Origin of the sequence: Yersinia ruckeri ATCC 29473, assembly GCF_000754815.1 — a bacterium.
GTDB lineage: Bacteria > Pseudomonadota > Gammaproteobacteria > Enterobacterales > Enterobacteriaceae > Yersinia > Yersinia ruckeri.
The window spans coordinates 3,557,220-3,614,890 of the sequence record NZ_KN150747.1; the positions used below are offsets into that span (position 1 = coordinate 3,557,220).

The window sequence follows — 57,671 nt, forward strand, 5'->3', positions numbered from 1 at the left end:
CGTTTTACCGGTTCCCGGCCCACCAGAAATAACTGAAATGCGCCGAGTAACCGCAACGGCTGCCGCGACTTTTTGCCAGTCAATTTCAGTGGATGATGCGCCAAAAAGGTTATTCAAAATATCTTTTAACTTTTCTTTATCAATAACTTCATTGGCTTCAGCGTGAGAAATAAACTCGGCAACCTCACCCTCGCACTGCCACATTCGCTGTAAATACAGGCGATCCTGCTGCAACACAAGTGGAGTCGGCAAGGAACCGTCGCTGACTGCATCCGATGCCCTTAGACCTGCCTGCCACTGGACTAATTCTGGTTTTCCTGCTGCTTGCCATAAAGATTGTGCCAATAGAGGCTGGCGGCCACCAAAGAGCCGATCCGGATGTAACCGGTCTAAAGATAGACAAACATGCCCTGCCCCAGTCTCCGCACTTAAATATGCCGCTGCCAGTTGCATTAACGGTTCGTCATCTCTGGCTATCATGCGGGCAAACTGAACATCTAAAGGTCGCAGCAGTTTGTCACTAACCGCTTGTTCCAAAAGTCTTATCATACAGCCACCTCTTCTGCGGCCAGCGGTTTCCCACTAAATAACCGATCCAACCCTTCAACAAGTGCAAACTCAGGCTGGCAGTCAAAAAGACCATTCCCTGGGTTATCTCCATCCACCCCCCGTAAAAAGAGATAGATAACGCCGCCAAAGTGTTGGTGATAATCGTAATCCGTCAGGCGGTGGCGGAGATATCGGTGTAAGGCCAGAGTATAGAGCTGGTACTGTAGATCATAACGATGTTCAGCCATCGCTTGCGCCATCGCCTCTCGGGTATAGGCGTGACTATCCTCACCCAGCCAGTTGGATTTGTAGTCCAGCAGGTAATATTTGCCCTGCCAGCAGAATACTAGGTCGATAAATCCTTTCAGCATCCCTCTAACCTGTTTGAAATCCAATTTTGGACAGCGTGTGGATAGGGGATCATATTTTTTAACCAAAAGATCCAGTTCTTCCGCCTGCAATAAACCATCAATTGGCAGGTAAAACTGAAGCTCGGCCTGTTTGTCTTTTGGAGGCAAGCTCCCTAATGTGACGCCACTCTGATTAAGCGGTACAGAAGCAATATCGGTTAACCACTGCCGTAAAACCGGGCACCATTCTTCATCCAGTCCATACTGAAGTAATTGCTCAGCCAGCCAAAGTTCATCAAGAGGCTGGCTGAAATCAATCTGTTCCAAGAGATCGTGTAGAAACGTACCGGGCGCAGCACCACGAGGGAAAGTATGTGGTGTCAATATCCGCTCATCAGAAAGCCCCTGTTCACCCGCAGCATCGGTATCTAATCTCGGTAATAGTTCCAGAGGTAATAGCTCGTCTCCCGGTATATTGATCGATCTCGATGAGCCATGCTGTTGCAAACCCGAATAGCTGGTAACCCGCCAGTAATCAAAGATCTGCCGGGTAAACTGGCGGGCTGATAATTCGGGAATCAGCTCATTATGAGGTTGCCAGACCTTATCATCCAGTCTGTCCACCAGCGAAACCGCAATATCTTTATCTGATAATTCAGCCAACTTTTCGGCCAAATATGCTGCATCACCAGCTTGTGAACACTGCACCAGATAACCTAAGGCACTGAGATGCATATCGCTATCTCCCTGCTTTTTGCGCCCGCCTTTGATTAACGGAGCAATACCCAGGCTACAGTGATATATCGATCGCGTCAGTGCTACATACAGCAAACGAAGATCCTCAGCTAGCCGTTCTTCCTCAGCTAACTGTTTACTTTCATCGCTGGCATTCAAGTCCAGTAAAGCCTCAAAACTCTGCCGGTCGTGGTAAATCACATCCTGCTGTTGCCTGAAGTTACCCACAAACGGTAACCAAACCAGCGGATATTCCAACCCTTTGGATTTATGAATAGTAATGACCTGAACCAGATGACGGTCACTTTCAAGCCTGAGCCGCTGATTTTCTGATTGATGATTCGGTTGAGCAATCTGCTGAGCTAACCAGCGAACCAAGCCGTGCTCACTTTCCAACTGAGACTCTTCTTCTTGCAAGAGTTCTCCCAAGTGAAGCACATCGGTCAGACGCCGTTCACCCCCCTCGCTGGCCAATAAATTTTCGGCCAAACCTCGACAAGCAAGCAGTTCACGTAACATTGGCAGGACACCACGTTTCTGCCAATGTTGTCGATAGCGGTCAAACTCATTCACCAATGCATCCCAAGCTTTTTCATCATGGTTTAAAGCATCCAGCATTTGTGCGTCCAAGCCAAGCAAGCTGGTAGCCATCGCGCTACGCAGCGCTCTTTCTTGTTCTGGTGCCAGTACCGCTTGCAACAGCCACAATAAATCTTTCGCTTCCGGCGTATCAAAAACACTGTCGCGGTTAGACAGATATACCGAAGGGATAGACAATGAGCTTAATGCCTCCCTGATCAAGGCAGCTTCGGCTCGGCTACGAACCAAAATGGTGATATCCGATGCCTGCACCGAACTTGGGCCTTTAGCAGTATGCAGTATGGCCTTTCCCTGCTGCCCCGCCGTTAGCCAATCACGGATTTGCATCGCACATTGCCGGGACATTAGCTGCTGATACTCGGTGACACCAACGCCTTCTCCCTGCTGTAGCCAAAAGTGCAGTGCAGGCTGAGTTTCCCCGTCGATTTGAAAGTCCAGAACCCGGTTTTTTTCCGCAGCATTCACTTCGATAAAAGGAATTTGCTCAAACAAGAACGGTACTTTTACTCGGCTAAATAATCGGTTTACTGAGCGAACCATCGGTAAAGAAGAACGCCAGTTGGTCTCTAGTGTGTAGTGAGCACTGACTTCAGAACGAGCCTTGATATAGGTGAAGATATCCGCGCCGCGAAAGGCGTAGATAGCCTGTTTAGGATCGCCAATAAGTAATAGACCGCAATCTTTTTGACCACCATATACTGCATTAAAAATACGATATTGCTGCGGATCGGTATCCTGAAATTCATCGATCATCGCTACCGGGTAGCGGTGGCGAATAGCTTCGGACAAGGCATCCCCCTCCGGCGGCTGCAAGGCTATATCCAAACGACTCAGTAAATCATCAAAGCCTAACTCGGCACGATGTTGTTTTTCCTGTTGAACAGAAGCCCTGATTTCACGAATAGCACGAGCTAATAGCAAATCCCGCAAGGTCAATGACTGTTCAAACAGAACATCAACTGCCATAAATACAGGATGTTCCGGAGCTACACCTTTCTTGGTTTTTTCAAACAGTACCGATTGGCGGAATTTTTCCAATTCTTTGGGCAAGGTGTAATCAACGGTTTCCTGCCCTGCCCATTCCCCAACTTTTGCCAACCAATTAGGTAAGTGCTTACTACTATAACTACGTTTATCCACGCCAGAGTTGCTAATAAGCGCAGCAAAGTTTGGAGCGTTCTCACACCAAAAATCTTTCAGGGCATCAATCTTGGCAATAATCTGCTGATGTCGTTCAAGGATAGTCTCATCTTCTTCTGGAGCCTGGCGGAGTTTGGGAGCCTCGCCTTGCAGGTATGCGGATATCTCTTTTAATAATGCCTCCGGGCCACTCCACTCCTGACTGATCACCCTCGCTATAGTCAATGGTAAAGGGTAACAATGCCGACGCCAGAAGTCGGCACAAGCCTGGCGGCGTAACGGTAATTCATCCAGTATCAGTTTCTGTTCAAACAAGATGCCTGACTCAAATGCATTATTCGCTAGCATTCTTTGGCAGAAACCGTGAATGGTATAAATTGCCGCCTCGTCCATCTGCCGCTCCGCGGCAAGCAATGTTGCTGCCGCAGAAGACAGGTCAGGAATCTCCTTTAACAAAATTGCATACATCGGATCAGCACTTTCTCCCCGAACACATGCGATGCGTAACCCATGAATATTGTTGCGAATCCTCCCCCTCAACTCTTCTGTCGCCGCCTCGGTAAAGGTAACAACCAGAATCTCTTCCACCGTCAATGGTCGTAGATAAGCAGCGTTCCCACCAAGCCCGAGCAATAAGCGTAAATAAAGCACGCCGATAGTAAAGGTTTTACCAGTACCAGCAGATGCCTCAATCAAACGCTCGCCAAACAGTGGTAACGTTAATGGATCCAGACGTTGAGGAGAGTTTTTCATCATGGCGTTACTACCTTATGCGGCCAGGTCTTCTGCAATGTTGATACATTAGGGTAGGTTTTCCAGCCAGTTGGTTTCGCATAGCCCCCAGCCTCCTGCCCATTGCCTTTAACCTGAGAAAGTAATGCCAACCCCTGTGGTTTAATTACCGCCCGTAGGAAATAATCTGCCAGTTCGGCACTGTTAATTAACCGAACTTGAGCAACCAGTTTATCTCGACTATCGAAAGCAGAATTATTGCGGTTAAAATCATTACTGAAGCGAGCCGCTTCTTCGTCCAGTGTCTGTGGGCGTTGTAATAATTGGTTAATCAGCCCCTGTTTGTATTGTTCAAAATCTGCCACATTCATTTCGCGTAAACGTTTCTCAGCCTTAGGATAGAAAGCCAAATAACGCTGGTAGAGATAATCCGGCTGTTTACTATTGCTTTGCAGTAAGAAACTGACGCCCCACTGACGACCAACTGACATCGGGAATGCAAAAACAGCATAACCAAGCTGCTCTTCGGTACGCAGTTGGTCATAGAACCACGGCTGAATAATTTGACCCAGTAAACTGCTATAGGCCATCCCCTCTACTTCGCTGTAACCCGTGGGAATATAAACCGCAGCTAATGCAGCATCGGTGCTGCTACCAACCCGTTGTAAATTAGCCAATCGCCTCTCATTGACAATAATGTCTTCACCCGCCCACCAAATCGTCCCGGAAAAACCGAGTTGTTTTTTCAACGATTCTGCCAAAATGCTAACCTGCTTCGGAGTAACATTACCAATAGCCAACAACTCAACTGCAGACTCTTTCAGTAAACTATTCCGATACTTAATAACATCTTGCACACTGATGGTATTGAGAACTTTACTACGCTCACTGCGTTCGGTGTAGGGAACTCGGGATAACATTTTGACGGGCTGAATGGCTAGCTCAAAGGCCCTACCTTTATCCGCTATCGCCAGTTGCTCGCGATACCAGGATTTAGCCTGATTCAGTTGATCTTCAGTCGGAGTGAAACTGGAGTACCCTTCGAGCAAAGACGTCAATAACTGCGGCAGGCGCTGGGTGAAACCATTCGCGTTAATATACAGGCCGTTATTTGCACCGGTAGAGAAACTGATGCCGCCGACCGATGCCTGATAGCTAAGCTGGTCGAGAGAAAGCGAAGCTAGGTAATCGGTTAAAGCAAACAGCACCTGATGGCGAGCATCATTCAAAGCATGTTGATTACGGAATGCTACCGAAATATCCGCTTTAGGTTCATCCGCAAAATACTGGCTAGGCATATAAAATACGCGTAGCCCAGCTTGGTCGACTATTTTCTCTGGTCGAGTCATTCTTTTATCGATTTTGATCAGCGAAAAATCATCGGGAATGTATGGATTTAATGTAGGCAAAGACAGTGTTATTTCTTTCCCTAAGCGTTGCCAATCTTGCATTCGTTGAGAACTGATTTTATTTACCTGATAAGGCGCATCAACGAAATAAGCGACTTTGTTATGTGGCTCGTTAGGAGCAATAAACCAGATTCGGGCATTTTCTGGGGTCATCTCAGCCAGTCGCGCGGCGATCGCCTTAGGATCAAAACGATCGGCAAGATACGGGGCATCAAGGACGTGATCTACGGGTACCCTCAGCATCATATCCACCAGCCATTCGATATAATCCATATCGCGGGTAATCGATGGGTATCGGAAATCCAGATTCAAGACATGGGCAATCTCATCAAAATAACTTTGATTAATACCTTCTTTTTTTAGCATCGTCAGATAATCAAAAATAGCGGCAACCACCACATCTCTCTGCGCCAAGCCTTTATCTGTCAAAGAAACCGAAATTGAAAATATACCGCCATTACGATCAACCATAGGGTCAGCACCCGCACTGATTGAATCAGCAAGCCCTTGTTTTTGCAGCCAATCTGAAAGAGTATTTTTACTGCGGTTACCAATCAGATAGCCAATATAGGTATCTGTTTTACTACGAAACTCTGCACTGTTGTTGTTAATACGAAATTCAACATTCAACTGTTTACGCGGCTGAGCGGGTACATAGTGAATAATAATGCCAGTCTGTTCTGCGGTAACAACCGGTACGGTAATCGCAGGCACAGTAGCATCATGATTGGTAATTTTACCGAATGTGTCTGCCGCCAATTGTGCCAATTGATCCAACGGTTGGTTGCTGTAAATCACTCCAACCATCAAATTGGCTGAGTAGTAACGGTGATAAAATGCCAGCAACTCATCCTGCAATTTGCTATCAGGTTTATCTTTCAAGGTTTCAAGATTACCACCTGAGAACCGGGATCTTGGGTGAGCCGGATTAAGAGTTTCAGCAGTCACTTGCCCGATACGCATGCCATCTCTCGAGCGAGCCATGGTGAGTTCGGCATTAACAGCATTTCGTTCCCGGTCAGCGTTTAGTGGGTCAAGCAGAGGCTGCGCTATGGCATCAGCCAAGCGTTCAACTGCGGGAGTCAACGCATCATTTTCTACTTCGAGGTAGAAGGCGGTACGGTAAGAAGCTGTGCTGGCATTATGACTGCCACCGTGTTTTTTTAGAAACTCAGCAAGATTTCCCGGTTCAGGGAAGCGCTTCGAACCCATCAATACCATATGTTCCAAGTAATGAGCCAAGCCCAATTGATTATTAGGATCTTCCAACGTTCCTACGGGTAGAGCCAGTGCTGCCAACAATTTAGGTGCTTCACTATCCGAGACCAAGAGTACCGTCATCCCGTTAGCCAGTTTTATTGCCTGATATTTTCGTAGGTCATGCTCACTCTTATGGATGGTCTCCTCCAATGGTTGCCAACCTTGTGCTGCCCAACTCCCTGGCATCCACAACCCCAATAGTAAGACCACACCCGCAAGACGGGTAAGCTGTTTACGCATTCGTTTCTCCCTTAACCCTCAGAATTTGATACCAAATAATTTATATTGCTCTTAAGCTCGGTTATGGCGCATAACGGGTAATAAGTAACGCTCCGTTTCCTGTAAGATCACGGCCAATCGATCATTATCCATACACCGGAAAACCCGTTGGATATAAGGATCTTCACCTTCACCTGAAATTTGCTGTGACCCTTGCCAGGCTAACAGCAATTTCCCTCGGGCTTTATCTTGAGTCTCGTCATCCCAAAGAATTTCCCCACTCTCTGAGTCAAAGCACTGGCTCAACCAGGCCCAGCCCGTTTTACTCAATAACATTAACGGCTGGCTCATACCTCCCTGATAGCCCTCCACCAATGTTTGCAAATAAGCTCTGGCTTTCGACTCATCTAATGGGCCAAAACGCCATACGGTTCCCTTTCTACCATAAATTCGGCTCTCACCACTTCCACCGGCGGCACAATAGACTACATGTTCGACCCAGAGTAGTAAGGCATCAACGACCGTCAGTGCCGCAGGACGCCAACGCATCAAGCCATCGGTCTGAACCTGGTGCATCCAACCGGTTATGGTTATATTTTCCAGAACAATGTTTAGTTCCAGGCTATCGGCATCGCCCTGTTCGTTACGAATCTGTTCCGCAAGCAATGCCATCTCCTCTACCTGCCCTTGCCAGTAAATCTCGCCAAAAGCACCGAATGGTAATTCGCCGCTGGCTCTCGCTCTGGCAAAAACTTTATTTGCATCCCCATCATCAATTAAGGCATTCAATAACTGGGTATTGAGTTGATAGCGGCTAAGGTTGTCCACGGTAAAGGGCTCTTCATCTGGCAATTCGGTTTCTTCTATCACAAAGTTGACACCAAGCCGCCGCTGGAAAAAAGCTCGGACGGGGTGACGATAAAAGCGGATTAAATCGTCCAGTAATATCTCGCTGATCGGTTCAGGCAATAGCGGCTGATTAAAATCAGGATGAGCTTGCCCTTTCGCTGCAGCGGCAGGTAACCACTCGGCCGCATAGCTTTGTATTGCACTATCTCGTTCAAAGTTTTCTGCCGCGAATGGCACTCTAGGATGCCAGTTTAGTAAGTGAGCAGTAACACGCTGCTCACTTTCATCCACGCTTGCGGCTTCATCGCCGGGTAAATGGAAACTCTGCCCAATATATTCGATCAATTCACTGACTAAAACCGAAGGGTAGCGCGTGCTGTTATCCTGAATAGAACGGCCGATATAACTGATATAGAGGCGTTGTTGTGCAGATAAAAGTGCTTCAAGGAAAAGGTAGCGGTCATCATCACGTCGGCTACGGTCACCACGCTGGATCTGCCTGGCCATTAAGTCGAATCCTAAAGGCGGTAATGTGCGTGGATAAATGCCATCATTCATACCCAACAGGCAAACCACTTTAAACGGTATAGAGCGCATGGGCATCAATGTACAAAAGTTAATTGGTCCAGCTAAGAATCGCTGACTAATCCTTTCGTTATCAAGACGTGCGGCCAATTCGTCCCTTAATAACGTTAGCGGGACGACATCTGGATATTGGGCACTTATGCCATAGCTGATCACTTTCAGCCATTGTTGTTCTATAAGCGCGAGTACCGCCTCGGTTTCGTTGTCTTGTTCGAAAAAGGCATCAAGCATTTGGCGACATAGCGGTGACCACGCCACCAGAGTTCGTGCCTCAGCAAGTTGTGCTCTCCAGTGACTGAGTTGCATTAGCATATCAGCCAGTTGCCCAACCAACTCCGCAGCTAATCCACTGGATTCATCATACGGCAGAACGTCATGCCAGTTACCTGCATCACTACTCATCGCATAGCCCAATAGCATCCTCGTTAATCCGAAGCGCCAAGTGTGTTGACCGGTGGCGGGTAGCGACAGTTCACGTACGTTATCATCATCCAGCCCCCAACGAATACCCGACTCTCCGACCCACTGACGTAGTCGCCGCAACCCATGCTCATCAATGCCAAATCTGTTCGCCAGCGCTGGCACTTCTAAAAGGGCGAGTACTTGCTCGGAGGTAAAGCGGCTTTGCGGCAAATCCAATAGTGTAATAAAAGCCTGAAGAGCAGGATGTGCCTGGCTGGCCTTGCGGTCCGAAATCGCAAAAGGTAAATGGCGTTCAAATGGAGCATTAGCAAAAACCGCATGAATATAAGGCGTATAGCTATCGATATCCGCCACCATCACAATAATATCTCTTGGCGTGAGTTCAGGATCGGCCTCCAACATGGCCAATAGTTGATCCTGTAGGACTTCAACTTCACGCTGCGGGCTATGGCATACATGAAGGCTGATCGAACGATCTTTTGGATCTAACCGTCGTTTTTTGTTACTGGAGGACAATGTCTCCTGTGTGGTTCCAATAATGGCATGATCTTCCAGCTCCAGCATATCGTGCTGGATTGCATGTAAAAGGTTATCCGGCTCAATATCAACGAAAGCTTGAACTTCCTGAATTTCATCCACCTGGGACAGCAAATACATATGGTCACGCCCCAAGCGTCCCCATGAGGCCAAGAGAGGATTACTCAGGTTTTGTTCCCCATCATCATTAAATAGCCGTGCCGCCTGTTCGGGTTCACGAAATAAACTCAGCTCTGTTTTCTCTCGATAATGACGACGCTTACGACTCTGTAATTTGGCCAAGAAAGCATAATTTTGGATATCCCCCCAAAAATAGCGACATGGGTTGGTAAACATCAGATGGATATCAATATGTTTACCCAGCGCTTGAAGCGCTGACAGATAAATCGGCGGTAACGCGGATACACCGCAAATAAACACCCGCTTGGGTAAACCGGGAGGACAAATATCGCTTTCGTGGAGAGCATAGATAAAACGCTGGTAAAGGTTGGCTCGGTGCCATTCCGGTTGTTGCAGTTGGCGGGTATATTCGGTTAAGGCTTTCCAAAGAGGAGCCTGCCAATGCTGAGCCTCATCCAACCCCTCGATTTCATGCCCCTGCTCCCAGGTTTCCAGCCACTTAGGCCGATATACCAAGTACTGGTCAAAGAGGTCGGCAACTCGTGCAGCCAATTGATAAATCTTGCGTTTATCACCATCATCGCTCAGATAACGCTGTAATGACGAAAATACGGGTTCATTAAGCAGATCGGGTAATAACCACATCAGCTTCCATGTCATGGCATCTTTGCTGAAGGCGCTTTCCTTGGGAATTCCGGGTAGTACTTTGGTAAACATATCCCAGATAAAGGTTGCAGGTAGCGGAAACTCGATATTAGCAGCAATGCTGAATTGTTGAGCCAGTTGCATCTGTAGCCACTGCGCCATTCCTGGGCTTTGAACCAGAATAACCTCAGGCTCAAATGGATTATCCAGCGGATCTCGTTCTATCAACGCAGTGGTAATTGCTTTAAGTAAATCCAATTGATTAGAATGATAAACCGTGAACATCGTTGCTCCCAAATAGCGCATATAATCTACTGGTTAATCAGGAGAATCCTGATTAACCCCTTTTAGCACGCAGTACTCTAGTCTGACATCGCTCAATGTAACAGGTTCTAAAACTCATAACAGAGTCATTGCTTTTCACTTTCTATAACAATAGATCCTATGAATCTCAGCCCGCCGTTTTTCTGGCGTCACTATTTCAACACTTAATCGATCACAGAACTCATCAAGCCGATTTATAGCACTGTTTTGTTGCCATTCTATCGAAGGAATAGATATGGCTGTCGAGTGCCGCCGACCCGCGGTGAAAGACTCAGCCTCTTGTTGAGCAATTCTCCAAGCTTGTCGCCAGTGCCATTCTTGATAAAAACTCGATAATAATGCTTGATGATACTGCAATAATCCTAACAGAGAGATGGACAATAATAAGGTTCCAATCATCACCTCGGGTAAGCTAAATCCTTGCTGGTTAACTTTTATCTGTTTATTTTTCATCGATAATATTTTGCCACCGGTTCTGGCTTTAATGTTAATCAGCACAAAACCCCGCATCCTTTTCCGGACAAAAATCCAACCATCCCTGAGCCAAGCTGGCAACCTTGATTCCAGCTTGAGTTAATGACTCAAAATCAATTCTTACTCTTTGATAGAGCGCCATTTTTTGCGTATAGCGACTCGCTAATCCTTCACCTTTCAGCACGAAAGTATTCTGCAACGTTCCCGGCTTAATACAGGCTGTTAAAGACTCTTCCGTATGGTGTTGGCAGAACCACTGTTTGCTATGAGTAAATAGCGAGCCATTAATTTGAGATACAGGCCATGCTTGGTTTAATCCCCAATTCAGAGATGATGCAGCCAGATTGTAGCTACGTAAGTAGTGCTGCTCATTACGAGTAATCAGTAGCATCTTATCCAGATGCTGATGCATGGCCTGAAGTAATAGCAGGCTTAGGGCAAATATCGCAGTAATGGTTACCAAAATGCCGCTGCCCTGCTGTCTGGCTGGGATCATAGATTGTAGCCATTCACCGTGTGTTGTAGCCGCTGTTCTATTTCGGGTGCCTGCTTGATATGTCCAAACAGTCTCAGTGTCAAAAGCGTACTATTCAACGTGGGTTTCTCTCGCTGGATTCCAAAATCGGTGATGGAAATCTTTTGTGTCTCAAACAACCCTTCCCAGCCACGGCTCTGACAATCTCTTTCCCCCCGGGCGGCTTCTAATTGATTTTTGCGTAACCGATAGCCGAAATACTCAGATTTTTGATGTTTTATGCCTTCCCAATGCCCATTGCGATTAAGATCGTAGGCAACTATAACGCAAGAGTCTGCCTTCTCTCCTTTATACTGGCTTAGGTAAAATCTCGTTCCCTGACATTGGCCATTGCAAAACCCAGCCCGCCGCAGATCCTTTTCAATCGATGAGATGACCCGCTGCATTGATAACTCCAAGCTGTGATGCTGATAGACGACAGCAAGCCGCTGTCGTAATTGTGGGTAAACTTTCACTGCACTCAGTACCATTACGCTGCCAAACATCATCGCCAACATCATCTCCGGTAAACCAAATCCGCGATGACAACGACGAGTAGGCCAATCAAAGTGTATTGCTGAGAGGTGATCATTCAATGACATAAAGGTATCCTTCCCTGAGAGTGCTGTTCACTGCACAATCTCATTCTTCCCTGATTAGAAATAACCAATCGTATGCGGCCTGCTGAGTTAGCTAGAGTTATATGACCCGGTTGCGCCGTATTTCTCAGCCCATAGAACCCCATATTCTCCGGCATATATTCCGCCAAAGTAATATCAGGATATTCAGGAGAAAATAGCCAACCATCTTGTTGAGAGCAGCCATTGGTCGGTTGAATCCCACTCCCAATGCACCAGTGTTCTGAATGGCTCTGCCATAGCAATGCCGAGCGATTCAACCAAAAAGCATCTGTCTGCACGTGGGTCAAAAAAATCAGTAGCTGTCGGGCCGTTATCAGCAACTTTTCCCGTTGTTGATAATGATTCCAACTCTGCGTGCCAATGCTGCCAATCACACCGATAAGCGCTATTACCATTAGCCATTCAACTAAACTAAACCCCTGTTGTGCTGTCTGTATTCTGTTTTTCATGGAGTCAGTTTATGGTCGCAGACAGAAGAGTCCAGCGGTCAGATTGAGAGGCTGAAATAGCTTCGCAGCAAATTTGTCAGTGATACAGCGGTTACATTTAACCTGCGAAGATATGCGCATTTTTATCGATAACATTGCAGGCAGGGAAGCAGTGATACAGAAAACAAAAACCGGAGCGTTTAGGCTCCGGTTTGGGGTTAATAACAATGTGGTCGCAGTGGTGAAAGCCAGTGGATCGTCAATATGCCGTCAATACATCCTGACAAGCTCCGGTTTCCTGAATAGCGCAGTCGGCGTGTTTAGCGCTGATCAGATCGCTACAGGAGCTTTAATCGCAGGATGCGGATCGTAACCTTCAATTTCAAAATCTTCAAAATGATAATCAAATAATGACTCTGGTTTACGTTTGATGACCAACTTAGGCAAGGCTCGCGGCTCGCGGCTCAGTTGCAATTGGGTTTGTTCCATATGGTTGTTATAGAGATGAGTATCACCTCCCGTCCAAACAAAATCACCCACTTCCAAATGACATTGCTGTGCCATCATATGAACTAACAACGCGTAGCTGGCAATATTGAACGGCAGGCCAAGGAATATGTCGCAAGAGCGTTGATAAAGCTGACATGAAAGCTTGCCATCAGCCACGTAGAACTGGAAGAATGCGTGGCAAGGAGCCAGTGCCATTTGATCCAGTTCACCAACATTCCAGGCAGATACAATAATCCGTCGTGAATCAGGATCTTGTTTTAGCTGTTCAACCACCTTGGATAACTGATCGATCTGACGACCATCAGCAGCACCCCAAGCTCGCCACTGTTTGCCATAAACCGGCCCTAAATCACCGTTTTCATCCGCCCATTCATCCCAGATAGAAACATTATTTTCTTTCAGGTAACCAATGTTGGTATCCCCGTTAAGGAACCATAACAGTTCATGAATAATGGAACGTAGATGGCAGCGTTTTGTCGTCACCAGCGGAAAACCGTCCTGCAAATTGAAACGCATCTGATGCCCGAAAATCGACAGAGTACCGGTTCCCGTGCGGTCAGCTTTTGGGGTACCCTCATCGAGCACTTTTTTCATCAAATCCAGATACTGTTTCATGTTACCTCACGAAAGTTGTTGCTGAGGGCGGCGGTACGCCCAAATCATCATAATTATACCGGCAACAATCATTGGAACAGAAAGAATCTGCCCCATGCTGATCACGCCGTCGAACAAACCAAGCTGCGCATCTGGCTGACGGAAGCACTCCACCACAATACGGAAGAAGCCATAACCAATCAGGAACAGGCCGGATACACTACCCATTGGGCGAGGCTTGCGGATAAACAGGTTGAGGATGATAAACAGCACCACGCCTTCCAAAATCATTTCATAGAGCTGCGATGGATGACGTGGCAAAACACCATACTGGAACAGAATGCTTTGTAACTGAGGATCGGCTGCCGCCAGTGCGATATCTTCGCTGCGCGAGGCAGGGAACAACATCGCCCAAGGCGTGTCTGTTGTCACCCGCCCCCACAGTTCTCCATTAATGAAATTACCTAAACGGCCGGCACCCAAGCCAAATGGGATCAGTGGTGCCATGAAATCGGCAACCTGGAAAAAATGACGTTTGGTGCGATGGGCAAACCACAACATGACGCAGATAACCCCCACCAAGCCACCGTGGAACGACATGCCGCCATCCCAGACTTTGAAGAGATACAGCGGGTTATCGAGGAACATCGGCAGGTTGTAAAACAGAACATAACCGAGACGCCCGCCGACGAATACGCCAACAAAACCGGCATATAACAAATTCTCGACTTCATCTTTAGTCCAGCCACTGCCAGGCTTGTTCGCACGGCGAACCGCCAGCCACATAGCAAAAACAAAGCCCACCAGATACATCAAGCCGTACCAATGGAGGGAGACTGGGCCAATGGAGAAAATGATCGGATCTATATTAGGAAACGCCAGATAGCTATTGCTCATCTATCACCACAATATGTCTAGGATTCTCCCCCTTATTGGGGGCTGCAGGGAGCGCATGATAGCATAGGCGGGCAGCATTCTGGGAAACCGCGAAGGGAAAAGTTCTGTAAACAATAGCGACGAATATTTCCGCCGCCCGATGACTATTAAGCTATTTTCCGCCCCGAATTAGGCCGCCCAAACCACGACGCTCCATAAATGCAGCAGTCAAATGACGAACATCCGTCGTCATTTGCGCCGTTAACACGCGCTCAGCCAACGCTTCGGCCTCAACCAAATCAACATTCCGCAGTAAATATTTGATTCGCGCGACGCTGCGACCATTCATACTCAACTGACGATAACCCAATCCAACCAGCAGCAGCGCCCCCATTGGATCGCCAGCCATTTCACCACACAAACTCACCTGTAAACCGGAATCCGTAGCCTGTACCAGAATTTGCCGTAACACTTGCAACATGGCCGGATGCAAGCTGTCATACAAAGATGCAACCCGCGTATTATTGCGGTCTACCGCCAGTAAGTATTGGGTCAGGTCGTTAGTGCCTACCGAGATAAAATCTACCCGAGATTTCAGATAAGGCAGCATAAAGATCATTGCAGGCACTTCAATCATCACGCCCAAGCGCGGTTTAGGCAATTCATAACCCAGCACTTCTTGCACTTCTCGCCCGGCACGATCAATCAGGCGTTTAGCCTCATCGACTTCTTCCAGGCTGGTAATCATCGGCAATAAGATCCCGAGATTGCCGGTACCGGCATTCGCCCTTAACATCGCGCGAACCTGGATCAAAAAGATCTCTGGTTGATCCAGCGTAACTCGAATACCGCGCCATCCCAAACAGGGATTTTCTTCACTGATTGGCATATAAGGTAGCTGTTTGTCAGCACCGATATCCAGAGTCCGTAGCGTGACCGGTTTTTGCGGGTACAACTGCAACATACCTTGATACTGCGCAACCTGTTCATCCTCGGAGGGAAAACCGCTTTGCAACATAAAAGGTATTTCGGTGCGATAGAGGCCTACGCCATCGACGCGCCCGCCGAGAAGCTGTTCATGTTCGGGACTAAGACCGGCATTGAGCAACACCTGGATGCGTTCACCGCTTTTCAGCTCCGCTGGTTGCTCGACATCATCCTCAGCCAGCTTGCTCAGCTCAATTTCTTCGGTGATCAGGCGTTGATATTCCTGCACCAACACCGGTTCAGGATCAACCAGGATTTCCCCGCGGTAACCATCAACAATCAGCAATCGCTGACTCAACAATGAAGGCTGGATATCCGCCCCCATCACGGTGGGAATGCCCATAGCGCGAACCAAAATCGCCGCGTGAGAGTTGGCAGCACCGTCGCGAACGACCACACCCGCCAAGCGATCCTGTGGAACTTCCGCCAAGAGTGTTGCAGTCAGTTCATCCGCGACCAGGATAAAGCGCTCAGGCCACTGGCTGGTACCCGAGGTGCTATCATCGAGATGAAACAGTAAACGCTGCCCCAACGCGCGCAAATCGCCAGCTCTCTCCCGCATGTAGGTATCTTGCAGGCTGGCAAACTGCGCCGCAAACTGCTCAACGACCTGCTTAACCGCCCATTCAGCGACGGAACCTGCGTCAATTTCTGCAAACAATTCCCGTTTCAGGCGAGCATCGTTCAATAAATGAGAATAGAGATCAAATATTGCCGCACTCTCTTTCTGAGAACTGGCGGTAAAACGTTTGCTAAAGCGCCGAAATTCGGCGGCCGCTTCTTCCAGAGCCTGAGTCAGACGCTCACGTTCGCGAACGCTATCCAGGGTGGAGGCTTTGTAAACCAGATCCAGCGATGGTTGACTGGTATCTTGCCAACCTTCGGCGACAGCGACACCCGGAGCCGCGGCCAGCGCACGAATACGAGTTTGACGATATTGACCAAAGATGGCGTTGAGTTGAGATTGGGACAAAATGGCAGCCAGCTGTGTTGCCAGCGTAACCATAAATGACTCTTCGCTTTCGTCGAATTGACGATGTTCTCGCTGTTGCACCACCAGCACACCAAGCAATTGACGGCGATAGATAATGGGCACACCGAGAAACGCACGAAAGCGATCTTCTTTTACCTGCGGGACATATTTAAAACTTGGGTGGCTTTGTGCATCGGCAAGGTTGATGGGCTCGGCCAGACGCCCGACCAAACCGACAACACCCTCATCAAAAGCCAGCGTGATCGTGCGTCCCCGGGGTTTCTTCAAACCCCGGGTTGCCATCAGATAGTAACAACGGCGGTCATTATCTGCCAGATAGATAGAGCAAACTTCCGTGTTCATCGCCAGACAGGTTTCATTGACCAACAGCTCCAACGCATCCGTCAGGCTGGCAGCCATCGCAACTTTCTCTACGACTTCTCGTAAACGCGTGAGCATGATTGAATTAACTTAACCTCTTTTCCGGCGATAAGCGGGTGGTGTCCGAGGCAGCGTCACCTCCTGCATGGGCATCACTGTAGCAGCAAACTCCTTCATCACCCGACGATAGACATCCCGTTTGAATGACACCACCTGACGCACCGGATACCAGTAGCTGACCCAGCGCCAGCCATCAAATTCCGGCGTGCTACTGCGTTGCATATTGATATCGGCATCGTTACACATTAATTGCAGCAAAAACCATCTCTGCTTTTGGCCGATGCAAACCGGCTTTGTATCCCAACGCACCAAACGTTTTGGTAATTTATAACGCAACCAGTTACGGGTTGAAGCCAGTATTCGGACATCTTTCTTATTCAGTCCTACCTCTTCAAACAGTTCGCGGTACATCGCCTGCTCTGGCGTCTCACCAGGATTGATTCCCCCTTGAGGAAACTGCCAGGAATGCTGACCGTAACGTCTTGCCCACAACACCTGCCCCTGCCGATTACAAATTACAATACCCACATTCGGGCGGTAGCCATCATCATCGATCACCGGACTACCTCGATAAGCTTAATACTCAAAGATGCTCTGATTGTTTCACACTACCAACAGGCGGTAAACCACTGGTTATCAGTGATTGAAACACTCTGCGTTTGGGATAACTCACAGATATTAGCAAAGTTATAAACACCCAAGAGCAGGTCAGGCTAATTTTATTCACTTTTTCTGTGGATATATATGTGCAGAACTCAAGGGTAATACGGGTACAACTCATTTTCAGCCGTTGACAGATGAAAAATGAAAAATTAAATAATTTATATTTTTCATGAAATTACATGATTAGAGTACAACAATAAAAGTACAAAAATGTGATCTGTATCCGTTTGCGATCCTTGCCTGCTCAAAGATCCATCAATGAGGTTTTTATCCACAGATTATGCGGTGAAGTTACACAATAAATGGCTAAACTCGCAAAAAAACCCTGCGTCAAGGCTGTAAATTGAACCAGTATTTGATTTTCAACCGGGTTATCCCATAAATCTGTGGATAAATAGGTATAAGATCCTGTTCATTGTGACTGGCAGCTAGTGCACAAATCGGTAGAAATAAAATCATGCTCCATTATCAATGGTAAAAAAGACAGTTAAATCATGCTATTATTAACTTTCATTTGCAGCTTTGATGAGAGGCTGTCGAATACTGCAAAAGAAGTCTATTTTTTAACCTACTTTGGTGGTTTTTTTCTATGTCCGCTTATTCGCAGTCTCCGGCTCCACCCGTTGATGAACATCAGCTTTTTGAACGGGCGCAAAGACTGGCTGGATTCACGCTGGGTGAATTAGCTACCCGTGCAGGCTGGCCGATTCCGGTAGATTTGAAACGGGATAAGGGATGGGTGGGCATGCTGTTAGAGTTTTATCTCGGTGCCAACGCAGGCAGTAAGCCTGAACAAGATTTTGCCAATATCGGCATTGAATTGAAAACCATCCCGATCAACGGGCAAGGCAAACCGTTGGAAACCACCTTTGTTTGCGTGGCACCGTTAACCGGAAACAGTGGCGTCACCTGGGAGAGCAGTCATGTGCGCCACAAGCTTGCCCGGGTACTGTGGATACCTGTTGAAGGCGAACGTCAGATTCCTCTAGCGGAACGACGCATCGGTGCTCCACTGCTTTGGAGCCCGAATACTGAAGAAGAAGAACGGCTTCGCCGTGATTGGGAAGAACTGATGGATTTGATCGTCCTGGGAAAGGTTGAAAGTATTACTGCCCGTCACGGCGAAGTACTGCAATTGCGCCCCAAAGCGGCCAATAGCCGCGCCTTGACCGAAGCCGTAGGCGAAAAAGGTCAACCCATCATGACATTACCGCGCGGATTCTATTTAAAGAAAACCTTCACCGGCCCATTGCTGGCTCGACACTTTCTGCTTTAGCGCCATCTGCTTTAGCCTCACTTCGCTGTCAACCCGCTACCCGTGATGAACTTCCCGCAAAAGTTGGATAAGCAATATCATACGGGGGGAGATAAGAAGCGGTTCTTAACGAAGCTTTCATTCCGATTAATTAATAAAAGCGTATAATTGCATTTTTGTGTTTCTTTAAGGTGTGTAGGCGCAATGTTTGAATGGATTGCCGATCCAAATGCCTGGTTGGCGCTAGGCACGTTGACGATTCTGGAAATTGTTCTGGGTATCGACAATATTATCTTCCTTTCTCTGGTGGTATCTAAATTACCCAAAGCCCAACAAAACAAGGCTCGACGCATTGGTCTTGCTGGTGCGATGTTAATGCGTTTGGCCTTACTGGCTTCTATCGCCTGGGTTATTCGCCTGACCAATCCATTATTTGAAGTCATGGAACATGGAGTTTCTGCGCGGGATCTTATTTTGCTACTGGGTGGGTTATTCCTGATTTGGAAAGCCAGCAAAGAAATTCACGAAACCATTGAAGGTGGTGATAGCGATCACAACAGCAATGTTAGCTCGTTTATCGGAGCCATCGTTCAGATAATGCTGCTGGATATCATCTTCAGCCTGGATTCGGTGATTACCGCCGTCGGGCTGTCCGATCATCTGTTTATCATGATGGCTGCCGTGGTTATTGCCGTCGGGGTCATGATGTTTGCTGCCAGACCTATTGGCGAATTTGTTAACCGTCATCCTTCCGTCAAAATGTTGGCACTTGCGTTTTTGATTTTGGTTGGTTTCACGCTGATGCTTGAAAGTTTCCAAGTCCACATACCTAAAGGTTACATTTATTTCGCCATGTTCTTCTCAATGGGCGTTGAAACACTGAACCTGATGCGTGGCAAAAAAAACAAAGCTGATAAGATATAAGCAAAAATACCTACGGGTGCGACCTCTCGCACCCGTCTCACTCTTTTTTACTCACTTTCATCTCATCCACTTCCCCCCTCTCCACGGCTTCGATATAGTCAGACAAGGCCATTTGATCTTAGCCTGATAATTTCGAACATTAAGGAAGGTCGGCAATGCAATATCACCGTATACCCCACAGTTCTTTAGAAGTTAGCATGCTGGGTCTGGGTACCATGACTTTTGGTGAGCAAAACAGCGAAGCCGATGCCCATGCTCAGTTGGATTACGCTATTGCAGCTGGCGTTAATCTGATCGATACCGCAGAAATGTATCCAGTGCCACCCAGACCGGAAACTCAGGGGCTGACCGAACAATATATTGGCAGTTGGTTAAAAGCTCGTGGTTGCCGCGAGAAAATCATTCTGGCGAGTAAAGTTTCCGGCCCCAGCCGTGGTAATGATCAGCCAATTCGTCCCGGTATGGCTTTGGATCGTAAAAATATTCGCGCCGCATTGGATGCCAGCCTGAAACGCCTCAATACCGATTATCTCGATCTTTACCAGCTACACTGGCCGCAGCGTGAAACCAATTGCTTCGGTAAACTGAATTATCGTTACAGCAACGATACTGCAACGGTTACGCTGCTGGAAACATTGGAAGCGCTAAATGAACAAGTGCGCGCCGGTAAAATTCGCTATATCGGCGTATCGAATGAGACACCTTGGGGTGTGATGCGTTATCTGCAACTGGCAGAAAAACATGACCTTCCGCGTATCGTTTCCATACAAAATCCGTATAGTCTGCTCAATCGTAGTTTTGAAGTGGGTTTAGCGGAGATCAGTCAGCACGAGGGCATCGAATTACTGGCTTATTCCAGCTTGGCATTTGGTACGCTGAGCGGAAAATACTTGAATGGAGCTAAACCTGCTGATGCGAGAAATACCTTATTCAGCCGTTTTACCCGCTATTCTTCACCACAGGCACAATTAGCTATTGCCGAATATGTTGTTCTGGCTCAAAAACACGGTCTGGATCCCGCGCAAATGGCATTGGCTTTTGTACGTCAGCAGCCTTTTGTTGCCAGTACTCTGTTGGGTGCGACCACCTTGCCACAGTTGCAGAGCAATTTAGATAGCCTGAATATTGTATTGGATGAAGAGATATTAAACGAGTTGGAGGAGATTCATACCCGTTATACCTTCCCGGCACCTTAATAGACTTATCTCGTTCTCCAACGCCAAAAGGCCGTTGATATTAAACGGCCTTTTGGTTAAAAAATCAGAAAATCAAGATATTTTTCGTTCTTGCTCCCACTGCCAAATCCACAGGACGGTAATGGCCAAAGCAAAAATCACACCAAAACCAACGCCGACAGCGACGACTGGGGCACCCAGTTTGATCACCACAGAATATAAGCCCAACATCAGTAACATAGCCGTATTTTCGCCCAGATTCTGCACCGCAATAGCATTACCTGCGCCAACGCTCTTCTTACCCCGCTCTTGCAATAACGCATTCAGCGGTACCACAAAGAAGCCCCCAAGAATACCGATACTGACCAGAAATAAATAAGCCATTGGCATCGTATATTGAAGCGAGAAAATCGCTACGGCCACACCGATGAGAATACCAGCGGGCATACAACGTTTAACTGTTTTCAATGTCACAAAGCGAGCGGCTGCGGCGGCACCAATAACAATGCCAATTGCAACTGTGGCGTTTAATACTGTCGGGGTCGCATTATCAATAATTCCCAGAGCTACCGGCACCCAGAGAACCAATAGGAAACGTAAGGTAACACCCGCCCCCCAGAACAAACTGGTACCCACCAGCGAGAAACGTGTTTCGCCGTTTCGCCACAACGTTTTACTGGCGGCAAAAAAACTACGGCTCATGGTCGTTGGCCACCATGACAATCCACCACGAGCGGCTGATAGGCGAGGAATAAACAGGTTAGCCACAACTGCCGCTGAGTAAACCAACACACACAAGCCCAATGCAACACTGAGATTCCAGTCAGCTAACACCCCGCCAGCCACCGATCCCATTAAAATTGCAGCAATGGTTGACGCCTCCATTAATCCATTAGCCTTGACCAGTTTATCCCCGCTCGTCATTTCACCAAGAATGCCATATTTTGCTGGTGAATAAGCGGCAGCGCCAATACCGACCAAGGTATAGCCTAAAAAGGGATTGAAACCGAAAAAGATCACCAAAGCACCGGCCAATTTAAGGCCGTTGGCCGTCATCATGACACGCCCTTTGGCAAAACTATCGGCGAACTGGCCGACAAACGGAGCCAAAACAATATAAGTCGCGACAAACGCCATTTGTAAAATCGGCTGGCTCCAATCAGGGTAAAGCTGCTGTTTAATCACGGCCAAGGTGACAAACAGCAAGGCGTTATCACCGAAAGCAGAGAAGAACTGCGCGCCCAATACAGCCATCATCCCACGTGATAACAATGGCTTATTAATAGCTACTGCTGGCTGGTTCATCTATCTATCTCCGGATGCGCTGCCATTTGAGTCAGAGTGACAAAATCGGGTTTACCGCTGCCAAGCAAAGGCAAGGCTTTGACAATACGGATGTCTTTTGGCACCGCCAGCTCCGGTACACCATTCTCCCTCGCCGCTTTCAATAAACGCTCGCGTGTTATTTCGCTGTCAGTGGTAAAGAGCACTAGCGCTTCACCTTTGCTACTATCAGCCTTAGCCGCTACGCCATGTTGATGTTCAGCAGAAATGCCCAGCACCAGTTGCTCCACGCTTTCCAGCGATACCATTTCACCAGCCAGCTTGGCAAAGCGCTTCATGCGGCCACGAATCGTACAGAAACCTTTCTCGTCGATTGAAACAATATCTCCGGTGTCATACCAACCAGGCTGTAACTCTCCCTCGGCATTCTCAGCCATGGGAGGCTCCAATACCTCGGGATGTTCAACACGTAGATAACCTTTCATGATATTTGGGCCACGCAGTTGTAAACGCCCACCTTTTTCAATGCCGGGAACGTTGACTAACCTCGCTTCCATCGTCGGCAAAATACGCCCAACGGTGCCAACCTTTGTCGCCATAGGCACATTAATCGCAACCACCGGCGCACATTCCGTCACACCATAGCCTTCCAGAACTCTGATCCCAAATTTATCCTGCCAAATCTGTTTGGTCCCTTCAGCCAGTTTTTCTGCACCAGCAACCACATAACGCAGTCGAGCAAAATCATACGGATGAGCAAAGCGCGCATAGTTACCGAGGAAAGTTGAGGTGCCAAAAAGTACGGTACAGTTTCGATCATAGACCAATTCTGGCACGGCCCGATAATGTAGCGGACTAGGATAAAGGAAGACTCGGCTCCCGGTCATTAACGGGGTCAACAATCCCACAGTTAAACCAAATGCGTGGAACAGCGGCAGTGACGACATAAAACGATCGCTCGGAGTAAAATCGGCAATGGTGCGTATTTGTTCTACATTAGCCAACAGACTGCGGTGGGAATGAACCACACCTTTGGGATAACCTTCCGAACCCGACGTAAATAAAATCAATGCGGCATCATCTGGCTGTTGTGCAACCATCGCACGTCGTGGGTAGAAAAGGTGGAATAAAATCCACATCTTATCTTTTACGCTGACGGTATCTTTCAGATCTTCCAAATACACCCAATTAGCCTCAGCGACCTGTTCAGACAAATGGGTTAACTTACCTTTTTCAAGAAACTGGCGTGAAGTCACAATAGTTTTTAAACTGGCCGCTGTCATGGCACTTTTCAGCCCTTTGCTCCCAGCAGTGTAGTTTAAAAGCGCCGGAATTCGCCCGCTCAGAGATGCGCCGAAAATCGCTGCCGCAGTAATGGTTGCATTGGGCAGCAACATTCCCACTCGCTCTCCCGATACAGTAAAACGTTGCAGTATCCGACTCACACCGAGAGCCTTCTTCAATAACGTTTGATAGCTGTCTTCTTTAAAAGAGATATCTTCAATACAAGGCTTGCCGCGACCATAACGCTGACGGGCAGAAAGCAGCGCTTCAAACAGTGTCTCATCGGGTACGGCAGCCATACGAGCAGCCATCATAATGCCATGGAGACGTTCCCCAGCCAGAACCCGACGCTCTCGGGCACGTAATGCTTCAGGCATCGGCAGTTGAGTAGCGGGTAACACATGAATGCTTATTTTAGGGAACCATTGCAGCTTGAATAGGCCTCCTAAGCGACCAAAGTAGCTCAACTCTGGCCCTTCTATGCGAACAGGAATAACGGTAGCGCCCGATTTAGCCGCAATAAATGCCGCTCCATCGTAAATTTTCATCAAAGACCCGGTAACAGTAATCCGCCCCTCGGGGAAGATAACGACAGGCCTTCCCTGCTCAACCATTCGCACCAAATGTTTGATTGCCATCGGCTTCGTCGGGTCCAGCGGCACAAAATCCACAAACTGCTTTAACCAACGCATATACCCGTTTTCCGTAATACTGGAATAAATGGCGAAAACCGGTTTTATCGGTAAAAAAAGCGCTAATAATATGCCATCAAGGAAGGAGACATGATTGGGGGTAATCAGAATTTTTTTGTGCGTAAACTGGTCGTGAACCCCATCAATAGTGACGCGGAAAAGCCTACGGAATAGGAGACGTAGCAAGCGAAAAATCATGTCCATTTCTCTATAATCAAAAAGCTGGAGAAATGCAGAATACTATAATCACAGCATTTATTCCGCTAACTAGGTAGGAGAATCAGCCGAAGAAAGCGAGAAGAAAACAAAAAAAAACCTACGCATCTGCGTAGGTCGGTGTAAATAAAAAACTGGCTCAAACACAGCGTATGTTGATTACTCACCCATTAATACCTCTGGGATATTGACTTTAACGGCTTAGGTTAAGTCGCATCCAGCAAGTAATCGCAACATTTACAGCTAAAATGTAACCAGCAATGAACTTTATCAGATACAGGAAATATCCTGCTAATTCAGCTGACTATCTGTCTGGTACCTCTCATTACACGATGTTGTTCGATTTGGCCTCACTCTCCCAAGCCATTCTGAACCACAACAAGAAACAGTCTCTGTTTGAGGTTAATGACAAAGTGCTCGCTGCGGTGAAAACCGGCAGATCGTCAAGATGCCGTGAATACGTCCTTGTCGGCTCGTTCCGCGCCATCCCTGACGCGGACGCTTAACTCTTCTACCGGTCTTCCCCACCAGAGATCGCAGGATCGAAGTTTGTCAGCAGTCTGAGTCTCTGTTTTATTTGTTTTTTCTCGCCAAGTTGCGATCCCTCCCCCTTGTGGTAAGACTCGTTTTCCGCAAAACTGGAGAATGTAAGCGATTACCCTAAAAGCTTGTGGAAAAAAAATGGCTACTATTAAGGATGTTGCCAAACTGGCAGGTGTGTCTGTTGCAACAGTTTCACGCGTAATCAATCAATCACCCAAAACCAGTGAAAACTCACGTATTGCCGTCACCAATGCCATGGAACAACTGCAATACCACCCAAATGCCAATGCCCGAGCGCTGGCACAGCAATCAACAGAAACCGTAGGACTCATTGTTGCCGATGTTTCCGATCCCTTTTTTGGTGCCATGGTCAAAGCTGTAGAACAGGTAGCCTATGCGACAGGAAATTTTCTGCTGATTGGTAACGGTTACCATGACGTAGAAAAAGAACGTCAGGCTATCGAGCAACTCATTCGTCACCGTTGTGCTGCACTGGTTGTGCATGCCAAAAAACTGCCCGACGAAGAATTGGTTTCATTAATGAAACAAATTCCCGGTATGGTATTGATAAATAGAACCTTACCTGGCTATGAAACGCGCTGCGTTGCACTCGATGATCGCTACGGTGCTTGGCTTGCAACACGTCATTTAATTCAGCAAGGACATAAACACATTGGTGTTATCTGCTCCAATCATCAGATCTCCGATGCAACTGACCGCCTTCAAGGGTATCTTGAGGCATTGAAAGAGCACGATATTCTCATTGATGAGAAACTCATTGCCTACGCTTCCCCGGACGAACTCGGTGGCGAACATGCCATGACCGAGTTACTTGGTCGAGGTAAGCAAATTACCGCCATTACCTGTTATAACGATTCGATGGCTGCGGGTGCGCTATCGGTATTGAGTGATAATAGTATTGATGTCCCGCAGGAAATCTCGCTGATTGGATTCGATGATGTACTTATCTCTCGCTATTTACGCCCTCGATTAACCACCATTCGTTATCCTGTCGTCGCAATGGCAACTCAGGCCGCAAAGCTGGCATTAGCGCTGGCAAACCACACTCCTTTGCCCGAAATTACAAATATGTTCAGCCCGACATTAGTACGCCGACACTCAGTCACTAATCCATCAAACCGTTTGGAAAACAATGAGTAATCTGAATCAATATTGATAGATAAAAGACGCGTGATACGGAATGCAAAGCTGTAAACCAACAGGCGGCAGAGGCAGAACGAGAGTGGAGTTTTAACATCAGGTAGCAGGCTACCGTTCGCAGCCTGCTGATAATCATGAATATCATATTCTGTATTAAAACATTTCCAATGCGACCAACTCTTCAATGGTCTGACGGCGGCGAATCAGTCGCGGATGACCATTTTCGAATAGAACCTCTGGCAGAAGTGGGCGGCTATTGTAATTGGAGGACATTGATGCGCCATAAGCCCCTGTATCATGGAAAACCAGATAATCGCCAATTACCGGCCGAGGCAACGTTCTGGTCTCCAAGCCACCGCCAGCCTGCTGGGTAAAGATATCCCCAGATTCGCATAAGGGTCCAGCAATGACGGAATCAATCAGCGGCTCATGGGAAAGATCCCTTCCATCCGCAGGCAATACAGAAATATGGTGATAGCTGCCATACATCGCAGGACGCATTAGATCATTGAAACCAGCGTCAACCAGCACATAGTGACGGCTACCCATATTTTTCACTGCGCGAACCTGTGCGACCAATACGCCTGACTCGGCAACCAGAAAACGACCTGGCTCAATCTCAAGACTGACCGGGTGGCCTAAATGCATCGCTATCTGCTGTCTAGCCTTATTCCACAGACCATAATAATGCTCGGTATCAATGATATCCTCATCATTTTGATACGGAATAGATAAACCGCCGCCTGCAGATATAGCACTGATATCCTGCCCTAATGTTATAACCTGGCGCACCATCGCATCACAAACCTGTTCCAGGTGCTGGTAATCAACCCCTGAGCCAATATGCATATGAATCCCAACCAGTTTTAGCGAGTATTTTCCAATCTCGGTAATTGCCGCAGCTAAATCATGATGCCAGATACCGTGTTTGCTATTTTCCCCACCAGTATTTGTTTTCTGACTGTGGCCATGGCCAAAACCAGGATTGACGCGCAACCAGACCGGATGGCCAGGTGCCTGCTCACCAAGCTGTGTCAGCATATCAATTGAACCAGCGTTAACAGGAATACCCAATTCGACAACGCGCTCCAGCGTCGCCTGATCCAGTACATCTGCCGTGAAGACAATTTCCGCAGGCTCTTTTCCCGGTTGATAACCAGCCAGCAGAGCACGCTCGATTTCACCGAGAGAAACGGAATCAACTTTCACACCCTGCTCGCGCATTAAACGTAAAATATGAATATTTGAGCAAGCTTTCTGCGCAAAGCGAATGACGTCAAAATGACGCAATTGATTAATACGCTCCGCAATAATATCACCATCATAAGCCCAGACCGGGCAGCCAAAACGAGCGGGTAAAGCGCGTAAATTATCAGCATTCAGGGCAAAAGAGCGATCGTTTAAAGGACGCGGCATCGGGATTCCTTATGGGTAAAACCATGCTTACAACGCAAATTGATGGCACATTATCTATAATTCATATCGGGATAGAAAATATCTATTTACCCAAAGTCTATTCACTTATGATATAGGTTCATCTCGATAAATCGCTTACATCAGTCAGCATCAGAGGCACTCAATGCCAGCCATTTCATTAAGACAAATAGAAATTTTTCATGCCGTAATGACCACGGGTAACTTAACCGAAGCCGCCGTCTTGCTGCAAACCTCGCAACCGACGGTCAGTCGCGAATTGGCTCGCTTTGAACAACTCATTCAACTTAACCTATTTGATCGTTTGCGCGGACGCTTGTATCCCACAGCACAAGGGCTCCGGCTATTTGAAGAAGTTCAGCGCTCTTATTACGGCTTAGATCGTATTGTGCAAGCCGCAGAGAGCATTCGGCAATTCCAGCAGGCGCAGCTTTCTATCGCCTGTTTGCCGGTATTCTCACAATCTCTGTTACCGGCCGTGTGTAAAACCTTCATCGACAGTTATCCCGAAGTCAGTCTGAATGTCATACCGCAGGAATCTCCGTTGTTGGAGGAATGGTTATCTGCTCAACATCACGATTTAGGAATAACCGAAAATTTACAAACACCGGCGGGAACAGAACGGCAAACCTTGATGACATTAAATGAAGTCTGCGTCTTACCTGCTGAACACCCATTGACCAAGAAAATGGTACTGACGCCGCAAGATTTTTCCGGCGAGAACTTTATTAGCCTGTCAGTCACCGACAGCTATCGCCAGCTATTGGATAACCTGTTCAATGAGAAAGGCATTAACCGCCGTTTGGTGATGGAAACTCATAGCGCCGCATCAGTTTGCGCTATGGTCAGAGAGGGGGTGGGTGTCTCTATTGTCAATCCGCTTACTGCATTAGATTACGCAGAAAATAATCATGAAAAAGGTATTTGCGTGCGTCGATTCAGCATCAATGTTCCCTTTACTGTTAGCTTGATTCAGCCTCTCCACCGCCCTTCCTCAATGCTGGTCGATACCTTTATCTCTCATTTAAAACAACAGGTAACCACTCTCCAAACCCGATTGACCGCTATAATTACCGGCTAATGTAAACGAGCGAGCAATTCCGATACGGGAACACCTGAACCGCTACAAACACCAGAATAATCTGGGCACAACCAGCTATGCTGGCAACCAAAGACAGCAATATCAAAAAATCATCGTGGTATACGCAGCTAAAGTGCAACGCAATATCACTTTGTATTTCATGGCATTATTTTCGCATACCACCAGTTAGCGATAGCATTGAAATAGCCACAGCATTAAAGAGACACTAATCACTAGCATGACGTCGAGAATAGGATCCAGTTTTATCTGAAGACACTAAAAATATTTGGCTGAGAATATATTTGGAGATATTTTGTCAAAAATATCATGCTATTTCATCATCACGCGCCATTGCTCATTGGTGGCAAACCATTCGATTAAATAATCAAGCAGCGTCCTCAAGGTTGCAGGCATCTGACGCCGTGAAGTATAAATGCCATATATACCCATTGCCTGTGGGTGGAAATCGGGCAATAGCTGAACCAACTCACCGGAAATAAGGTAAGGCATAGCGGAATAACGAGGTTGAAGCGCAATACCCGCGCCTTCCAGAGCGCCACTGAGTAACACCACCGACTCATTGGCACTCAGGTTACCACTGACGGCGACCGAAGATTTAACCCCATGATGATCGAAGTGCCACAGACTTTTGCCAAAATAGGAATAAGTCAGGCAATTATGCAATGCTAAATCCTGCGGATTCTGCGGCATTCCTTTGTTTTTCAGATAGGACGGCGACGCACACACCACTGAGTGACAGGTAGATAGCGGACGAGCAATCAGATTAGGATCTAATTCATTTGTAATACGGATAGCCAAGTCTATTCGTTCTTCGACCAAATTAATGGCACGGTTATTCATTTGCAGATCAATAGCCACTTGTGGATAACGAAGCAAAAATGCAGTGACTGCAACCGCCAAAGCGGTTTGCGCCAACGATTGGGAACAACTGATTCTGAGTAACCCACGCAACTCATCGTTTTCCAGCCCATCAACCAGATCCATATCCTGCGCGAATGCCAGCATCTTGCGGCAACGCTCCAGCGTAGTTTCACCGGCATGAGTTAAACTCAGTTTACGCGTAGTGCGATGCAATAATCTCGCCCCAGCCCACTGCTCCATTTGAGCCAGATAACGAGTCACCATCGCCCTGGACATCCCCATGGCATCTGCGGCAGCAATCATGCTCCCTCGATCAACAATGGTAACAAAAACTTCAGCCGCCGTGACTCTATCCATAATTAGACCGATTTACGCAACAAATAATTGCTTATTATCCGGTTTTTATTGCGCGTTATGCAATCTATTATCTCTTCCGTACCCAACACCCATAGGATGACCAACATGTTTACTAAAACTCTGTTACAGATGACCCTCGCCAGCGTTGCTACCTTCGGCGCCGTATCCACAGCCATCGCGGCCGAGCCGTTGAAAATGGAAGTTTATAATCCAGGAGAGAAAAGTATTTTCCCTGTCTCTTCCGAAATCATCAGTGGTAAATCTGAAGTTGTTTTAATCGATGCACAGTTCCAGCGTAATGATGCAGAGGCTCTAGTTAAGAAAATAAAAGACAGTGGTAAAAAGTTGACCACTATTTATATCAGTCAGGCAGATCCGGATTTTTATTTTGGACTTGATACGATAACTAAAGCCTTCCCTCAAGCAAAAGTGATCGCCACACCACAAACTATCAAAGAAATTAAAGAAACCAAAGATGGGAAAATGACTTACTGGGGTGGCATTTTGAAGGAAAATGCGCCTAAATCCGTAGTTGTTCCACAACCATTACAAGGTAACAGCTTTACTGTTGATGGTGAAAAAATCAATATTGAAGGATTAGATGGCCCATCACCTGAGCGTACATTTGTCTGGATTCCAGCGCTAAAAGCCGTTGTGGGCGGAGTCGCCGTTTCTGGTGATATTCACTTATGGGCAGCCGATACCCAAACAGTAGAGTCACGAGAAAATTGGTTAATAACATTGGATGCCATCAAGGCATTAAAACCAGAAATTGTAGTGCCTGGCCATTTTTTGGATAATGCACCACAAACATTGGAGTCAGTTACTTTCACTCAAAAATACCTGACCACTCTAAATGCGGTAATTCCCAAAACAAAAGATTCAGCAGAACTGATTTCAGAAATGAAAAAACATTATCCAAACCTGAAAGACGAATCCAGCTTGGAATTAAGCGCAAAAGTGCTGAAAGGCGAAATGAAGTGGCCACAGTAATTACCATCACTGGCTATATAACCTCTGAATAACTGATAAGGAAAGAAATATGTCCGGCGCAACACTACACTACATTTTTGATCCGCTTTGCGGCTGGTGCTATGGCGCGGCACCATTATTAAAAGCAGCTCAAAATATAGCCGGACTAACCATCAGCCTCCATGCAGGAGGGATGATGACGGGTCCAAATCGTCGACAGATCAATAGAGAATGGCGTAATTATGTCATGCCTCACGACAAACGTATTGAGGAACTCACCGGGCAACCTTTTGGAGAGGATTACTTCAATGGATTACTCAGAGATACATCAGCAATCGTTGATTCAGCACCACCTATCACAGCGATTCTCGTGGCTGAAACTCTGACAGGCCGTGGATTAGATATGTTGCACCGCATCCAGCACGCCCACTATTTCGAAGGTCAGCGTATTTCTGACACTCCGATTCTGGTGGAGCTTGCGGGGAATATAGGTTTGGATAAAGATACATTTAGTCAAACATTGCAGAAAATGCAGGGCGTGGCAACAGCACAGCATATAGCTGAAAGTCGGGCATTACTGGAAAAATTACAGAGTAAGGGTTTTCCTACTTTTGCCCTACAAAATGAAACAGGGGAAGTAGAAATAATCCCTGCAGGGAAATACTTAGGTGACCAAGCTGCCTGGATTAAAATATTAAACAGCGCCATATCATGATCGTTACAAAGAGGGCTAATGACCTTAATTGTGGGTGATTAGCCTCTTTTCAGAGAGTCGCAAGTATCCTCATATTTAATTACTCTACAGATTGAAATTTATTTATCCTTAAATTACCTCGTACTAAATTTCACCTGAATTTAACACTGATAATATTTAATCAATATGACTATTTACACTCAATTTTCTGAACTCGCTCCATTAACCTGGCAGTACCTAACGGATGGCCTTGAGACTGTTCCATTAGCACAGTATTACAATCTAAAAAATAGAATATAGGATAACTTATTTCATAAGGAGCCTTAAGTAAGCTATTAAGTACCTCATCATTGGTATGACTCGGAATCATAGAAATAACTTTCCCATTAAAGACATTCATTTTTATATCGACAACACTAAATAACATCGAGCGATTAGCTTTAAAATTTGCATAATCGTCATACAGGTCAGCAGAAGTTTTTATTTCTCGGCCACGAACACTCACCCGAGCATTAACATGATACTTATCTATTCCGGTTTTTATCAGTTGGTTAACTTCCCAATATCCCTCTATTTTTTTCATAGGATGATAATAAGCATAAAAAAAACCGGCAGCCCCTCCAAAAGTACCACCTAACACAATGATAAATAAGATAAGCCAGATCATTCTCTTGTGCATAAAAACTCATCCTTTACGCGCTTGCAAATATTATAACTTCCGTCACTATTTTTCTTCAAAAGAATAGAAGGTTTTTTACGGTATTTATCTAAAAAAACCTTATCTTTCTTAAGATCCAAATTAATGATAACTGGCAAATCATGTGGGTTTAAATTAACAATATCAATTTGGTATTTATTAAAAAAATACTCAAATAAAAACAGAAAGGAGATAAAAAATAAAACCAAAAGCATAACAATATAATTAAAAGAGAATCGTCCAGATAAGTAGACCTGAGCATTTTCATTCTCTATATTTGTAACGCTCTTGATTTCTGATAAGCTTGAATGATTATCATCATTACATAGAAGAAATTTAGGTTCAAATCCAAGACAGTAACCTTTTTTGGGAATGGTGATAATTAGCTCATGTTTTTTATCATTCAAGGCATTGCGTAAGTTACTGATAGTTTGCGTCAAGGTATTATCTGTCACATAACTATCTGTCCATATTGAATTTTCTATCTTGTCACGCGAAACGGGATCAGGATAACACTCACACAAAAGCGCAAGTACTTCAGACTCTTTATTCCTTAGTTTTACCTCAATACCATTGAGTTCAAGGCTACGTATCTTTGGAATAAAAGATACATCACCTATATATATTTTTTCCATAAATTCTCCTTTTACTAGAAATACGACATCATTAACAACTAAAAATAAACAAAATTTGGCAATAGAAAAAACCATAAAAAATATACATATACACATCAATAAAATTAATAGCATTCGAAATAATACATTAAATAAATAACCAATATAACAAACAAAAGCAATGCATTACACAATTATAACAATAAATTATAGAACAATAATAATTTAATTAATAACGCAATAATATAAAAATTAACTATAACAATGAATCCAATAAAATACTTAAAAGTCAAATTAAAAAAAACCAAAAATCATTATAAAAACAATACATAGATATAGTGAATTATAAAAAATACATAGCCACACCAAAAATGCAATAAAAACAAATTAAATAGGGTTAAATAATTAAAGTACAACATTATAAACAGTTATTCATTGTGTGCCCGGAAGCAATAACAATACATTCAGTAATTTAAAATAAGACAAATAGATGAGCTTATGTCGTAGTAAGACCAAGATAAAAAATAGAAAAATTATTTTAACTGACACAAGATAAATGCCAAAGTATATGGCTACATTTTTAAATAGTCAAAAAATATACTTAAAGTAATGAGTGAGGAGTAATGAGTGAGGAGTCGAGTTTGTTTGCAGAGGAATAACTACATCTGTAGGATGATATGGAAAAACACCTTAATAAATAGAAAGAGGATAGTCAGTTAACATTGAAAATTGACATATAACCCGTTTAAAACATTTAGAGATAAATATTATTTATATAAAAAATCGGATTGTAAATAAAAAAAACCATAAAAACCTATTTTCCTCAGTTTAAGATAATAGATATTTCTCTAACATTAGTGATAACCTTTATCAACGAGTTATTATTTTAGCAGAAGCCACCATGCCATTTTTACTCTCAGCACTTTCAATTTCCACGATAGATATCGGCATCCCAATTTGGTTGTTAAGATCAAGAATGAAATCTAATAAAGTATCGAAATTTATATTGGTAGAGATTATAACCACTCCACCACCTTGCATAAAATAAGTCTCAATATGAATAGATTTTCTCTCTGCCAACAGATGAATTAATGAATTTAATCTCTCTATCTCCAGTGGGGCATCATCGTTAACCTTTCTTAATTTCTTTATATTTCCCACAACCTCATTCAGTTGCCTAAATTTAATTTCGCCTGCCGAAACGGAAGCATTTAAATCATTCAAAAATACATTTGAAATATATAAAAAAACAGACAAAATCAAAATAAAAAAACATAGAACAATAGTAAGCTTGGAATATGAACTGGGTAACAATCTAATTATCTTCTCTACGAACAAGATATCCCCTCATTAATAAAAATAAAAACCAATCTAGCCAAGTTCTCCACAACTAGTCACTTCACTTTCATATAAATAATCTAAATCATCAATATACTTTATCGCCATAATTTTATTTTCAAAGTCATATTTGAAGCTTTTTATTTTACCTTTTATATTTAAATTCGATAAGCAAAAGAAGAAATCATGATTGTAATATTTATCTTTCATCAGCACATAAGCATCATTTAATGAGCTAAATTCCTTAGATTCTAGTGGTATAATATTTTTTGCATTTACAATAGTCTGATTGGTTAACTCAACCAACTCATCATAATTAATCGACTTATAGTAAATAGAATATAATTTGCTTGACGTTGTTAATAAAATAAAAAAAGAAAATGAAAGCAAAAATACATTTATCATACCTAATTTAAATACACCACGTTTAAATACATACAGACTATTTCCCTGTCGTGTTTTACTAATAATGCTATGTTTGATATCAAAGTTATTTGAAAATAATAACATTGCAGAGTAAGTACATAAGCGCTCACAACTAACTAAGTCATTATAAACAAAACCATCTAAATCATTTAGATTAATATTACTTTCGATGATATTTTTAATTTTACCAAGGTCTTCTTTATCGATAGAAAAACCACTACATTTACCCGTTCTAACTAGCAGATTCCCTTCCAGTTCAATGGCACTCCATTGATCCTTTAAATATGGCAAACATAATACATCTGGGATAACGAAGTCAGGATTGATATCTAACTCATAAAACCACCGTAGCCAATATTTAATCACATCCTTATTAATAGCCGCAATAGAATAAAGACCATCATCATAGTTAATCACACTCACTTCCATATCATCGATATCAGTCGCGGTATAATCCTCCAAGGCATATTTAATAACATCAGTGCTGTTGATTATCTTTTTAAAATTAAACTCAAACGTGTGGAAAAGTATCTTTCTTGATGAGATTAAAATAATTATTCTAACATCCCAACCCACTCTTAAATCACGAATTAATTCGAGTAGTTCTAATTGACTATGGATAGTACCATTTTTATATTCGGCCAATTCTTGCCTTTGATACTGAAAAAGCCAGTCCATATATTCAGGCCTATCAATTGGGATTTTTATTAACAGTGTACCTGGATTTATTTTCCCCTCAGCCATTTCCCCACCCTTTCATCTCATATCTACGCTGTGTTATATTTAAGGACTTCCCATCCAGCCTGAATAAAGTTACCAATCTATACTGCCCAGAGTCACTCACTAATGATGAGCCAGCTTTGATATAATTATATTCAGTTGATAATAGCATTCTTGCATAAGATAATAATTCTTTTCTTACCTCTAAAGGAGTTCCTTTCAATAAAAAACCCATAAAATCACTCACACTTTTCCATCCATTAACCGGAATGGCATTTACTGTTTTAACGATGTTATCCTTCGGTATTTTACCTAGCATAATGGCTGATAAAAAATCAACATGATTTTCATTAAGGGAATTTATATTAATCAGACTTCTGTCATCTGGTAATATACATATCACCTCCTTGATCTTATTAAATACCTCCTCCGTCACACCAGGAATAAGTAAAATATCATTATTAGATTGAAACCTATAACTATCATTCAGAGGCAGTGAAGACAGTGCAATATTATAATTCGCATCATCTCTCATAACAGCATGATTAGTTAATTGATTAATGCCATCTAATACGTTTTTTTATCATACTGATCTATTCCAACATCATCTAGAATTTTACCAATTGCAGCATAATAGTACTTTTCTTTTATCTTAACCGCAGTTGAATCTGTAAAAGATAGCAAAGCATTTAAATTTAGACATTCAGTGATAGAATATAAATCAACATTGATATGTTTTTCATCCAAAATTATCAACTCATCTTTAAACAGTTTAATATCATTAGAATGATTATATATCTTTCTTAACACTATATTCTCAGCATTCAAAAGTAATTCTTTCTCTCGCTGAAGTGAGATAGTCAACTGAGTTAGGCTATATACATTAAACCAATATTCCTTTACTGATAAGGCGATCATACTGAGTAAAGATGTAATCAGAATAACAAATAGCAATGCAACGCCTGATTGGTTTACTTCCATAATTAATCTCAATTAGCCATATTTAACCTTATTAACTTACTAACCCGACCTATATCTTCAATATATAATATAATCAAAATAGCTTCAGGGACTTTACCATCATCACTCCATGCTGACGTCCACACGCCATCATGGTATAACTCAATATTAAACGTACTTACTCGATGAATAATAGGAACTACTGAATTTTTTTTTGATGCCTCTGTTATATATATAGGTTTATTTGATTTTTCACCACGAACTCTCTCAAGAACATTATCCTTTAACCGATATCCCACTCTTTCTAGCTCTGGTCTTCGGAAAAAACCATCATAATTAAACCAATTATTACGAATAAACTCTACCCCATGACTATCGCTATCAATAACACCTTCACCTGCGGAAAAGTTTTTAATCATTTCATTATTGCCACCATCTTTTTTTAATATAATTGCATGACTTAAATCTCTTTCTAACATATAAAATACATATTTTATCTCCGCTATCCTTTCAGTCTGGAGCTTGAAATTTATTTCTGTATTCAAAGAATTCTGTAAAACGAAATATGCAGTCAAGCTCAGTAGCGAAAAAATACTTATCGTCAGCAACACTTCTATTAATGTAAAACCAGCAGAGTCGTATTTTTTCATTATCTTACAATATAGTACCTAGAGTAAAAATATTCATTACCTTTCATCTCGTTGCTTCTCAGGTTAATTTCAAGGATATGAATATCATAGCCATTGTCGTAATTAATATTTAAGTTCCAGTTCCATTTTTGCCCAGCCATTTCAGTAGTTCCAGAATCAACGTAACTATTTAATTCCGGTTTTATTATTAATATTTCATTCACAATATTTTCAGCCACCAACGTCATAAATACACTATCTTTGATACTATAAAGAGAAAGTAAATTTTGACCAAGAAAACCCAACAAGGACAGTGCAGCCATTGAGAATATAGCTGAAGCGATCATAACTTCCAATAATGTCATACCATTACTCTTCTTTAATATCGTCACTAAAACCATCAGATGTTTTGATTAGGTAAATGTCATCACCAAAATAATTAACTCTAAAACTAGAATGTTCATCAAATATAATTATTGATAACAATCCAATATTATCATCAGGAAAGAATATAAATGATAAAATTTCCTCTTCCCTAGTAACTGAATCAATATTTATATTATCCCAGTATTTTTTTTCCACTTTAAAATTAGAGTATTTCAGTTTGCCTGCTAGTTTATTAATACCATTATATTCCTGGACCCAATATTTCCCTTTCCAGATATTACTTTCTTTTACCACCTCTGAACTCACACACTCAATTAAACATAACCGTAATATCATCCACTCATCATCCTTTATAGAAATCCCATATACATCGTGAGAATAATATAGTTTATCTTTCATTTTCTTTAATGAGTAAAATAATTTTTCAGCATCTTTTAATGCACCTTGCGATGCATGGGGTATATTAATCATGGCTAACGATGACAAATATGACAATACTAACACAATCAAAATAACTTCTAATAAAGTAAAACCATGAGAATGGGTGAAGTTAACGCTCACTTTTGATCAACTCTTCTGATATCCAATTACCTATATCATCAGATGTATTTATTTCGCCATCAGGCCCTTTAGAAAAGACATCTATTACATTATGGACGCCAGGATTTTTAATTAAATACTCATTACCCCAAGGGTCTTTAGGCAATCTACGCAAGTAACCATTACTTCTATAGTTAACAGGTAATGGCGACTCAATAGGCCTAGTTACTAATGAAATAATCCCTTGTTCGTCTGATGGATAAATACCATTATCCAATTTATACATATCCAAAGCATTTTCTAATGTTGATATATCACTTATTACCTTCTGTATATCAACTTTATCTTTGTTAGCCATCAAATTTGGTATAGTCAAACTCGCTAACAATCCGAGTATCACTATAACTATCATAACCTCTAGTAACGTAAAACCGTTAAATTTAACACTTACAACTGACATATCTATGCCTATATTTTGAAATTTAAATGGAGTTATTTAGCAAAAAAATAGGTTGTAGGATTGATAACACAATAAAAAAAACAAATGATGCCATTATAACTATAACTGTCGGTTCAATTATATTGATAACAACTGAAATTAGTTGAATGAGTTCTTCCTCTTGGATTTCTGCCGTTTTTTCCAACATAGCGTTTAATTCACCACTTTTTTCTCCTGCCGAAATCATATGCCGCGTTAGTGGTGAAAATATATCAACCTGCGCTAATGCAAATGAGAGACTGCGGCCTTCACTGACTAACTCAGTTGCACATTCAACTTTATATTTTAGATGGTTATTGGTTAATACTGATAAGCTAATTATCATAGACTGTAATAATGGAACTCCACTTGAGTTGAGTGTTGACAACGTTCTGGCATAACGGGCTGAATTTACCCCGCTGATCACTCCTCCTATGATAGGTAGCGATAAAATTAATTTATGCATTTTTATTTTAACTTCTTTATTTTTAAAACAAAACACACTAAAAATGAAAGTTAACAAAATAGAAAATAACAATAATAATCCATAATTTTTAATAAAATCACTTATTGATAATAATAATTTAGTGGAAAATGGAAGTTCCTGCCCCATATAAATAAACTGTTCTAATACTTTCGGTACGACAACAGAAAGCAATATAGATATTACACCGATAGACACGAGTAGTAATGCACATGGATAGATTAATGACTGGACTAATTTATTTTTTACTCTTTGTGTTTCCTCTATATTATCAGCGAGACGATGAAGAGTTACACCCAAGTGTCCAGATGTTTCTCCAGCGGTTATCATCGAATGATAAAGAATATTGAAAGCTCTAGGGAACAACATAATTGATTCAGATAAAGAATGGCCTGATGTTATTTTTTCTTTTATCTTAAATATTATATTTAATACTGACTTGTTATCGGTTTGATTGGCGATAGTGTCTAAAGCTTCATCAATGGCAATAGAAGATGAAATTAAAGTAGCTAATTGCCTAGTGAAGGTGATTAATTCACTTTTACTTATTCTTTTGTTGTTTTTGTTTTTTTTAACCATGTGAATCTTCAACAAAATTAAATTCATTACCCTAATTTCTCTTCTGGCATTAACTATATTTTCAGCTTTTATCATTCCATTATACTTTTTACCCTCTTTGGTTAACGCGCGATATCTAAATGTAGCCATTGACATCCTCCCGCGTAACTCTAAGTACCTCCTCTACTGAGGTAATACCTTGAATGATTTTATCTATACCATCATTCTTAATATCTTTTACTAATTCTCTCGCCAATCGTTCCAGCTCTATTTCACCATTGCCTTTATAAATTGACTTCCTCATCTTATCATCAAGGATAACTAATTCATGGATGACCGTTCTCCCTCGGTATCCGATATAATTACATTTTTCACAACCCTTACTTTTATACCCAGACATTTTCTCTAATTTATTTTTATCTGACTGTTTTATTTCCAGGTCCAACGGTGAGAAAACGTATGGCACTCTACAATAGACACACAGTTTTCGAACCAAGCGCTGAGATAAAACAGCCAGTAATGAACTGGATAACATATAAGCCTCTACACCCATATCTTTTAAACGTGTTATCGTTCCTGCCGCGGTATTAGTATGCAGTGTAGATAATACAAGGTGTCCGGTTAGAGAGGCTTGCGTAGCAATTCTTGCCGTTTCTGAATCTCGTATTTCACCAATAAGAATAACATCAGGATCTTGACGTAAAATAGCACGAAGTCCTTTAGAGAAGGTCATGCCCGCTTTAGCATTTACTTGGGTTTGTGCTATCCCATCTAAATCAAACTCAATAGGATCCTCTATCGTCATAATGTTCCTAACACTACGATCTATTTCCATCAAGGCTGCATATAATGTGGTACTTTTACCTGATCCAGTTGGCCCGGTAACCAGTATTATTCCATGAGGTTGCTGAACCAACCTCTTGATTAATTTATAGCTTTTCTGGTTAATCCCCAGAGTTTCAAGATCTAACTTCACACTATTCTTGTCCAGTATACGCAGTACAGCACGTTCACCGTGACTGGAAGGCAATGTTGACACTCTGATATCTAAAGCTCTCCCCCCCATTCGTAGTGCAATGCGCCCATCCTGTGGAACCCGTTTTTCAGCAATATCCAGTTTTGCCATGACCTTTATCCTAGATATAAGCAAGGATGCTAGCCTCGGAGGTGGCTCAAGGACTTTACTTAACACACCGTCAATCCGAAAACGAATTATTAGCCTCCGTTCAAAAGGTTCAATATGAATATCTGAAGCAACTTCTTTTATCGCTTGAGAAATCATTACGTTGATAAGACGTATAATAGGAGCCTCATCTACCGTGTTTAAAAGATCTTCATCTTTAGGCAATTGTTCGATCAGTGTTCCAAGATCTAGCTCATTACCAATATCATCCATAATCTGCTGGGCTTGTTGAGTATCATTCTGATAGAAATCAACTAAGTTCTGTTCAAACTCTTCATCCGGTAACAGAGTTAACTCAATTTTTCCTGAAGCAACCCTATAAGCCTCTAAAAAATCGTCAAATATCACAGAACTACGGCAAATTAGATTACATCCTATGGGAGTAGGAATAATTAAAGCCCCATGCTCCTTTGCCCAACTAAATGGCAATACTTTGTATTTTGATGCAGGAAGTAACTCATTCAATTCCACCTCCTTATTTTTTGTAAAAATCTCTCATATCATTTATGATACTTATTAACTCTTTACTTGTTTTTTTGTCTAAATTAAATAAAATATTATTTCCATTGCATCTACTACTCATGTCGTTCTCGCTAATACATAAATTCCAATCATTATTTTTTTCATTAAAAGTTTTAGACTTTTCCGATGTGGTAGAAAGGTAATCATCTGACTCTCTAATTATTGTCGGCTTAATGAAAAGTATTAGATTTCTTTTTTCAATCTTCTCTTTTTTTTGTCTAAATAAATTACCAATAATAGGAATGTCGCCTAATAATGGGATCTTATTTATAACATTAGATACCTTCTTATCTAGCAAACCACCAACGACAACTGTTTCTCCACTTTTAACCAATACCGCATTATTTACCACCCTTTTATTGAATGTAGAACCTATGTTATCTTTATCTACATTCGAGTTTTCGGCAACGCTAGATACTTCCTGTCTAATTTCCAATAAAACAGAGTCACCTTTATTTATCTGAGGTTTTACCTTTAGCATAATACCAACTGACTGCCTGGATATTGTATTGTATACCTTATCAGTAGATGTAGTTTGCTGAGATGATAAAACAGGGACTTCCTGCCCTACACTAAATTCAGCATCCATATTATCCAGAGTAACGATACTCGGTGTTGCCAGTATTTCGTTGCTTGAATTTGTTGCAAGGGCAGTAAATAAACCAGACCAATTCCCTCTATAGAACCCCGTTGTGAGCCCACTGATCCCATTTGCGATAGAGGTAACACCATTTTGAATATTACCCAAGTTGGACTTGTTATAACTAATAAAACCACCCACTTTTTTCTGCTTAGTATCCCATTGAATACCAAGATTAATACCTTCCCCATCTTGGGCTTCAACAATAATAGCTTCAACCAATACCTGTGCACGTCTGATATCTAACTTCTCTATTACTTTCTCAAGATCATACATCACATTCGGAGAGGCTGTTATTATCAATGAATTTGTTTGATCATCAGCTTTTATCATTGATTTTTTTATAGTATTACTTATATGTGATACTTTTTTCTTTTCATCCTTAATGCTCACACTGACACCATTTAAAACATCTAATAGCTTCTCTGCTTTTGCATACTTCAGATAAATAACCTTAGTATTACCATGTGATATCTGCTCTTTATCCAGTTTCTTTATCATAGATTCAGCACTTTTACGTGAGGCCGGATCACCACTGATAAGGATTGAATTAGTTCTTTCATCAGCGACTACTTTTACCATCTGTGCAGTATCTTGCTTTCCTGCCACATTTGGTCTCAGAAGCTCAGTAACCAGTTTTGTTACTTCAGTAGCAGAAGCATAAGCCAGTTTATACATATCGACCGAAGACTCTCCCTCACGATCAAATTCACTGATGATCTCCACCAGACGTTTAACTGTACCCGCTCGTCCTGTGATGAGTAATGAGTTTGTTGGTTCATAATGTGCAACACTGCCAGAATCTGTATTATCATTTAACTGCCGTAATAATGGAGTTACATTCTTAGCTGAGATATATTTCAATGGGATTATTCTATTTATTAACTCATCACCATTAAAGATATCATCTTTCATTAAAATAGGCGGCGCTGAACTTTTAGCCCTTTTGGATGGGATGACTTTTAATATATTGTTTGGCATCTCCAACACAGTGAATCCGTGAACATCAAGTACATTCAAAAAGAATTGATAGTACTTTTCTTTATCCAACCTTTCGTAACTTCTGACTGATATGAGACCTTGCACCTTTGGATCTATTATTATAGTTTTATTTAGACTTTTACTGACTGTATTTATAAACTCCTTTATATCCGCATCATTAAATTTAACAGAAAAATCTGATGAATAAGCATTAGATGTATATATTACAAAAACTAGAGTTACAAGTACTCTGCCACTTTTACCTCCCCCCCCATTGATAAAAATGCAAATAAAATAAAAAAGAAATGAATTATAATAGTAGAATATTATATTTGAACGCCCCGCAAAATCAGCCATATCCTCACCAAAAAAAATATAATTGCATTTATTAGTTTATATTCATAGAGAAATATCCATCTTTGTTTTTTACCACTATCCCATTATCGAATATCCGGATGACTTTCGAATCACCATCATCAAATACATCGTTAGTTAAATATGTTTTATGCCCTCTATTGGTCGATACTATCGATATTGACATTCTTGGGTCGGAACTTACGAGTATCCCGACCAGACTCTCTTTCCCTGTATATGCTGGTGATAAAAGAAGGGTTTCATCATCAATGTTCTCATCAGAGTTCTTAGCACCGAGATAATCATGATTTTCTTTTCTTTGCCCAAACAGATTCATGTTTTTTATCTTATTCATGGTGAGTTTTATATTATCAATTTCATTATCCCCATCATTTCCAACTTTTGTATATTCATTTACAAATAATGAATGCACCTCAGAATATTCACTATTATGATGGAGTACTACCTCCTCTATTAATTCATATCCTTTATGTAAAGACAAAAAAAATAATGCTGCTGAAAAAATCAATAAATAAGAGTCTACTGATAATAAGAAGGTGGTCATGCTTACTTTAATTTTTAAAAAGTCAAACATCACCACACCCTCATAAATATTATATAATTATACTTTCTATTTTATTACACACTCAACAATACCCATAAAATCTATCATCATAATTATCACTACCAGATGTACATAATAGACTCGTATCTAAACGCAAACCATATCTATTTATAGTCTTTATAATATCTGCTGGTATTTCAAATTCTGTTAATAACATTCTAAATTTATGTATCAGCTGATGATAATTATTATCTGATATACCTTTATGGTTTTCATACCAAACTACTTTAATGATATCTTGCTTTCTATTTACATCATTAAACAAGCACATTACAAGCCTTTTTTGCTTTTCATTTATGTTTATCGTCAACTTTCTACTGTGAAAATGGATCTTATTCATGCAACAATCAACTGAGACCTCAGAGCCGTAGTCGATAATTCCTTTACCATTGATATCGATAAACTTACTTTCGGTAACTACAGAAACTGTATTAACATACATAGATAACTCCCCACGGAAAACAATAAAAACAAACAAGGTGGCAAACACAATCATCAATCAATAATAAGTACGACAATACTTATTATTGATATTCTATAAATAGCGCAAGTGAAATTATATAATAAAACAATTATTAATATTAAATACATATCAAACGAATGAAATAATTCACTATCACCTATAGAACCGAAAGGCATAAAAAATTGATTTATATTGAATTTACCACCAAATAGACATAATAAACATAAAAAAACGTGTTACTTTCTATCGTAACATTCTTTTTACCTAAAAAAACAAACACACAATTTACATTAGTGCCAAAATTAACAGAATTAGCGCACATTGTTAAAAATACAGATAAACGAAAGAATTTAAAAGAGGTATTTATCGAAACGACCAGCTGATTTTCACTATTTTTAACATCAATATTCACTATGAATGTTAATGCTAAATAAATCATCAATAAAACCCAGAACCATATAACTTATATTCATCGCAATCATTTTCAGCGCAAATAAAATCGCACAAATAAAAAATAAATCAACATCATAAAAGTCATGTGTTTCACTAAAAATCACTTCATTACCCTATTAGTTTTCATGAATAAACTCTGTCATTATACTTAGCTTTCATATATTATATCTTGTTATTAAGACAACCTAAAAAAGCAACATAAGCCACGCATAATTTACTATTGAAAATAATTATCGTGAAGCTATAAAATCAAGTATAGCCAAAAATTCATGTTCCACGTCAATCTTAAATTAATATACAAAAAACAATAATCAACTATTACACCTGACAGTATGAATTTCATTTAGCTTGCGCATTATTTGTTAACACGGAGTTCATTCGTCAATTCAGATAACAAAACATCAATATAAAATTACTGGCGATAGATTATATTATAATGAAAATCATTGATGTGACAAAAAAAACCGATATAAATATCGATACGCTCCTAGCAATGGATGAAGCCATTATAACTTACTCTAGTGTATGAATCTCATTTAACACGAGACTTTATCTTTTAAGCTTATAAAAAGTTATTTAGTTTGCTCTTTTTTAATATTTTCATTCTGTCTGATATCGACTTCAGTGGCCATTTTTCTGAGAGTCTCAGTAAAAACCCTCTCTAATTAGTTAGTCATCAAACGACTCATAAAAAACTGGATATCGGTTCATGAGGACATAACTCCCAGCGGCTGATTGTCTCAAAAAATTATCGCCCCATCCGAGGAAGCCAGATACAAGACTGGAAATCAATTGGCATGATTATATGCTCGAAGGAACTACACTACCTAGCTAATACCCTTTATTTAACACTATTGTAAATAGGCGATGAAGATAAGCTAAGACTCCGAGCGGGAAGCACAGCACATGAACCTTTTCCATGGTCAAAACCAAGTATGTATTCACGACTCTATATTAAATCGGTAGGAAAGCCCCGACCTGCCGAATACTGGTACATCGGGGCGATAACAATGCGGTTACTTGTTTATTTCTACGGCTACTGCGGCGCCTGCTGCAACGTCCACTTCAACACCTGCGCCGCCAATCGATCGCCAGCGGCACCAAACGCCTGAACCACGTCATTCATATCAGTGCCTTTGATCGGTTGGTGAATATCAAATTGACGAGTAGCAATAATTCGTCGATCCGAAACCCTGACTAGACGGGCATCAAAACGGATCCGTACAATGCTACCATCACTGTTATAGACACCCTGAAACGCTGACAGATCACCGCTCAACTCCACATCTGCCTGAAGGCTATCATCGTCACTGCTGACCGCACGGACACGGCCATCAGCGCGGAACTCCTGAATCAGGCGGTTACGCACTAGAATCGGCGTGGCATCACTCCAGCGTGACGCTTTGTAGACGGCGATTTCCTGCCCCTGAGGCTGTACAGCAATGCGTGTGCTATTGATAAATTGGTTAGCCACCGGTTGAGATACCCTCAACGACCAGTCAACCGTCGGCCCACTTTGCGTAGTTGCGGCTGTCTGAGCGGGTAAAAGGTAAACCTGCGATACCGATGCGCTGGGTAAAATGGTACAGGCCGAGAGCAATATCAGCGGTAGTAACAATAATAGCTGCCACGCGTGACGGCCTGAGTAACGTATCAATTTGAGAGAGACCATTAAGGCGTAAACTCCTGTGTTCTTTCACGGCCACGCAATAAGGCCGCAGGGTTTTCTTCCAGACGAGAAACAGCGGCGCGTAAGGTAGCCAATGTTCTGCGTAGTTCATCAACTGCTGGCCCCAGTTCATTCATGCCTTGCATGCCATTATTGAGGGAGGTTTTGTTTTCATTCACCAATTTATTGAGAATGACACTGGTATTCTGCAATGATGCCATCGTCTTAGCTGCATCACTAAGCAGTTGTTTCCCTTGCCCTTCCACTAAGCCATTGGTATTACGCAACAAACGATTGGTTTGTGCCAGAGTGTCATTGGCCTGCTTGCTGGCTTGTGCCAATTGTTGCAGCATCGTGCGCAAATCTTCACGCTGATCTGCCACTGTCTGCGTGACCAGTTCAAGGTTCTCCAATGTCTTAACCAGCCGCTGCTGGTTATCCGGTGCCAGTAACTGATTCAACCGCACCAGCACTTCATTGACATTACTCATAAAGTTCTCACCGTTAGCCAGCAATTGGCTCATCGGTGACGGGGTCGCCACGATAACCGGGATCTCACCATCTTCCCCTTCCAGTCGTGGACTACCCTGACTACCACTGCTGAACTGAATATTCGATGTGCCAGTGATACCGGCGACCGTCAGACGCGCTTGAGTATCCTGCCGAACGGGTGTTGAGGCTGATACACGAATACGCGCCCAGACCTTGTTCGGGTTATCTTTATCCAGCCGTAGCTGCGTAACCTCTCCAACCCGAATCCCGCTGTATTGCACAGTACTACCCTGCGACAACCCGCTAACAGGTTCGTTGAACACAATATCGTATAGCCTGAATTGGCTATTAGAACCGGCATTTGTCAGCCATAGGCAGAATAGCAGCGCGGCGCTGACCACAATGAGAGTGAATAAACCAATAATGACATGATGAGCACGGGTTTCCATCTTACAACCTCTCGGAACTATTCGTTGCAGCCTGATAAGCAGCGCGGCCACGAGGACCATGAAAATACGCCTGAATCCAGGCATCATTCGTTGCTGCAACGGTATCTAGTGTATCGACCACCAGCACTTTCTTCTGTGAAAGTACTGCCACGCGATCACAAAGCGTATAAAGCGTATCCAAATCGTGCGTCACCAAGAACACGGTAAGATTCAACGCATCGCGCAATGTTCTGATTAAACTGTCAAAAGCCGCCGCCCCAATCGGGTCTAGCCCGGCTGTTGGTTCATCCAGAAAAAGAATATCCGGATCCAACGCCAGCGCACGCGCCAAAGCAACCCGCTTTACCATGCCACCAGATAGCGATGCCGGATATTGACTACCCGCCTCGGCGGGTAGACCTGCCAAGGCCAGTTTAACCTGCGCCAGCCGCTCCGCTTCCGCCCGTGGCAAACTTGCGTTTTCTATCAAGGGCAACGCCACATTTTCAGTCACCGTAAGGGAACTGAATAACGCCCCTCGTTGAAACAATACGCCAAATCGCCGTTCTACCATCGAACGAGCGTTACCGGATAGCGTCATTAAGTCCTCACCAAAGACATGGATCTGGCCTGCGGTTGGGCGACGTAATCCAACAATACTGCGCAAAAGAACCGATTTTCCGGTACCCGAACCGCCGACCACACCGAGAACTTCCCCTCGATGCACATCAAGATTAAGACCTTGGTGAACACACTGTTTACCAAAGCAATTAACCAAGTCACGGATTTGGATGATCGCATTTTGTGTCATTTGGCTTACCACCCCATTTCCATGAAAAACAGTGCAGCAACTGCATCGAGCAGAATAACCACAAAGATCGAATGCACCACACTGGTAGTGGTATGGATGCCAACAGATTCAGCACTACCGCTGACTTTAAATCCCTCCAGACAACCAATAATGGCAATCAGGAAAGCAAAAATTGGAGCTTTACTGATACCTACGAGGAAATGCTGCAACCCGTTACTGTTTTGCATTATCGATAAAAACATGGTTGGTGAGATATTCAGCGCTAATGCGCACACCACCATGCCACCAAAAATGCCGCAAACCATACCAATAAAGGTTAGCATCGGCAGCGAAATCAACAGTGCTAATACGCGAGGCAGCACCAACAGTTCAACCGGGTTCAGCCCCAGAGTCTGAATGGCGTCGATCTCTTCATTGGCTTTCATCAAACCGATTTCAGCAGTAAAAGCACTGGCTGTTCGCCCAGCCATTAAAATAGCTGTAAGTAAAACCGCAAACTCGCGCAGGAAAGAAAACACCACTAAATCAACGGTAAAAATGCCCGCGCCGAAGGTAGTCAGCACGGTTGCACCGAGAAAGGCGATGACTGCGCCGACCAGAAAGGTCAGCAGCATAATAATAGGAACAGCGTTCAGGCCAATTTGCTGAATATTGGCGATAAGAGAAGTCATCCTCCAGCGGGAGGGACGAAAAACCGTCCCGAACAGCGCCTCGAGAGTCAGACCGGTAAAACCCAGTAATGATTTAAAATCTTGCCATAAATTGTCCACTGACTGGCCGATCGGCACTAATAAGCCAATCCAGAAAGGCGGAGGTTTTACGGTTGGTTGAGATGCTAAATTGGGTAAAACCTGACTGACGGTTTCCAATAATATCCGACGTTCATCAGGCAGCAATGGTGCCAGTTCACGCAGATGACTGATTCGCTCTCCGCCAAGAAGCGTAGCAAGCAGTGTAGCCCCCGCGGTATCCAATCTACCTAATTGGCTGAGATCAAACGTGATAGATGCAGGTAAGTCCACATGCAACTGAGCCACTTTAGGTTCTAAAAAACGGTAATGCGCGAGTACCCAGTCCCCCCTGATATAAACTCTGGGAGGCTGAGCCACGCTATCAAGATCAAGTTGTACGGAGGACAGTTGTTCAGTCATTGTTCAGACCTTACCTATTTCAAGCCTTAATGTTTCAAACCATAATATTTCAAACCTTAAATAGGTATATCACACAGTTCAGAAAGAGTAATGGCTGTTTAATTAATCAAGGGTTAACCACTCGCTAATCAGGGTACGGTTGCAAATAGGCGATGGTGGTATTTAACGATGGGTGCAATCGCTTCCAGTTTTAATTCTGATGCACAGGTTGGTGGTCTCTAAGCCCCATAAGTGAGGAAACGAGTTAATTTAGTATCCTGTTTGCAGCAGAGCCTTGTCCAATGTGAATAGCTCTGAAGCAGTAAAAATATTCTATACATAAAACTATATATAACTGGCTTGATTTGGATAGAAGCGTGTTGAAGTAGATTGATTTGAAATGCAGGAAATGTGAAGTAGAGTAAAAGGTTTGGTGGAGTTCAGAAGACTTGATATTGGAGCGGGTGAAGGGAAATCACCCCCGCTCCAAAGATCTCGTAATCCCATGGATTTATTAACAAAAACTTGACGCATTGTAGGAGGGTTTTGTAGGAGGAACTACAACATTTCTGGGCAACTGCGTGGACGTTAAGTAGACGCCACTGCGTTCGGATTTTGAAACGAGGTAAAACCCGACGGTTCTTGGGACGAATAACTATTCAAATCAATGTTATTTATACAAATTTATCCATTCTGACCCAAAGTTAAACGCCACCGTAACGCCTACGTAATGCACCTGAATTTTGGAGTTTCATTCGCCGTTATAGCAGCGACAAGCTGATGAAACGTGAGACTATCAGCGACCAATGAACACTGTTCATCCATACAGCATTAAAATTTATAAACTTACACTTGAGCTACTTTATTAGTTTGTCCCAACGAACCGCAGATACGATGCCCCAGTTGCCGCTAGGATTAGGCCTACGCCATTTTGCTGTCTCCATGCTACGGAGATACTCAAGAGCTTCGGAAAACGTGCCAAAACGCTTCTGAGCCGCTTTATCACCTACACCAAACGAACCATCGCGACTGCTCGCAAGTCCAGGATTAAAGCACGAGCCATCAGCTGCATAGGGAACCAGTAATTCCGGGTCACTATCTTCAGATGAGTCAGACGCTAACAACTGCCACGGCTCCACGCTCAGAGCGTTAGCCAGCACCTCAATCGCATCCAGAGATGCGTTGGAGCCACCACGTTCAATACGACTCATATAACTACGGGCAAACCCACACCGATCAGCAAACGCTTCTTGGCTCATTCCGGTGGCAATGCGCAGTTCTTTTACCCGCTCGCCAAACTGTATTCTCAGGGATTTTTTCATGCACTGAATGTGCAATTTTGACCACTGTAAGGCCACGCTCCATATGTGACATTTCGAATCTAACAGCCTTAATTGTGAGCACACGCACCTTCACAAGAAGCCTGTATCGCTAAAATCAATAGATTCAAAATGAATACTAATAGTGACAAATAAAACCAATATCGTATGATGGCTGTCACTGGTTGGGTGTCTTCAGCACTCACTATGAGATGTGATGTTGTTTGGCAAGTGAGGAAATCATGGCGGGATCAGACTTTATATTTCCGATGGTAGCGGGAGCCGTGCTTAGCTGGGCCAGTTACAGCGTGGTCGCTCACGTTACATCAAAACGGCAGATCAGCAGTCTACGAGCAATCTCATGGGGTGTTCTGGGAACGCTCTCATTAGTGCTGGGAGTGAGTGCATTTTCCGATGTTAGCGCTGAACACCCGGCAGAAAAACAAAATGCCTTGTGCTCAATTAACGACCCAGAATGCTATGCAAAAACACATCATAACCCCGTCAAAAAGTGCAAGCAGGTGATGGATGAGAAAGCGACGTTTCGCCATGTATGGCAAGTAAGTGAAGCGCAGCCGGTATTCAACATCTACCTCTGGCACGACGAGAACAAACGAACTATTCAAATGTTCGGACAACAAGCTAAGGCGATTAACAGCCTTGGGATGCAAATACCGCTTCAGTATTTTTGTGTTTTCAACGCCAATACCGGGGAAGTCATCGCGGCTTCGTTTGAGTAAATATAGGGGGTAACTTCCCCCTAAATCAAAGATACGTTATTCTTACAAATAAAAAACGATTTGATCAAAAGTTAATATAGCTTGGATCGCTTTCTCTTTCGTATAAGTTTTTGCTGCTGCGGCACCATGACCAACAGAGTGTCTGGAATTGGCGCTGGCAGTCCCTGTCATCAAATCAAAGCTACAATATGTGTTTTGTTTAAGATAAAGCAAAAACTCTTCGGGAAAGAGCAACGTATTTTTACTTTGCAATTTTCTAATCGCCGTATCTTTGGCGAAATCAGTTAAGGCTGAGCTGCTACCTTTTTTTAAGTTCGCTTTTATATAAAAAGATTGTAGAACTCCTTCAATTTCAGTAAGTATAATTTTTATTGCCGCAATATAATTTCCATCATAGTAAGAGCTAAAGGCCGCATCTAATATAGGCATCTTCTCATTTAGGTAAACTTTGCTGTTCCAACGACTGCGTATTGCATTCACTCTATCCTTATCAAACAGAGAGATAAGATGGTTTGCTGATTTATCAAACACTTCATCATTTTTCTCTTGATACTGGAGTATATCAAAACCGTCGTTGATCAACTCAGCAAAAGGAAACCAACCACGAGCGACAAGAAAAGATAAAGTTTCAGGATCGAACATCGAGTCGTATATATTTTTATATTTCACGACTCGGTGCAAAACACCAAGATTTTTATTCATATCATCCACGGAAAAATCGTCATCTCGATTTAAATCAAAATATAAACCAAAGCGCCACCCCTCTCTAAACAAGCATATAACTTTATCATCTTGCTTGAACTCTACAAGTGGAAAATGCACATCTAATATATCAGCAACTTCCTTTTCAAAAACAACCATTCCTGGCTGAATTTGCTTTTTCATAATAATACGGCTAGCCACTGCGGCTTTATCATTCCAAATCTCAGCAGATAAATCCCCATGAATAATGAAAAGAAGCATTTCACAGTTAGACAGCTTTACGAATTTTCCTTCTCTTTGAGTGTAATGCTCAAGCGTTGAAATGAAGCTTTTAGCTATTTGATGAAAAATATCCTGATCAGATGTGAATCCGTGTTTCGTCCAAAGCTGACACATATCTCCTTTAGCTGCATAGGCAGAGGAAAAGCCGATAAGGGGTTCAACCTTCTCTAGTTTTATCGGTTCACCAATATTGCTTGCCAAGATGCCGGGGGCTTTTATCTGTTCCATGAGATATCCTTAATTCTGTCTTACCAAAACTACCCAATTTATCTTTGAATTAAAAACGATCCTGATAAGTTCGCCAACACCTATGCTTTTAAAAATCAAGATCGTAATTAAACAGCGCTAATAGTGGCAATAGTAGCTCTAGAAACACCGTATTCACGCGCTAACGCACTGATACTAGTTCCGCTATTCTTTTTCTCTATAATCGCCCTACGGGCTTCTGGTGCTATTTTAGAAGGTCTGCCCAATTTCTTACCTTCGGCTTTTGCCCGCGACAAACCCGCCTGGGTCCGCTCAATCAACAGGTCTCGTTCCATCTCTGCAACCGCTGCCAGCATTGACAGCAGAAGCTTACCCGCAGCGGAGGTGAGATCAGTCGTGCCAAGCTGGTGGACAATAACCTTGATATTTCGGTCAGCCAACTTTCTGACAGTTTGCAGAACGTCAATCACATCACGTCCCAGACGGTCTAGTTTTGCAACTACCAACGTTTCACCATCGCGGATTTTGCTGAGCATTTCAGAAAACGCTTTGCGTTGCACCGCAGGAACCTTCCCGCTAACAACATCAGTAAACCAAAAGTCGAACGTCCATCCAGCTTGTTCAAGTTCCAAACGCTGGTTCTCAGTATCCTGCTGCGATGTCGAAACACGCCCGTAGCCAAAAATTGCCATAGTCATCTCCTCTTCCGGCCCCTGCCAGAAAACGGTGTCAACTTAGGATGGCCTGCCAAAAAAGCCAAGGCTAATTTTCTAACAGTATGAAAGCACCTAATTGGAAGGTGCCGGAAAACGGTCGTTTGTTGGCAGCAGTTGAACTGCTATAGCTACTCATCCCAAAAACGAGGCATGATAAAGATATCCTCCCAGAAATAACGGAACTGAAGATGCTGGATTCTCTCCTCCCATATTTACCCTTCGCTGGAGTTATTATCGGTGCTTTTCTCCAATACGTTTTTACTCGTCAAATCGAATACAAACGAGCGTTGCGTGACATGAAAACAAAGTCATACATGGATTATTTGAAGGGCGTTTGCGAGCAAGCCCAAACCAGACATATACCGGACAAAAAAATAGCAGATGAAAAGCGCTCGGACGCATTCATCAAAGTCGCTGATGCAAAAGCCAGGATCTGTCTCTACGGTTCTAGACGAGTGATCGAAGCGTTCGCAGAATTCGAGAGACTGGGGGCCTCAATGGCGACGAAACCTCAAAGAGACGCATTCATTTCGATGACCGTTGAAATGCGTAAAGACACGGGACTGGCATCAATGCCTAGTGGTGAAGACCTCACTCTTGTGCTGCTGGGAACCAAGTAGAATCAAAATCATGTTGAACTTGAGATTCGAAATGTTACTATTAGAATACATTTTCGGGGTTTTGGTATACAGACGCTTACCCGGAATGGCGTATCAACAAGGCTCAGCCGCTAGCGTAGCGGAGCCGGGGTGAAAAGAGGGTCGCACTATTACCCACTGGTCTAGTTCCGAAAGGCGGCGTATGCCAGAGTGCGTGAGGTTATGTGAGGTGCTGAGTCTTGGACTTGCATAGCCAATATCCAATAGTGAGTTATCATGTTTTGCAAAGGGCTTACTCTGGTGAGTCTTTTTTAAAGCAGAGTAGCTCACATCGCCGATCCAAGCAGGGACCCAGAGAAGAGGTTACAACTCCGGAAGCCTGATTAGCCAAGGATCTCACTGCAAATTATCGCATTGATCCCTTGGGCTAGTTTTGCTCCCCAGAGAAGAGGTTTAAATAAAACATATAAAACAAAACAATAAGTTAAGAAGAAAATACAACTCAGTTGTTTTGAAGTTTCAGCTTAGCCCCCACCAGCCCCCAACCAATACGACAAAAGCTACCGGAAAAATTGTCGCGCCGAAAAGTGGAAGCCCTAGGTTTGCCAGTCCCCCTCTCAGGCATAGCGTTTAAAAACTTCGGAGGCGGCAGAATCATCCTTATAGTGGCATAATGGCTCAAATCATGAATTCTTTTAATGGTAGGTGTTCTATGGGAAAAACGGAGCTTTTTCTAAAAACCATGATATTTTCCGTTGTCTTAATGTGTGTTGGTGCTGCAACAGGCCTTTTTGTGGGCTTTCACTACGATTTTAAGCCTGTCATTTCCGTTGTTGTATCCATGTCCATTTTCTCACTGTATTTGGGGTATTGGATTTACAGTAGTGAGCGGAGAGCGGACAGGAATTTTGCGAAGTTTAGGCAGATGCAAGCCAAGCATGAAATGACCACTCTGCTACTGAATGAAGCATTCAAAGACACAAACAGGGAATTGTTTGACAGGGTAGCTACTGATGCACCTGATAGTGCTTTAAAACAACAATACCAGAGCCTGAAAAGGATGGAACAACTCTGGAGCACAAAGATTGAGAACTAAAACTAAAATATTCTCAAACAGTGGACTGCATATGTTCTGTTAAACCAACTAGACCAAACACCCCAGAGAGCGCCACAAATCTGAAACCTGCAAATCTACGTCCCTTTATAGAAAACGTGCCAGAGAGCTTCCCATGGCACGTGAGCGAATACATATCACGGCCTCTGCTTGCGTAAAGCATCCTTCAAAGCTTTAAGCCCCGCTTTGACATCAAATGGTTTAATATCAGGAAGGTCGTAGGTTAACTTAGAGATAGCATCGAATTGTTCTTCAACTGCCCGGTCTTTGCGGTAAGTCGTCATTGCAGTTGTGCTACCACGAGCATGACCGACCAACTGCGCGATCATACGCTCGCTTAATTCCAGCCTGTCGAGGTGGTTAACATAGTTATGACGAAGTGAGTGGAAAACCCTCTTCCCGTTGCGTGGCAGTTCAAGTTGTTTCCCGAGGTAATTCTCGTTAAACCATTTCGATGCATAACCGCGATAACCTTTAATTTCATTATGTTTTAATTCAGGAAAAAGGCGTTCTTGTCCGTTCGCTTTCAACGCTTCTACATATTTGAGAAAACCAAGTTTAATGAGTTCTGGATGTATTGGCATCTGTCGCTGAGAATTGATATTTTTCAATGACTTGTCAGCTTCCGTTTCGTCATCCACAACTTTATCCGGGGTATCTAGGTTAAAATCTAAATACGCAACACTATTTTCGCTCATCCGAATATCAGAAATGTAAAGCTGGCACAGTTCATTGATTCGACCACCGGAATACAAAGCCAGCAATGGTAGCCAATAGTGATAAGGACGAAAGTTGATATAACGCCCAAATTTATTTGGTATACCTGCGCCTTTTTTAAACCAATCAGCGGAAAATATTAGTTCTAACTCATCATCAGTGAATTGATTACGCTTATCTTGATCTTTACTTGTTCTCTTACGTTTCGCTAAGACGTTTTCCGTAGGGTTAGCGATCAGGTAGGTTTCCTTGCGTGCCCATTCCAACATCGCCCCCATTGATGCTATATGGCGCTCTATAGCATCTTTAGTCATTTTTGGCTCATCAGCAGCAAGTGCTTTTTCGATAAGCTGGTTAAAATCTTCAGCATCATACCTACGCCGCATCAAATACAAATTACCGGGCATATTCTGCATTTTGACAACGTAATCTTTCACTACATCGCGATCTAAATCTGCAAGCGTTAAGTCGCCCATGACTTCGATAAAGTGAGCTATCCGCGAACGAATTTTATTCTCACTGGCAAGTTTAAAATCCCCTGTCTTCTTGTATCCAATAAACTTCTCCAGAACTTCAGAAATAGTTTTAGCGGCGTATATCGGGTTACAAAACGGGTTAGTGACTACAACAATTGGAGAAACTGGCGCTGATACAAGAGCAGGAACACATGATAGAACAGGCAATTCCGGTTCAGATTTAGCCAACGCTTTATCCCAGATGCTACGCAGATTCTCAGCCTGCACATTATTGATAAACAAAGAACTTGCATCCAATCTGACTCCAGGGAAATCCATCAGCCAGATAGAAAGACGGTTATCACCATTCGTTCTGAACGCACCCTCATCAGTATACCCATGCTCTAATAACTGCTTAAACGCATAACTGGAATGAAACAGCCGGACGTAGCCCCGGATTACGCCCTCTATGCCTTTCTGCTCAAGGTTGTTGAGCACAAAACCACCGTTATCTTCTCGCTCCACTTCAGTGTAATCTTCGATTTGGAAAGCTGTCCGCCCTTCAGCAAAGCAATAGACCGGAACGTTGTTCGCCAGTAGATGCTGAATGACCGTCTCAAGCTCAACCCCAAATGACTCACAAAACAATGACAGGCTGATTTTACCAGCGCCAGCTAACAGTGGGGCATTACCCCGAATCTTCTCTTTATCCAATTGTCTGAACTCTTCCAGAGACGCATACCACTTCTCCAGCAAACGCGCGGCGATCACTCTGGCATTTGCAAGGTGAGTTGTGCGGGTAGATGAATGTATTTCACGCTGCCCTATCAGGGCACGATAACGAACCGGAACGGTGATCCGCAGAACGTATATCCCGCTGGAACGTCGATAGAGATTATAACGCTGAGCCATCGGCTGTATCACTCCTTTGTAGGAGGATCACGAGTGCCATCACGTATGATTTTTAAAAAGACAGTGGAATTAATACGTTAAGGAAGTTTTGGAGCGGGTGAAGGGAATCGAACCCTCGTATGCAGCTTGGGAAGCTGCCGTTCTACCATTGAACTACACCCGCATCGGTGTGCGAGTGGCATTATAACCGGTTATGGCACATCAGCAAGGGAAGATACCGTTTAACTGTCGGTATTTTAAGCGGTTAACATCCTCGGCGCTTGCCTTACTATTTTTTAGACGTAAAAAAGGGCACCGAAGCGCCCTCTTATCAATGTCGTCAAACTTATTTTACCGGACGCATTGCTGGGAACAGGATCACATCACGAATAGTGTGACTGTTGGTAAACAGCATAACCATACGGTCAATACCAATGCCTAAACCCGCTGTCGGCGGCAAACCGTGTTCCAGTGCAGTGACGTAGTCTTCGTCGTAGAACATGGCCTCATCATCGCCTTCGTCTTTTGCTCGAACCTGTTCAGCAAAGCGCTCTGCCTGATCTTCCGCGTCATTCAACTCGGAGAAACCATTACCGATTTCACGACCACCAATAAAGAATTCGAAGCGATCAGTAATGAACGGATTATCATCGTTACGACGCGCCAGCGGGGAAACTTCAGCTGGATATTCAGTAATGAAGGTTGGCTGAATCAGGTGACTCTCTGCGGTTTCTTCGAAGATCTCACATTGAACGCGCCCCAGGCCCCAGCTTTTCTCTATCTTGATACCCAATGACTCAGCAATAGCAACAGCC

General features: G+C 43.1%; 50 protein-coding genes and 1 tRNA gene (2 of these 51 cut by a window edge). 10 read left to right on the forward strand and 41 right to left on the reverse strand.

Annotated elements, in window-relative coordinates; genetic code table 11:
* The 12 genes from recD to rppH form a co-directional block, all read right to left on the reverse strand.
* Window positions 1–549: the 5' portion of an exodeoxyribonuclease V subunit alpha gene (gene recD, locus DJ39_RS16045; RefSeq protein ID WP_038241107.1), read on the reverse strand. 1,296 nt of this gene lie to the left of the window's left edge; the window shows 549 of its 1,845 coding nt (coding positions 1–549); it begins with the start codon at window positions 547–549; the stop codon falls past the left edge of the window.
* Window positions 546–4,130: an exodeoxyribonuclease V subunit beta gene (gene recB, locus DJ39_RS16050; RefSeq protein ID WP_038251563.1), complete on the reverse strand. Its 3,585-nt coding sequence runs from the start codon at window positions 4,128–4,130 to the stop codon at window positions 546–548. Before recB ends, recD begins: the two co-directional genes overlap by 4 nt.
* Window positions 4,127–7,015, reverse strand: a complete 2,889-nt coding sequence (gene ptrA / locus DJ39_RS16055) for a pitrilysin (protein WP_038251565.1) — start codon at window positions 7,013–7,015, stop codon at window positions 4,127–4,129. Before ptrA ends, recB begins: the two co-directional genes overlap by 4 nt.
* A 51-nt stretch (window positions 7,016–7,066) precedes the next feature.
* Window positions 7,067–10,438, reverse strand: a complete 3,372-nt coding sequence (gene recC, locus DJ39_RS16060; RefSeq protein ID WP_038241101.1) for an exodeoxyribonuclease V subunit gamma — start codon at window positions 10,436–10,438, stop codon at window positions 7,067–7,069.
* Window positions 10,439–10,573: 135 nt separating this feature from the next.
* Window positions 10,574–10,975, reverse strand: coding sequence for a prepilin-type N-terminal cleavage/methylation domain-containing protein (locus DJ39_RS16065; RefSeq protein ID WP_049689756.1), 402 nt, complete (start codon window positions 10,973–10,975; stop codon window positions 10,574–10,576).
* On the reverse strand, window positions 10,965–11,447 hold the full coding sequence (locus tag DJ39_RS16070) for a YgdB family protein (protein WP_049687830.1): 483 nt from the start codon (window positions 11,445–11,447) through the stop codon (window positions 10,965–10,967). Before DJ39_RS16070 ends, DJ39_RS16065 begins: the two co-directional genes overlap by 11 nt.
* Window positions 11,444–12,067 carry a prepilin peptidase-dependent protein gene (locus tag DJ39_RS16075; RefSeq protein WP_038251567.1) on the reverse strand — a complete coding sequence of 208 codons (624 nt, stop codon included), beginning with the start codon at window positions 12,065–12,067 and terminating at the stop codon, window positions 11,444–11,446. Before DJ39_RS16075 ends, DJ39_RS16070 begins: the two co-directional genes overlap by 4 nt.
* Window positions 12,058–12,555 carry a prepilin peptidase-dependent protein gene (locus tag DJ39_RS16080; RefSeq protein ID WP_004719731.1) on the reverse strand — a complete coding sequence of 166 codons (498 nt, stop codon included), beginning with the start codon at window positions 12,553–12,555 and terminating at the stop codon, window positions 12,058–12,060. The genes DJ39_RS16075 and DJ39_RS16080 overlap by 10 nt, the downstream gene beginning before the upstream one ends.
* Window positions 12,556–12,864: 309 nt before the next feature.
* On the reverse strand, window positions 12,865–13,659 hold the full coding sequence (gene thyA / locus DJ39_RS16085; protein ID WP_004719732.1) for a thymidylate synthase: 795 nt from the start codon (window positions 13,657–13,659) through the stop codon (window positions 12,865–12,867).
* A 6-nt stretch (window positions 13,660–13,665) separates the two neighbouring features.
* A complete protein-coding gene (gene lgt / locus DJ39_RS16090; protein ID WP_038241087.1) occupies window positions 13,666–14,535 on the reverse strand; it encodes a prolipoprotein diacylglyceryl transferase in 870 nt (289 codons plus the stop codon).
* A gap of 151 nt (window positions 14,536–14,686) precedes the next feature.
* A complete protein-coding gene (gene ptsP, locus DJ39_RS16095; protein WP_004719736.1) occupies window positions 14,687–16,933 on the reverse strand; it encodes a phosphoenolpyruvate--protein phosphotransferase in 2,247 nt (748 codons plus the stop codon).
* A gap of 12 nt (window positions 16,934–16,945) precedes the next feature.
* Window positions 16,946–17,473 (reverse strand): RNA pyrophosphohydrolase, encoded by a 528-nt coding sequence (gene rppH, locus DJ39_RS16100; protein ID WP_004719737.1) that lies wholly within the window; start codon window positions 17,471–17,473, stop codon window positions 16,946–16,948.
* 694 nt (window positions 17,474–18,167) lie between these two features.
* On the opposite strand from rppH, the gene mutH reads away from it, so the two are divergent.
* The 3 genes from mutH to DJ39_RS16115 all read left to right on the forward strand — a co-directional run bounded on the left by mutH (window position 18,168) and on the right by DJ39_RS16115 (window position 20,953).
* Window positions 18,168–18,854: a DNA mismatch repair endonuclease MutH gene (gene mutH / locus DJ39_RS16105; protein WP_004719743.1), complete on the forward strand. Its 687-nt coding sequence runs from the start codon at window positions 18,168–18,170 to the stop codon at window positions 18,852–18,854.
* A gap of 183 nt (window positions 18,855–19,037) precedes the next feature.
* A complete protein-coding gene (locus DJ39_RS16110) occupies window positions 19,038–19,757 on the forward strand; it encodes a TerC family protein (protein WP_004719744.1) in 720 nt (239 codons plus the stop codon).
* Window positions 19,758–19,912: 155 nt separating this feature from the next.
* Window positions 19,913–20,953 (forward strand): NADP(H)-dependent aldo-keto reductase, encoded by a 1,041-nt coding sequence (locus tag DJ39_RS16115; RefSeq protein ID WP_038241085.1) that lies wholly within the window; start codon window positions 19,913–19,915, stop codon window positions 20,951–20,953.
* Between the two features lie 72 nt (window positions 20,954–21,025).
* Here DJ39_RS16115 and lplT read toward each other — a convergent pair whose 3' ends face one another.
* On the reverse strand, window positions 21,026–22,237 hold the full coding sequence (gene lplT / locus DJ39_RS16120; protein WP_038241084.1) for a lysophospholipid transporter LplT: 1,212 nt from the start codon (window positions 22,235–22,237) through the stop codon (window positions 21,026–21,028).
* Window positions 22,234–24,390 (reverse strand): bifunctional acyl-ACP--phospholipid O-acyltransferase/long-chain-fatty-acid--ACP ligase, encoded by a 2,157-nt coding sequence (gene aas / locus DJ39_RS16125; RefSeq protein WP_038241083.1) that lies wholly within the window; start codon window positions 24,388–24,390, stop codon window positions 22,234–22,236. Before aas ends, lplT begins: the two co-directional genes overlap by 4 nt.
* 699 nt (window positions 24,391–25,089) lie before the next feature.
* On the opposite strand from aas, the gene galR reads away from it, so the two are divergent.
* Entirely contained in the window at window positions 25,090–26,112 is a 1,023-nt protein-coding gene (gene galR / locus DJ39_RS16135) for an HTH-type transcriptional regulator GalR (RefSeq protein ID WP_004719157.1), read from the forward strand.
* 153 nt (window positions 26,113–26,265) lie between these two features.
* Here galR and lysA read toward each other — a convergent pair whose 3' ends face one another.
* Window positions 26,266–27,528: a diaminopimelate decarboxylase gene (lysA, locus tag DJ39_RS16140; protein ID WP_004719158.1), complete on the reverse strand. Its 1,263-nt coding sequence runs from the start codon at window positions 27,526–27,528 to the stop codon at window positions 26,266–26,268.
* Between the two features lie 163 nt (window positions 27,529–27,691).
* Here lysA and DJ39_RS16145 point away from each other — a divergent pair, with 163 nt between their 5' ends.
* Entirely contained in the window at window positions 27,692–28,627 is a 936-nt protein-coding gene (locus tag DJ39_RS16145; protein ID WP_004719159.1) for a LysR family transcriptional regulator, read from the forward strand.
* A 330-nt stretch (window positions 28,628–28,957) separates the two neighbouring features.
* Here the strand turns inward: DJ39_RS16145 and DJ39_RS16150 are convergent, their stop codons facing one another.
* A complete protein-coding gene (locus tag DJ39_RS16150) occupies window positions 28,958–29,866 on the reverse strand; it encodes a LysR family transcriptional regulator (RefSeq protein WP_004719160.1) in 909 nt (302 codons plus the stop codon).
* A gap of 105 nt (window positions 29,867–29,971) precedes the next feature.
* Here DJ39_RS16150 and DJ39_RS16155 point away from each other — a divergent pair, with 105 nt between their 5' ends.
* Together DJ39_RS16155 and DJ39_RS16160 are read left to right on the forward strand one after the other, a co-directional pair.
* Window positions 29,972–30,859, forward strand: a complete 888-nt coding sequence (locus DJ39_RS16155; protein WP_038241080.1) for an MBL fold metallo-hydrolase — start codon at window positions 29,972–29,974, stop codon at window positions 30,857–30,859.
* A 49-nt stretch (window positions 30,860–30,908) separates the two neighbouring features.
* Complete coding sequence (locus DJ39_RS16160) at window positions 30,909–31,553, forward strand: DsbA family protein (protein ID WP_004719162.1); 645 nt, start codon at window positions 30,909–30,911, stop codon at window positions 31,551–31,553.
* A 169-nt stretch (window positions 31,554–31,722) separates the two neighbouring features.
* On the opposite strand, the gene DJ39_RS16165 is transcribed toward DJ39_RS16160, so the two are convergent.
* From DJ39_RS16165 to DJ39_RS16260, 20 genes are all read right to left on the reverse strand, one after another.
* Complete coding sequence (locus DJ39_RS16165) at window positions 31,723–32,211, reverse strand: hypothetical protein (RefSeq protein ID WP_038241075.1); 489 nt, start codon at window positions 32,209–32,211, stop codon at window positions 31,723–31,725.
* Window positions 32,196–32,864 carry a winged helix-turn-helix domain-containing protein gene (locus DJ39_RS16170; protein WP_038241072.1) on the reverse strand — a complete coding sequence of 223 codons (669 nt, stop codon included), beginning with the start codon at window positions 32,862–32,864 and terminating at the stop codon, window positions 32,196–32,198. The genes DJ39_RS16165 and DJ39_RS16170 overlap by 16 nt, the downstream gene beginning before the upstream one ends.
* 849 nt (window positions 32,865–33,713) lie before the next feature.
* Complete coding sequence (locus DJ39_RS16175; protein ID WP_038251569.1) at window positions 33,714–34,181, reverse strand: hypothetical protein; 468 nt, start codon at window positions 34,179–34,181, stop codon at window positions 33,714–33,716.
* A 33-nt stretch (window positions 34,182–34,214) separates the two neighbouring features.
* Entirely contained in the window at window positions 34,215–35,351 is a 1,137-nt protein-coding gene (gspL, locus tag DJ39_RS16180; RefSeq protein ID WP_038251571.1) for a type II secretion system protein GspL, read from the reverse strand.
* The gene (locus DJ39_RS16185) at window positions 35,344–35,862 is read right to left on the reverse strand and encodes a type II secretion system protein GspK (RefSeq protein ID WP_038251572.1); all 519 of its coding nucleotides are present in this window, start codon (window positions 35,860–35,862) and stop codon (window positions 35,344–35,346) included. The genes gspL and DJ39_RS16185 overlap by 8 nt, the downstream gene beginning before the upstream one ends.
* A gap of 32 nt (window positions 35,863–35,894) precedes the next feature.
* Window positions 35,895–36,308, reverse strand: coding sequence for a hypothetical protein (locus DJ39_RS16190; RefSeq protein ID WP_004719168.1), 414 nt, complete (start codon window positions 36,306–36,308; stop codon window positions 35,895–35,897).
* 8 nt (window positions 36,309–36,316) lie between these two features.
* On the reverse strand, window positions 36,317–36,937 hold the full coding sequence (gene gspJ, locus DJ39_RS16195; RefSeq protein ID WP_038251574.1) for a type II secretion system minor pseudopilin GspJ: 621 nt from the start codon (window positions 36,935–36,937) through the stop codon (window positions 36,317–36,319).
* Complete coding sequence (gene gspI, locus DJ39_RS16200) at window positions 36,937–37,317, reverse strand: type II secretion system minor pseudopilin GspI (protein WP_071815378.1); 381 nt, start codon at window positions 37,315–37,317, stop codon at window positions 36,937–36,939. The genes gspJ and gspI overlap by 1 nt, the downstream gene beginning before the upstream one ends.
* Window positions 37,286–37,864: a pilus assembly FimT family protein gene (locus DJ39_RS16205; protein WP_038251576.1), complete on the reverse strand. Its 579-nt coding sequence runs from the start codon at window positions 37,862–37,864 to the stop codon at window positions 37,286–37,288. The genes gspI and DJ39_RS16205 overlap by 32 nt, the downstream gene beginning before the upstream one ends.
* Window positions 37,854–38,303, reverse strand: a complete 450-nt coding sequence (gspG, locus tag DJ39_RS16210) for a type II secretion system major pseudopilin GspG (protein ID WP_038251578.1) — start codon at window positions 38,301–38,303, stop codon at window positions 37,854–37,856. Before gspG ends, DJ39_RS16205 begins: the two co-directional genes overlap by 11 nt.
* Window positions 38,304–38,325: 22 nt before the next feature.
* Window positions 38,326–39,513 carry a type II secretion system F family protein gene (locus DJ39_RS16215; RefSeq protein ID WP_038251580.1) on the reverse strand — a complete coding sequence of 396 codons (1,188 nt, stop codon included), beginning with the start codon at window positions 39,511–39,513 and terminating at the stop codon, window positions 38,326–38,328.
* A complete protein-coding gene (gene gspE / locus DJ39_RS16220) occupies window positions 39,500–41,017 on the reverse strand; it encodes a type II secretion system ATPase GspE (RefSeq protein ID WP_004719173.1) in 1,518 nt (505 codons plus the stop codon). The genes DJ39_RS16215 and gspE overlap by 14 nt, the downstream gene beginning before the upstream one ends.
* 4 nt (window positions 41,018–41,021) lie before the next feature.
* Entirely contained in the window at window positions 41,022–42,974 is a 1,953-nt protein-coding gene (gene gspD / locus DJ39_RS16225) for a type II secretion system secretin GspD (RefSeq protein WP_038241119.1), read from the reverse strand.
* 103 nt (window positions 42,975–43,077) lie between these two features.
* A complete protein-coding gene (locus DJ39_RS16230) occupies window positions 43,078–43,638 on the reverse strand; it encodes a hypothetical protein (protein ID WP_038251584.1) in 561 nt (186 codons plus the stop codon).
* Window positions 43,639–43,690: 52 nt separating this feature from the next.
* Window positions 43,691–44,110 carry a winged helix-turn-helix domain-containing protein gene (locus tag DJ39_RS16235; RefSeq protein ID WP_038241033.1) on the reverse strand — a complete coding sequence of 140 codons (420 nt, stop codon included), beginning with the start codon at window positions 44,108–44,110 and terminating at the stop codon, window positions 43,691–43,693.
* A gap of 1,510 nt (window positions 44,111–45,620) precedes the next feature.
* A complete protein-coding gene (locus DJ39_RS16240) occupies window positions 45,621–46,256 on the reverse strand; it encodes an ABC-type transport auxiliary lipoprotein family protein (protein WP_038241031.1) in 636 nt (211 codons plus the stop codon).
* Window positions 46,256–47,194 carry an MlaD family protein gene (locus DJ39_RS16245; protein ID WP_004719181.1) on the reverse strand — a complete coding sequence of 313 codons (939 nt, stop codon included), beginning with the start codon at window positions 47,192–47,194 and terminating at the stop codon, window positions 46,256–46,258. Before DJ39_RS16245 ends, DJ39_RS16240 begins: the two co-directional genes overlap by 1 nt.
* A 1-nt stretch (window position 47,195) precedes the next feature.
* Window positions 47,196–47,984, reverse strand: coding sequence for an ABC transporter ATP-binding protein (locus tag DJ39_RS16250; protein WP_004719182.1), 789 nt, complete (start codon window positions 47,982–47,984; stop codon window positions 47,196–47,198).
* Between the two features lie 5 nt (window positions 47,985–47,989).
* The gene (locus DJ39_RS16255; RefSeq protein WP_038251585.1) at window positions 47,990–49,135 is read right to left on the reverse strand and encodes an MlaE family ABC transporter permease; all 1,146 of its coding nucleotides are present in this window, start codon (window positions 49,133–49,135) and stop codon (window positions 47,990–47,992) included.
* A gap of 836 nt (window positions 49,136–49,971) precedes the next feature.
* The gene (locus DJ39_RS16260; RefSeq protein ID WP_038251793.1) at window positions 49,972–50,436 is read right to left on the reverse strand and encodes a helix-turn-helix domain-containing protein; all 465 of its coding nucleotides are present in this window, start codon (window positions 50,434–50,436) and stop codon (window positions 49,972–49,974) included.
* A gap of 239 nt (window positions 50,437–50,675) precedes the next feature.
* Here DJ39_RS16260 and DJ39_RS16265 point away from each other — a divergent pair, with 239 nt between their 5' ends.
* Complete coding sequence (locus DJ39_RS16265) at window positions 50,676–51,173, forward strand: hypothetical protein (protein WP_038251586.1); 498 nt, start codon at window positions 50,676–50,678, stop codon at window positions 51,171–51,173.
* A 42-nt stretch (window positions 51,174–51,215) separates the two neighbouring features.
* Here the strand turns inward: DJ39_RS16265 and DJ39_RS16270 are convergent, their stop codons facing one another.
* A complete protein-coding gene (locus tag DJ39_RS16270) occupies window positions 51,216–52,385 on the reverse strand; it encodes a hypothetical protein (RefSeq protein WP_004719186.1) in 1,170 nt (389 codons plus the stop codon).
* 107 nt (window positions 52,386–52,492) lie between these two features.
* Window positions 52,493–53,056 carry a recombinase family protein gene (locus DJ39_RS16275; protein ID WP_038251588.1) on the reverse strand — a complete coding sequence of 188 codons (564 nt, stop codon included), beginning with the start codon at window positions 53,054–53,056 and terminating at the stop codon, window positions 52,493–52,495.
* A gap of 212 nt (window positions 53,057–53,268) precedes the next feature.
* On the opposite strand from DJ39_RS16275, the gene DJ39_RS16280 reads away from it, so the two are divergent.
* A complete protein-coding gene (locus DJ39_RS16280) occupies window positions 53,269–53,700 on the forward strand; it encodes a hypothetical protein (RefSeq protein ID WP_032906545.1) in 432 nt (143 codons plus the stop codon).
* Window positions 53,701–54,352: 652 nt separating this feature from the next.
* Entirely contained in the window at window positions 54,353–54,775 is a 423-nt protein-coding gene (locus tag DJ39_RS16285; protein WP_040154925.1) for a hypothetical protein, read from the forward strand.
* 155 nt (window positions 54,776–54,930) lie between these two features.
* Here DJ39_RS16285 and DJ39_RS16290 read toward each other — a convergent pair whose 3' ends face one another.
* The 3 genes from DJ39_RS16290 to lysS all read right to left on the reverse strand — a co-directional run.
* Window positions 54,931–56,877 carry a site-specific integrase gene (locus tag DJ39_RS16290; RefSeq protein WP_004719188.1) on the reverse strand — a complete coding sequence of 649 codons (1,947 nt, stop codon included), beginning with the start codon at window positions 56,875–56,877 and terminating at the stop codon, window positions 54,931–54,933.
* Window positions 56,878–56,966: 89 nt separating this feature from the next.
* Window positions 56,967–57,040, reverse strand: a tRNA-Gly gene (locus tag DJ39_RS16295).
* Window positions 57,041–57,202: 162 nt separating this feature from the next.
* Window positions 57,203–57,671, reverse strand: partial view of a lysine--tRNA ligase gene (lysS, locus tag DJ39_RS16300; RefSeq protein WP_004719189.1) — the 3' portion only. It continues 1,049 nt past the right edge of the window; only the last 469 of its 1,518 coding nucleotides appear in the window; the start codon falls outside the window, past its right edge — the gene reads right to left on this strand; the stop codon is at window positions 57,203–57,205.

Excerpts from the sequence above, each read along its gene's own strand:
- recB (WP_038251563.1), bottom strand. The coding sequence starts at position 4,130 with ATGATGAAAAACTCTCCTCAACGTCTGGATCCATTAACGTTACCACTG.
- ptrA (WP_038251565.1), bottom strand. The coding sequence starts at position 7,015 with ATGCGTAAACAGCTTACCCGTCTTGCGGGTGTGGTCTTACTATTGGGG.
- recC (WP_038241101.1), bottom strand. The coding sequence starts at position 10,438 with ATGTTCACGGTTTATCATTCTAATCAATTGGATTTACTTAAAGCAATT.
- DJ39_RS16070 (WP_049687830.1), bottom strand. The coding sequence starts at position 11,447 with ATGATCCCAGCCAGACAGCAGGGCAGCGGCATTTTGGTAACCATTACT.
- DJ39_RS16075 (WP_038251567.1), bottom strand. The coding sequence starts at position 12,067 with ATGTCATTGAATGATCACCTCTCAGCAATACACTTTGATTGGCCTACT.
- DJ39_RS16080 (WP_004719731.1), bottom strand. The coding sequence starts at position 12,555 with ATGAAAAACAGAATACAGACAGCACAACAGGGGTTTAGTTTAGTTGAA.
- thyA (WP_004719732.1), bottom strand. The coding sequence starts at position 13,659 with ATGAAACAGTATCTGGATTTGATGAAAAAAGTGCTCGATGAGGGTACC.
- lgt (WP_038241087.1), bottom strand. The coding sequence starts at position 14,535 with ATGAGCAATAGCTATCTGGCGTTTCCTAATATAGATCCGATCATTTTC.
- ptsP (WP_004719736.1), bottom strand. The coding sequence starts at position 16,933 with ATGCTCACGCGTTTACGAGAAGTCGTAGAGAAAGTTGCGATGGCTGCC.
- mutH (WP_004719743.1), top strand. The coding sequence starts at position 18,168 with ATGTCCGCTTATTCGCAGTCTCCGGCTCCACCCGTTGATGAACATCAG.
- DJ39_RS16110 (WP_004719744.1), top strand. The coding sequence starts at position 19,038 with ATGTTTGAATGGATTGCCGATCCAAATGCCTGGTTGGCGCTAGGCACG.
- DJ39_RS16115 (WP_038241085.1), top strand. The coding sequence starts at position 19,913 with ATGCAATATCACCGTATACCCCACAGTTCTTTAGAAGTTAGCATGCTG.
- lplT (WP_038241084.1), bottom strand. The coding sequence starts at position 22,237 with ATGAACCAGCCAGCAGTAGCTATTAATAAGCCATTGTTATCACGTGGG.
- aas (WP_038241083.1), bottom strand. The coding sequence starts at position 24,390 with ATGATTTTTCGCTTGCTACGTCTCCTATTCCGTAGGCTTTTCCGCGTC.
- galR (WP_004719157.1), top strand. The coding sequence starts at position 25,090 with ATGGCTACTATTAAGGATGTTGCCAAACTGGCAGGTGTGTCTGTTGCA.
- lysA (WP_004719158.1), bottom strand. The coding sequence starts at position 27,528 with ATGCCGCGTCCTTTAAACGATCGCTCTTTTGCCCTGAATGCTGATAAT.
- DJ39_RS16145 (WP_004719159.1), top strand. The coding sequence starts at position 27,692 with ATGCCAGCCATTTCATTAAGACAAATAGAAATTTTTCATGCCGTAATG.
- DJ39_RS16150 (WP_004719160.1), bottom strand. The coding sequence starts at position 29,866 with ATGGATAGAGTCACGGCGGCTGAAGTTTTTGTTACCATTGTTGATCGA.
- DJ39_RS16155 (WP_038241080.1), top strand. The coding sequence starts at position 29,972 with ATGTTTACTAAAACTCTGTTACAGATGACCCTCGCCAGCGTTGCTACC.
- DJ39_RS16160 (WP_004719162.1), top strand. The coding sequence starts at position 30,909 with ATGTCCGGCGCAACACTACACTACATTTTTGATCCGCTTTGCGGCTGG.
- DJ39_RS16165 (WP_038241075.1), bottom strand. The coding sequence starts at position 32,211 with ATGCACAAGAGAATGATCTGGCTTATCTTATTTATCATTGTGTTAGGT.
- DJ39_RS16170 (WP_038241072.1), bottom strand. The coding sequence starts at position 32,864 with ATGGAAAAAATATATATAGGTGATGTATCTTTTATTCCAAAGATACGT.
- gspL (WP_038251571.1), bottom strand. The coding sequence starts at position 35,351 with ATGGCTGAGGGGAAAATAAATCCAGGTACACTGTTAATAAAAATCCCA.
- DJ39_RS16185 (WP_038251572.1), bottom strand. The coding sequence starts at position 35,862 with ATGAGAGATGATGCGAATTATAATATTGCACTGTCTTCACTGCCTCTG.
- DJ39_RS16190 (WP_004719168.1), bottom strand. The coding sequence starts at position 36,308 with ATGGAAGTAAACCAATCAGGCGTTGCATTGCTATTTGTTATTCTGATT.
- gspJ (WP_038251574.1), bottom strand. The coding sequence starts at position 36,937 with ATGAAAAAATACGACTCTGCTGGTTTTACATTAATAGAAGTGTTGCTG.
- gspI (WP_071815378.1), bottom strand. The coding sequence starts at position 37,317 with ATGGTTTTAGTGACGATATTAAAGAAGAGTAATGGTATGACATTATTG.
- gspG (WP_038251578.1), bottom strand. The coding sequence starts at position 38,303 with ATGTCAGTTGTAAGTGTTAAATTTAACGGTTTTACGTTACTAGAGGTT.
- DJ39_RS16215 (WP_038251580.1), bottom strand. The coding sequence starts at position 39,513 with ATGGCTACATTTAGATATCGCGCGTTAACCAAAGAGGGTAAAAAGTAT.
- DJ39_RS16230 (WP_038251584.1), bottom strand. The coding sequence starts at position 43,638 with ATGTTTGACTTTTTAAAAATTAAAGTAAGCATGACCACCTTCTTATTA.
- DJ39_RS16235 (WP_038241033.1), bottom strand. The coding sequence starts at position 44,110 with ATGTATGTTAATACAGTTTCTGTAGTTACCGAAAGTAAGTTTATCGAT.
- DJ39_RS16240 (WP_038241031.1), bottom strand. The coding sequence starts at position 46,256 with ATGGTCTCTCTCAAATTGATACGTTACTCAGGCCGTCACGCGTGGCAG.
- DJ39_RS16245 (WP_004719181.1), bottom strand. The coding sequence starts at position 47,194 with ATGGAAACCCGTGCTCATCATGTCATTATTGGTTTATTCACTCTCATT.
- DJ39_RS16250 (WP_004719182.1), bottom strand. The coding sequence starts at position 47,984 with ATGACACAAAATGCGATCATCCAAATCCGTGACTTGGTTAATTGCTTT.
- DJ39_RS16255 (WP_038251585.1), bottom strand. The coding sequence starts at position 49,135 with ATGACTGAACAACTGTCCTCCGTACAACTTGATCTTGATAGCGTGGCT.
- DJ39_RS16260 (WP_038251793.1), bottom strand. The coding sequence starts at position 50,436 with ATGAAAAAATCCCTGAGAATACAGTTTGGCGAGCGGGTAAAAGAACTG.
- DJ39_RS16265 (WP_038251586.1), top strand. The coding sequence starts at position 50,676 with ATGGCGGGATCAGACTTTATATTTCCGATGGTAGCGGGAGCCGTGCTT.
- DJ39_RS16270 (WP_004719186.1), bottom strand. The coding sequence starts at position 52,385 with ATGGAACAGATAAAAGCCCCCGGCATCTTGGCAAGCAATATTGGTGAA.
- DJ39_RS16275 (WP_038251588.1), bottom strand. The coding sequence starts at position 53,056 with ATGGCAATTTTTGGCTACGGGCGTGTTTCGACATCGCAGCAGGATACT.
- DJ39_RS16280 (WP_032906545.1), top strand. The coding sequence starts at position 53,269 with ATGCTGGATTCTCTCCTCCCATATTTACCCTTCGCTGGAGTTATTATC.
- DJ39_RS16285 (WP_040154925.1), top strand. The coding sequence starts at position 54,353 with ATGGCTCAAATCATGAATTCTTTTAATGGTAGGTGTTCTATGGGAAAA.
- DJ39_RS16290 (WP_004719188.1), bottom strand. The coding sequence starts at position 56,877 with ATGGCTCAGCGTTATAATCTCTATCGACGTTCCAGCGGGATATACGTT.